A 57,671-nucleotide genomic window follows, 5' to 3' on the forward strand; every position below is an offset into this window, starting at 1 on the left:
AAAGACAGGGGGTGCACAGTAATGAAAATCGATTTTGTTGGTAAACGATACTTCTTTATGGCATTATCAGCTGTCCTTATAATTGTTTCAATAATAAGTTTTTTCACCAAGGGATTTAATCTTGGTTTAGAATTTATCGGTGGAAGCGAAATAGTTGTTAAAGCATCAAAAGATATGACTGTCGCAGACGTAAGACAAAAGATTTCCTCACTTGGTCAAGAATTTACAAATGCAAGGATACTTGAAGTTCATGCATTGGGTCAAGAAACAGATAAAACATTTTCAATAGTTGTTGCCCCAAAAGACGAAAAAGGACAATTGAGAGTTTACACAGCGGACGAAAAAGCGGAGATTTCGAAAAAGATAGAAAACTTACTTAATGCAAAAGTTGCGTCTTTCAATGAAATTAGTGGTGATGCAGCGAATGAAATAAAAAATCTTACATGGAAGGCTATAGTATTTACTCTACTTGGTATACTTGTTTACGTTGCTCTTAGATTCAAATTTTCATTTGGTGTTGGTGCAATATTAGCACTCATACACGATGTTATAATAACAATGGGATTTTATTCTATATTCGGGATTGAAATGAACATCGCAGCTATTGCAGCGTTACTAACCCTTGTCGGTTACTCTGTTAATGACACTATTATCGTATTCGATAGAATAAGAGAATTTGGAAAGAAATTCAGAGGTAAAGACATAGCGACAATTGTAAACGATAGTATAAATTCTGTCTTAGTAAGAACTATAAACACATCGTTAACAACCTTCTTTACGGTTTTAATGCTCTTGCTATTTTCAACAGGTGGAATCAAATCGTTTGCTTTTGGAATGACTATAGGTGTTGTTGTAGGTACATACTCGTCAATATTCATAGCATCCCCAGTAGTAATTAAGTGGGTCAAATCGGTATAATTATGATAAAAATTGTCTTAAAATAAGAATTATAGTTATGGAACACAAATCGGGGATCCACATCCCCGGTTTTTTATAAAAGTAAAAGAGACTTGTGCAGTCTATAAATTCAGTTAAAAATTAATATTTAAAAGGAGGTTGGGATTTTGATACTACTATTTTCCTCGATAGCTATAGGTACTGTACTGATTATCTATCTAACGTTATCAGTACTTGACAAAAGTCCAGGAAACGAAAAAACAGAGAGGATTTCAAACATAATCCAAAAAGGTGCACGCTCGTTCTTGTTCCAGGAGTACACCGTATTTTTTCCAATAGTCATAGTTTTAGCTCTTTTATTTACATTCACTACAGGATATAAACAAGCGCTTTCGTTTATTATTGGTTCAGTTTTTTCGGTTTTAGCAGGCTTTTTTGGTATGATGATAGCTACTAAATCTAACGCGCGTACCGCATGGGGTGCGACAAAAGGTGTTGGTGAAGCATTAGATATAGCATTTTCTGGTGGAGCAGTTATGGGGCTAACCGTTTCCGTCTTAGGTCTTCTTGGTTTAAGCATAGTTTATCTAACATTTGGACTCCAAGCAGTCAGTTATTATTCACTTGGTGCATCATTTGTGGCTTTATTTGCGAGAGTTGGTGGAGGTATATACACAAAAGCAGCGGATGTTGGTGCGGATATCGTGGGAAAAGTTGAATCAAATTTACCAGAAGATGACCCAAGAAACCCTGCGGTTATAGCCGACAATGTCGGAGATAACGTTGGTGACGTTGCAGGAATGGGTGCGGACCTTTACGAATCTTACGTTGGTTCGATATTTTCAGGAATAGCACTTGGTTATATTTTATTTGGAGATAAAGGAATCTTAAACACACTTTACATAGTAGGTTTTGGTTTAATTGCATCGATACTTGCGATCATCTTAGTTAAGGTTCTTTCAAAAATGAATACAGAACCTGCCTTGGCATTGAGAAGTGGCACAATTGCGTCAAGTGTTGTGTTTTTAATATTTTCCTTGGCATATGCAATTATAGAGAAAAACTTAAATCTCTTCTGGGTAGTTCTCATCGGTAACATCGTCGGAGTAGCTATAGGCCTTATCACCGAATGGTACACTTCTGGAAAGAAAGTCGAAAAATTGGCGCACTCTGCTATGATGGGACCAGCGAACGTTATCATCAGCGGTACGGCCCTTGGAATGGAATCAACAGCGGTAATAACGATAATTATTGCTGTAGGAACGTTATTAGCTTACAAAATTGCAGGGCTTTATGGCATAGCCATGGCAGGCGTTGGTATGTTGGCAACACTTGCTATGAACCTTTCCGTTGATGCGTACGGTCCTATAGCGGATAACGCAGGTGGAGTTGCGGAAATGTCAGGTTTAGATAAAAGTGTCAGAGCAATTACTGATAAATTAGATGCTCTTGGAAACACAACCGCGGCAATGGGTAAAGGTTTTGCGATAGGTTCAGCGGCCCTCACAGCTATAGCATTATTTGCGAATTTTGGTTCAACTGCTCACGTTCAAGAAATAAATCTTCAAGATCCTAAAATGTTCATTGGAGCACTTATTGGTGCGATGCTGACATTCTTCTTCTCAGCACTTACAATGAACGCTGTTGGTGATGCGGCAAACGATATGGTTGAAGAAATCAGAAGACAAATAAAAGAGATACCGGGCATACTTTCTGGTACGAGCGAGCCAGATTATCAAAGTTGTATAAAAATAGCAACGAAAGGTGCCTTGAAACGAATGGTACTTCCGGCAATCTTAGCCATTCTCGCACCAATTATTCTTATGGTAGGTCTTGGGGTTCAAGCAGTCGCAGGTTTACTTATCGGTTCAACAGTGACAGGTGTCGCACTTGCGATATTCATGGCGAATTCAGGAGGAGCATGGGACAATGCCAAGAAATATGTTGAAGAAGGGCACCTAGGTGGTAAAGGCTCGTTTACACACAAAGCAACTGTTGTTGGTGACACAGTTGGTGACCCTTACAAAGACACAGCTGGTCCGTCTCTCAATATTCTTATTAAATTAATGGCAATAACATCGATAGTATTTTACTCAATAGTGGGGAGGTGGCTATAAATGAGGAGAATAGGTATACTCTCAGTAGGTAACGACTGTCCAGGTTTAAATGCTGCGATAAGGTCAGTTGTAGTAAATGCAATTGAAAAAGAGATAGAGGTAATGGGAATAAAAGATGGTTTTGAAGGGTTACTTAAAGATAAAGTGGATATACTAGTTAGAGACGACGTTTCTGGTATACTCCACAGAGGTGGAACGATACTTGGGACTTCGCTATTTATCCCAGAAAAAGACGAAGATTTAGTAACTATAAAAAACAAAACAACTCAATATGGCATATCAGGATACATTATTTTTGGAGGAAGAAACGCGGTTAAAAGTGCTTTGAACTTGCAAAAGTACGGAATACCAAGCATAATAGTTCCAGCAACGATAGACAATGATTTATCGTTTACCGACTTCTCAATAGGTTTCATCACAGCACTTGAGCATGTGACTCAAGCACTTGATATTATCCACTCAACAGCTGAATCACACCACCGTGTAATGATAGTAAAGACAATGGGAGCACCGGGTGGATGGCTTGCGACATTTGGAGGACTCGCAGGTGGAGCCGATTTTGTTGTAACAAGTTCTGATGCTGTAGATCCAAAAGAACTTGTCACAACAATTCAACACAGATACGAAAGCGGAAAAAGATTCTCGATCGTAGTTGTTGAAGATGGAGTAAAACTACCAGATGAAATATTAGATGAATGCAAATGCTCATATGAAACAGACCCAGCTGAAGTTATAGGACTTTACATAGAAAGAAAATTAAACATCGAATGGCGTTACACAAACCTTGGCTATATCCAAAGGGGAGGCGTGCCAGCTGCAATTGATAGAATTATTGCAACGCAGATGAGTGCTCGTGCTGTCGAACTAGTAAAAATGGGTAAATTCTACCATGCGGTTGGAGTTAAAGGATTCATAGTTACAGAAGTACCTTACAGCGAAACAATGCTTAACGTGAGACCTGTAGATTACTACATTAAGCAATTGGCGAAAATTTTCTACTGATGGTAATGTTAAAATAACAAACGAAAAAAAGCAGCCCTACAAGATGGTGGGCTGCTTTTTTATTAAAAATATTTATTAGAAATTAATTTATTTTCCTTTCCATTGGTTACAGCTTTCCGACGCAGTTTTATATTGGTTAATCCATAAACAATTCCCGATTGTTTTTTTAGAAACGGCTATAAATTTTCTATTCTCAAACCTTCTATGTCCACTCCAAAAAATACAAGTTAGACATTCTTTAATGTGAGGTTCTCTCTCATACATTTTTGGCACATGCAATGGAAAGCGGATTTCCATTTCTTTATTTTTACCATTGGTGTGAGATTGCATAAAAAATGAGTGTTTCATTATTCTACCATTCTCCCCCAAAATTTTTATCTTACTATCTAAGGTTAATCTCAATGCAATTATAATATATAAATTTTTTTAAAAATTTACTTATAAGTAACTTTTTAATGTGTTTTTTTGTTAATTTACACTTAACTCAATTATATCTTCCTTTTAGGAAGTATAATTATTGTTCATAAAATGCCAATAAACAATTTTAAGTGAAAAACAAATATAAATATAGATAATTAAAGAAAAAATTTTTTTAAAGAAAAAATTTTTTTTTAATTAATTATTTTTGATAATAACAATCTGAAAAAAACTTATAATTTTTAATGATTAAGTGATAGAATTTTTTTATGAAGTGCGGTAACGTTACCAAAAATGATAAATGAATAATAATGAATAATTAGGATAACTAAAATAATTATTATAAATGTAAGGGGGTTGAGGTTATGGCTGAAAGATTGCCGATGTGGAAGAAGTGGATGTATGCTCTTGGTCAGCTTGGTTGGTCACTTGTGAGTTTTGCTATTGGAAATGCGCTTGTTTACTTTTACATGCCGCCAGAAACGGTTAACTTTCCACAATTTATTCAAAGAGGTATTGTATTTGCGGGTTTGACTATTGTTGGACTTGCTTTGGGAGTTTCAAGGTTTTTTGATGCGGTTACAGATCCAATTGTCGCGACGCTATCTGATAGAAGTAAATTAAAACTTGGTAGGAGGCGAGGATTTTTAGCAATTAGTGTTTTACCGTTTGCGATATTTTCTTTCTTACCTTTCTTACCTCCTTCGGCTAATAATTTTGCGTTAAATACCGCTTGGTTATTCGCAACTGTGATAATTTTCTATTGGTTTATGACTATGTACGTTACACCTTTCTTTGCTTGGATGAGTGAATTGGGGCATGATCCAAACGAAAGGTTACTTCTAAGTACACTTATTTCTATTACATGGGCAATTGGTTATGTAATTGGTACACAAGTCTATTTGTTCCAGACTTTGCTTGAAAAAGCAGGCTTTGAACCGGTAAGGGCATTTCAATTGGTAGTTATTGTCTATGGGATAATAGGTTTTGTGTTAATGCTTTTGCCAATTATATTCATCGATGAAAAGCGTTACTGCGAAAGTCATACCGTAAATGAAGGCGGTTTAGAGGCAATTATAACCGCGTTCAAGGAGAAAAATTTCTTAATATTTGTATTTCAAGATTTGCTCTATTGGGTTGGTTTGACTGGTATTAGCCTGGGACTTGTTTATTACGTTACGGTTTTATTGGGACTTCCAAAAGAGCAAGCTTCACAAGTGCAGCTTATAATGTTCTTATTATCCTTTATATTCTATGTTCCAGTCAACTTTTTAGCTAAGAAATTTGGTAAGAAAAAACTTTTAATGATTGGCTTTATCATCTTCGCAATTGATTTTGTATTTGTTTCGATGCTTGGTAAGTACAATGTATCTCCAATTATACAAAGTTACATTGTGGCTATTCTTTCTGCTATTCCTTTGGCTATATTTGGTATACTTCCGAACGCAATGGTTGCCGATATTGCGGAAGCTCACGGAAGGGAAACAGGAAATTACAAGGCTGCAGTTTTCTTTGGAGCAAGGACTTTCATGCAGAAGATGGGCCAAACGGTTGCTGGACTTATCTTTCCATCGTTATTTATCCTTGGCAAAAACGAAGTTAATGAAATGGGACTTAGAATTAGTGCTATAGTATCCCTTTCGTTTATGATTCTTGGATATATACTGTTGATATTCTACAATGAGAAGAAGATACTGAAGACCTTAGGTTTTGCGTTTGAAGAAAAATAATCATAATAATCATTAACAATAAAGTGGCTCTTAAGAGCCACTTTATTATTCTAAATTCATCATTTTCCTGACTTTTTCAATCAATTTTTCAGGTTTTATCTGACTAATTACGGCTATATTTTTGTTAGTAAAGGTTTTGAACTCTTCAATCGACATATCTTTTCGGAGATTAAACACGCTTTCGTATTTTTCGAATTCGTCCTCTGTTTCAATCTCCGCCATATATTTTATGTTTACACGGTAAGGTTTATCAATTTCTAAAAATTCATCCAAAACAACCTCTGCTGGCTTGAATAATAGAAAGTATCTTATTTTCACAACTACTGGGCTTTTTGAAAGTTCACCAAAAAGCTCATTTGCTGGACTTATCTCGTGCTCTTCCTCAATTCTTGTAAAATCTTCCCTGAGGTCTGATTTAAAAGCAACTATCCACTTTTCGTTTCCATGCTCATCTACGGTGTACCTTACCCTACATTCTCTATCAGTTTTAATTGGGCATTTTTCTAAATACCATTGGATTACACCTAATTTTGCCAATGAACTTTTTATTAGATTTTTTGCAAGCGTTTCATCGACGAAATATTTTTTCTCTCTTTCTATTGCCATGAAAACGTTCTCCCTAGATGAAAAGGTAAGATTTTATTGAATAATTGCTTGTTCTACTGGATAGTCTATTTCTTCCAATTTTTTGACAACTTTTTCGATATTTTCCGTGTCTATTATTACTTCTTTCTCAGCGACTTTCACTTCAAAGTCTTTCTCTCCAATTTCTTCAAGTGCTTTTTGAATTCGCATTTTACAGTGGTTGCATGAAATATCAGGAACTTTCAACAAATACCTTGCCATAATAACACCTTCCTCTCTTAAGTGTTTTTAAGTATTTTTAAACAATGTTAGACCTAACTGCAACATGAAGGCTTCTTTTCTTTTCTAATTCTCATGGAATTAATTATAACTGTAATTGAACTCATCGCCATGGCGCCTTCTGCTATAGCTGGGTGCAATAATCCAAACATCGCAAGTGGAATAGCCAAAACGTTGTAGAAAAACGCAAAAAGTAAATTTGTTTTGATAGCTTTGAACGTTAATTTAGATATTTCTATCGCATCAACAACTTTTGATATTCCACCTTTTGTAATAATTATATCAGAATTATCTAACGCAATGTCACTTCCACTACTTACGGCTATTCCTATATCCGCGCTTTTCAGAGCTGCTGCATCGTTTATACCATCGCCTACCATTATAACTTTCTTGCCTTTAGCTTGAAATTTTCTAACGATATCCAATTTTTCCTCAGGTTTGACGTTTGCAAATACTTCTTTTATTCCGAGTTTTTCTGCAACAAATCTTGCGGTATTTTCATTATCGCCAGTAACCATAACAGGGGTTATACCCATTTTGCTTAATTTGTATATCGCTTCTCTTGAATCGTGCCTTATAACATCTTGGATCGCAAAGAAACCTAATATATTTTCGTTTTTTCGCACTTCCACAATTGAGCAACCGTTTATTGTGTAATCTTCGTAAGCTGATATATTTTCAGTTTTTCCTATGAAATAAAAATCACCATTCACTCTTGCTCTTACGCCTTTTCCGTGCAGTTCTTCAAACTTTTCTATTTCAATATCGTTATTTTTATTATTAATTTGCGTTCTCAGATAATCAACTACAGCTTTTGCAAGAGGATGGTTGGATAGATTTTCGATAGCCAGTATTTTTTCATACTCGCTTTCTGGCAAATCTGTGTAAATTACCTGTGGTTTCCCTTCTGTCAATGTTCCAGTTTTATCAAAGAGTACATATCCAACCTCTTTAGCTGTTTGAATAGCCTCGGCGTTTCTTATAAGTAATCCTTTTTTTGCAGCCAAAGAAGTTCCGACAATTAGCGCCATCGGAGTTGCAAGACCAAGTGCGCAAGGACAGGCTATAACAACGGTTGTCAAAAATACGAAAACCGCAAACGAAAGTGGATCTGATGTATGGAGCGTCCATGGAAGAAAACTTCTTATGCTTTGAGTTAGCATATTGAGATTTTCAAAATTGAAATACCAAACAAAAGCACTTATTGTAGCTAATGATATTATCATTGGTACAAACCAGTTTGTTATCCTGTCTGCTAATGCTTGAATTGGAACCTTTGCGCCTTGAGCTTCTTGAATAAGATTTATTATCTTCGATAAAAAAGTATCTTCACCAACTTTTGTCACTTTAATCTTTATAGCACCTGTAAGATTTAATGAACCACCAACAACTTCATCGTTTACTTCTTTTGAAACAGGTATCGATTCACCTGTAATCATAGACTCGTCTATGGATGTACTACCTTCGACTATAATTCCATCTACTGGAATTCTTTCGCCTGGTTTAACGACAACTATGGAGCCTTCTTTTATTGCCTCAACCGGCATTAAAATTTCACCTTTGTCCGTTATTACAAGCGCTTCCTTAGCTTGCAGATTAATTAATTCTCTTACTTGTTTCGATGCTCTGTCTCTAAGATACGATTCTATGTATCTTCCAAGAAGATGCAAAGAAACTATCACAGCACCAATTGTACCAAAAGGAAGGATATTAGTGCCAAAATAAGTCAAGATATTTGTTGACCAAGCTGTAGCAGAACCAAAAAGAATAAGCGTATCCATATTTGAGTGTTTATGCAAAAGGGCGATGCTAGCTCCTTTTATTGTGTCTCTACCAGCGTAAAATATGACTATTGCGGAAACGATTAATTCAATCTCTTTGAAATAAGGAATATGTTTACCACTCGTGTGTAAAAACATAAGAATCATTAGAGGAATGGTCAATGCCAAAGCAATTATCATGTTAGATTTTATTCTTTTCAATCTCTTTTCTTCTATCATTTCTATAGGTTCGTCAGAAACACCGTATCCAACATTTTCGACAGCTTTTTTTAATTTTTCTTCATCTACTTCTTTTTCAAGTACAACAAAAGCGGTATTTGTGGCTAAATTTACCGCAGCAAATTTCACACCTTCAACTTTTGAAAGTGATTTTTCAACTATTCTCGCACAATTTGCACAAGTCATACCTGTTATTTTCAATGTCCTTTTCTCTTCTTTTAATTCCATATCATACCACCCCACCTTGTGAAAATAAAAAGGCTCTTTGTCAAGTAGTGGGGTGGGTATTCTGAATGCCCACCTTTTTAGCTTTTTCAAGCATACATTAAATGTTATTAATGTATATTATAGGCAATCAAATCTAAAAAAACTAATACCACTTTTGCCCACTCATATAGTGGGTTTTTAAATATTCAACTTTTTCAACTTATCTACCACAACTGTACAAAATCCTCTTCCTGAATCTTTCAAAATTCCTGTATCCAAATCCATTCCTCTTTAATACTTTTATCTTGTTGTTAAAACCCTCTGTCGTACTATTCGTATATGGAACATCAAATGCATTTACTATCTCAGAAAACCAGCTCCTAAAAACCTTTACACATCTCATAAATTCAGAAAGTCCACTTTGCTCTGCTCTCTCTATCCACTTTTTTAATACGAGTCTTGCTTCTTCAGAATTACTGCTCTTTAACACTCTCTTAAATTCTTCTTTGAGTTGATGGGCTTTCCTCAAATCTTGACTATACCAAAACATTACTTCTAATTCTTCTCTTTGCTCAGGCTCAAGTTCTTCATAATTCTTCAATAACAACTTCCTACTCCTCTTAAAATATCTCCTCAAATTACTTCCTAATTCCTTTTGTACCCTTTTCCTCACATTTTCTAAAGCCCAATAAACGTATCGGGTAAAATGAAATTTGTCTATCACTATTTTAGCGTTTTTAAAATATGTTTTTGCTACCTCTACAAATGGTCTCCACATATCACAGATAAAATATTTTACTTTATCTCTACCTTTCAGCCTCTTAAAATACTCAATTAAAATATTTTGCTTTCTATCTTTCAAAATCTCGATTATTTGCCCTTTTACAGGATCTACAAATATACATTGATATTTTGCTCCACCTGCATTGCCTTTAAACTCGTCTACACATATTGCTTCAGAAGAAAACTCATCTACAGTTTGACCTGGATTTACTTTATCAAACAATCTCATAACTGTTGTCACTGAAACATTTGTGTATTTTGCTACCTCCTTCATACTTGTTAAACTTCCAAGTTGACTTATAATATATGCTGCAAGTCTATTTGTCATCCTTTGAGATTTGCCTAAAAAACTTATGTGTTCAAAAAACTTCTTCCCACATGCTTTGCAGACATATCTTCTCTTTCTTATAATCAAATATGTTTTCTTGCCCATTATAGGTACGTCTTTTACCTTCTGTGTGTGATAATCATGTACCTTACTTGTAATATTACCACATTTAGGACATTTGTGGGGCTTTTGTACCTGACTTATGTGAAGTTCTATTTCACTTTCATTCTCATTCATTTGGTGAAGAATAATATCTTTCGATTTTAAAAGTTCAGTGATATAATTAGATTTGAGCACTTATTCTGGATGCCTCCTTTCTTTTTGAGTGTTTTTTTTGTCATAAAACAGTTTTTATTATAGCAGGCATTCAGAATAAGTGCTATATTTTTTCCTTTTTACCCACCCCAATATTTATTATAGAGCCAATAAAAATAAATGGTAAAACCCTCAAAAAGATTTTACCATTTATTTTATATAAAGTCAATTAGCTAAAACTTATTGTTATTATTTTCCTTGCTATCTTGAGGTTTAATTTCTATATTTTTTGCTAAGTAAAATTTTAAATCATTTGTCTTGGCATAGTACATAGCCATATCGGCTTTCATAATCAAATCATCAGGTGATTTTGCATCATCGGGATAGATAGCTATGCCAAAATTTCCTGAAATTTTTTTAGAATAGCTGTAAAATACATCTTTTTCAATCTCTCCTAATATTCTTTCTAAGAAATTTATATAATCTTTGCAGTCGTAAAGCAAGAATATGAATTCATCCCCACCTACCCTTGATACAAAATCACTTTTCCTTACAACGTTTCTAAATCTTTCAGCTAGAACTTTTAGAACGTAATCTCCTGCATCATGACCGTATTTATCGTTTACAGGTTTAAATTTTTTCAAGTCTAAATATAATAAGCATACATATTTATTTTCTCTTTGAGCAAGCGTTAACATTCTTTCCAGCTCAATTTCAAGAAATCTTCTGTTTGGTAATCCGGTTAACGGATCGTGTAGTGCTAAATATTCCAAATTTTTTCGAATATCAATCCCAACTGATTAGCGAATGTTTTCCCTATTTCTACAGAAAGCTGACCAAAAGCATTTTCACTTTCAAAGTTATCTAAATTCAGAAAAGCTACTATTTCATTGTTAATTACTATTGGAATGGCTAATGTTGATTTTATCTCTTCTGTTTTACCAGAATCTCTCAGTTGTTCAATTTTCTCATCAGGTAAATTCTGTTTATCGAAACTTCCAATCCTCTTTATTATCTTTAATTCTCTTGTATATCCTTGAGCCAATTCTTCTGGTTTGAGTTTTATTTTTGAAAGTGTTTCAAAATCATATCCAACTACCGCGGAAAAAACAAAAAAGTCATTTTCTTTTGTCAATACACTTCCCGCTTGTGCTCCAGGAATGATTTTTACAGCATAATCAAGCAATAATTGATATGTAGGCTCAAGAACGCCTTTAAGTAAAGATTGGGAAAGTTCACTAATTGCTTGCAAGGCTTTTTTGTGAGTTTCTTCCACTTTTCTGTAATTTCTCTCTGCTATGAGAACTACAGAAATTAGTAACAACAATACTATGGAAAAAACACTTAAAGCGATACTTATATCGGCTATGCTTGGTTTTATGTAATAGCGCAGATTGTACACAAAAGGTTTGCCAAACTTATTAATTTCCAAATTCTTTACTCCCATGTAATCGACTATTTTTTGTGCAGAAAATACAGCTATAGCTACTTTGTCTTGGATATTTTTCTCACCAAAGCTATCGTATATTTTGAATTCCACATATATCTTTGTTTGGTCAGATGAAATTTTATACAAAGAGTCAAATTCTGGTTTTTTATTTTCAATATGTACCTCTTCCGTAAAGGGGTAATTTTTTGTAATTCCCTCGAATTGTTCCACTAAAAATTTTTTATCATCATTAATCACAGCATCATACATTTCGTCCCACTGGAAAAAACTGAGCGATATAGAATTTGAAAATAATTCAACATTTCTTTGAAAGGTACTTTTAAATGTTTCCACAAAAGAATTTAGGTATAAATTCAAAAATGTATATGGTACTATTATTAACACAGTGGTGATAATAGTAAAATAAATAATCTTGTTTATATTTTTTCTCATTTTCTTTCAAAACCTCCAAAAGAGTTAAAAATTAAAAATTTCCCGAATCAATTTTACCACACTTTGGTATTAATATAGTATAATTTTGGTAAGACTATGTTAAACTATTCAAAGGAGGCAATTTTTATGATTTTCACTCTAACTATGAATCCATGCCTTGATAGGTACATTTATGTTGATGATTTGATCGTTGATGATACTATAAGGGCAAAGAAAATAGTTGATTACCCTGCAGGAAAAGGTATCGATGTTTCGAGGGTTATCAGAGAACTTGGAGGAGTTTCTATAGCTATCGCACTCGTTGGAGGAGATACTGGCAGAAAACTCGAAGAGATGCTTGACAAGGAAGGGGTTATATACAGCTCGATCAGAGTTCCTCAAGAAACGAGGATGAATATAATTTTAGAGTCAAACAAAGGGCAGTATAGAATAAGTATGCCCGGGGAAAAGATTAGCGTTAAAAAACTACAAGTTGTCCTCGAAGTTCTTCAAGCGCTTGTTCGAGAAAAAGATGTTGTTGTAGTTTCAGGTAGTCTTCCGAAAGGCGTTGCTGCAGAATTCTACACGGGGATTATCTTTACGCTCAAGCAATGGGGAGCAACTGTTTACTTCGATGCTGATGGAGACAAGCTAAAAGCAGGACTAATCGGTCAACCTGACTATATAAAGCCTAACTTACATGAATTTCAAAGACTTATTGGAAAGCACGTAAGTACTCGTGAGGAAATAATAAGTGAAGCAAAGAAAATTATAGACATCCACGAGCTTCAAGGTATTCTGCTTACACTTGGTGGAGAGGGTGCGTATCTTATCACAAAAGAAAAAGTATTGTTCACAAAAACAATAAAAGTTAATGTAAAAAGTGCCGTAGGCGCGGGTGACTCGTTCCTAGCTGGATTTGTTTTTAAAAAGGCAGAAGATGCAAGCGATGAAGAAGCGTTAAGATGGGCAAATGCCGCGGGAACTGCAGCAGTTATGACCCCTGGTACCAGATTGTGTAGAAAAGCAGATGTAGAAAGATTAATAGATAGAATAGAAGTGGAAAGAATTGAGTAAAATACAAAAATGCGGGCATAGAAATGCCCGCATTTGTTTTTTGCAAATTTAATTTTCGATTATCTTTTTCATTTCTGCAATTACAAACGGATAAAGTTCATCGATTAATTTCTTAACTTGCTCACTACTTTTTGTTCTCCAGTCCCGTTCAATTATATCCGCGACGAGTTTTGTATCTTTTTTCAAAAACGCCTCAAGCGCTTGTTTAGCTAATAAAACTCTTGGCTTTATATACCAGTTAATAACTCTCTCTGGTAGGTGTGTTTCTTCAAATTCGATATTTTCACCACTCACCCATGCGCATATTTCAACAGCAACATCATCGTCTATACCTTTTATCTTACCTTTGTTTATCATATTAACGACGAATCGCCTTTTTGTACCATTCACAACGCTATCAATAAATGGAACATGCTGTTCGCCACTTAGTTTTTCACTATCAAGTAATTCATTAACCATGTTTTTCCAATCATCTTCTAGCCAAGGCATTAAGTTCATGGAATCTTTTACTTTTTCCAACGTAAGACCATTTTCGATAGCTGTTGCAAATTGGTTGATGATTTCGACAACTTTGTATAATTGTTCTACATACCATTTCCAACCTAATTCCGAATCGGCACCACCCCATGGTTCACCATACCATCTTTTCTTTGTTTCTAAATCCCTGTGGTATTTCCATGTCGAATTTCTCACAGTATCGCCTATTGGGAATAGTCCATAAAAATCGTACATATCCCATGCAACAGGTGACAATTGGTCGTCAAATGGATTTGATGGCTTGTGTTGAATTTTACCTTTGTATTTATCGATTTCCGGGTAAAGATCTTTCCCATCTTTTGTTGTAAATTTTGTTAGCCAAATACCGTGGTTGACACCACCCACTTGCCAATCATATTCTTTCACCCCAATTAAATTGGCCAAACTCTCAACTGCATAGTGCCCGTGACAAAAGCCTACCATTTTTATTGATGTTTGCGTCGAAACCAGGGTTGTACCTTCAAACACTGGATTTGCAGCTTGCAAATACCAGGCGTTAGGTGCAAATTTTTCAATCATCTTAGCTATTTTCAAAAAAAGTGAAAATTGATTCCAATTTGTTAGATTAAGATAGTCAGAAACGAAGTTATAATTTTGTGCGTCGATACCTCTATAATACCCATGCTTTTCACCAATTGCTCTAACTTTATCAAGGTAATCGTGACCTCCAGCCATAGCGGTGTTAATTACAAAATCTGCTCCCTCTATGGCTTTTTGCATATCAGTTGTTGTTTCAATGTCAAGATTTGCATCAAATACTCGAGATAATTCCTTCGTAAGAACATACACGTTATGAAGCCTTCTTTCATCGATATCCATAAGTACAACATGCGAACCTTTTAATTTTTGAACTTTGCACAGATCGGAGACAATTTTCATAGAAAAAACAGCACTACCAGCGCCGATAATGGCTATTTTTAAATTCTCCATAAAATCACCCCCAAAAATTTTTTGAGAATTTTTCGACGTAATTTATTTAAAATTATAACACCTCAAATCTAATTTTTTTATTATTTATTTCTTTTTTTGAAACGTTTCCAAAAAGGTGTAAAAATTTTCAAAAAATGTGAGAAAATATATATGCACAACTTCACCTTAGAGATTTCCGGTAATAAGTCAAGAGGAGAAAAAATAGAAAAATAAAAAACCTAGTCAACACTTTGACTTTCAATAACTTAATATTTCACTTTCATTCTTCACATACTTGATTTCGTTCTTTTTACCTATTTCATCGGTACATACGGTACGTTGTTCTTTAGTAAATAATACACTAAATTTACTAATTTCCTTGCAGTTAATATTAGCGCTCTCATGTGTTTGTGTGTTGTTGCTTCTGCGTACTTTTTGCGATAATATTCTTTGTATACAGGATCGTATGTCTTTACTCCGTTCGCTGCCATTACTAGGTATGTTCTTAGATACTTGTTCCCTTTTTTCGTTAGTTGGTTGTTTTCTGATTTGTAATTTCCACTTTGATTGATTGTCCATACAAGCCCTGCGTATGATGCTAACGCTGAGGCTTTTTCGAAACGATTGATGTCTCCTATTTCGGCTATAATTCCAGCTGCAGTTATTTCTCCTATCCCTTTGACTGTTGTTAGTGTGTTCGAAATTACTTTAAGTAATTTACTTATTTCTTTCTTTACTAGTTCGATTTGTTTTTCATAGTGCTGTATCAAATCGATAGTGGAAACAATAGATATTCTCAGAGTGTTTGAAGGATTAACAGACAACCTCAAGGCATCTTTAGCAAGAGTTTGGAGTTTTTCTGCTAAGACTTGTGAAGAGACATTGTGTCTGGAAATTTTCGCAATATATTCAAATAACTCTTCAATTGGCATGTTTGCGATTTCTTCGATTGTATAATCTTTAAGCAGGCATTCGAAAGTCTTATTTAGTTTAAAGTCAAGTTTAGGGAAATAAAGAGAAACATACGAATAGAGCCTAAGTTTCAATCGAGCGATATCTTCGTTGAACTTTAAATAAAGTCTGGTGAGATTACGAAGCTCAGAGATGATATATGAGTTATTGACAAAAGGGACTAAAGACTCAGGAAATTTAGAAGCGATAGAGAAAATAAGTTCAGCATCGATTTTGTCAGTTTTAGGACGATTGAGAATTTTGCGATAGAGCTTAATGTTATCAGTTTTAACCCAAAAGACAGGTACGTTGTTTTGAAAGAAGAAGTTAGCGACATTAAAAGAAAAAACACCAGTTGATTCAAGGACAAGAGAAAAATCGGAAGAAGAAGCAAAAGCTTTGTTAAAAAGTTCAACAATACCTTGAGGAGAGTTCTCAACAGTCCCACTACCGATGAAATCAGAAAAGAAAGAAAGATAGTTCTTTGAGACATCAATAGCTAAAATAGCCAAAGGAATCACCTCCGGATTGAGTACAGCCTTACAACCTCGCGGTACATAAGAAAACGAGGCAAAACATTTTCCGGCAAGTAAAAAGCTGTACTCTAGTTAGGCAATCTTATTTAAGAGAACAAAGTCTCAAGGAGGGGCAACCTGAAACTATTTTACCAGAGGTGTTAAAAAATATGCATTCAATTTTCAAAGACCAATTTTAATTTTTACCGAACTTATTATACGAGATCTTTTCCGGATAAATATACACTGTAGAGTGGAGAAATTTCGGAATTCTTGAGCTGCCAGCTCTTGCCGTCAAAGATAGCGTATTTGCCATCGAAGAAGAAAGCATAAAGACTGCTATTCACCATCAAGATAGAAACAGCACAACTTGGATAGTTGTAAATTCTCGAAGCCTTTCCGTTTTTTGTATCAAAAGTGTATACATTTCCCGCGTTTGTGCCTATGTATATCACATTGCCACTGTATGATAGAGCCGTTATCCACTCGCCCTCGAGTTTTAAGACAGGTTTAATGCTCCACCTGTCTGTTTTCTCGAGCAAATAGACTTTTCCGAGTGAGCCTACGTAAAAGAGATTATCTTTGAGCTTTAGGTAACTGATTAAAGCGTCTTCAGTTACGATAGACGCAGTCAATTTTCCGCCTTTCAATAAAAAGAGCTTTCCAGAGCCTGAGCCGACTACGATTTCATCCTTTGCCTCAGCAACGAATCGTGCAGATGTGCCTATATTGTATGACCATTTAAGCAAACCCGTTTGAATGGAATAATTCTCAACATTTCCATTTTCCCTTGCAACGATAAGTTCATTATTCTTGTAGGATTTTATTATCTTGGCTGAAGAGAAGAAATGCCTTGGCGACTTAGCTTTATAATCACCCGTAATTGAATATGAATATATCTCCCCCTGCCTGTTGCCTGCAAAAATCGTTGCTCCAACAACCTTCAGAGTACTTACCTCCGATGGCGAAACATTAATCTTACGCATCTTCTTAAAAGATCCAGCTTTCTTCTCAAATAAAAAAACACTGCCCAACTGTGAAACATAAAGATAGTTACCTTGACTATCGATTGCCTCGACAGGTGAATCCAAAGAAAGTACCTTTCTGTATTTAACATCCCTGCCAACTATCTGAAACTCATAAACAGTACCATTTGCTGTTCCCACGATGAGAGAACTCTCCATAATACTCATCGCATTAACCATAGAACCCAACTCGAACATTTTCACCAAAGAAAAATCAGCTATGTTGGAAAAAACAACACGCCCATTCTCATCTCCGCTGACTAAGAAATCACCAAAGACAACGATCTTGCGTACCCACGCATCGTGGTACTTCAAACGTTTAAAAAGCTTGAAATCTTTCCATACCAAGATACTGTTGTCCGAACCGCCTGAAAACAGATAGTTCTTGTAGAAAGATAGCGTAAAAACAGAAGCTGTATGCCCCTTTAACGTATAGAGGAATTTTAGGTTCGATTTATCGTACACCCTAATCTCATTATCTGGCTTATACCCTCCAACAGCTATATATTTATCACTCAGCGCAACGCACCTTGCCCAGCTACTGTGAGTTGTAACTGTGTTTAGGAGCACGAGCTCCTTACTCCACACTTTTAACGTTCCATCTGCGCTTACTGAATAAATCAAATTACCGTCTGTTTGGAGCTCCCAAACGGCATCTTTGTGACCAAAGAGGACGAAATCGAGGGGGAATGAAAGTGTTGTCAGCAAAATAACGAAGACGAAAATAGCAGGAAATGGACTTCTCTTCATCTCGTACAACCTCACAATGACAATCATAGGGATATTCACCTTGTTCAGAGTTATTATACACCTATTGTTAAGAATCTAACTTTATCTCTAAGCAATATAAAGATTTCAATAAAATTAATTGTGATTGACTTTAACAAGTCAAAAGTGATAAAATTCATATAGATATAAACTGAAACAGGCAAAGTGAAACAGTATTGTATCTGAAAGGGGATTGATATTATGTCTCTTGATTCGCTAGTTGGTTATATGATGTTTTCTGTAATTATCTCTGTTGTTACTCTAGTACTTGCAATTGCCTATGGCGTCGTGATTTATTTTGCCATAAGGAAAACAAGAGAAATGTTGTTAGAAATTCATTCATCATCAAAGCAATTATTCGAAATTGTTCAGCGCATTGAACAAAGGAGTGAAGTACTAAATACTGTGGACTTAAGGTTACAAGCCATAGAGATGCGACTGAAGGAGCTCAAGGAAGCTGTTTCTAACCAATTCTATGAAACAAAAACAAACTTATCAGAAATAGGTAGCTCCTTAGATGATACCATGAATCACATAGGGGAGATTGATTCTAAACTTATTAGACTAAACCAAATTTTCGAACAAAATAAGGAAACTATAGAAAGACAGCTGAAAGAAATCGGAGAAAACGTTTCTAAACGATTTGATGAAACAAAACTGAATATATCCAAAATAATTAATTCCTTGGATGAAACTAAGAGTCGAATAGAAGAAGTAGATTCTAAATTATTAAGGCAAAACCAAATTCTTGAACAATACCAAGAAACTCTAAAAGAGTTACTTGAATTAAATACTAGAACGAGCGATTTGATTTCACAAACGGAAATGCTAAAGATAGAAATTCAAAGACTCAGGGACGTTCTAAACGAACCATTAGATCTCTCAGAGTGGGTTGATGGAAATGGAACAAGCAAAGAATGAGACTATAATAAATTACATAGCCTATTTACGTGACATAAGCAGGAAGATCGGAACCAAAACAGATTTTGCTAAGATTTTTACGAACGCCCTTAAGAGAAGGGGAATGGGCAGCTACGTGATTCCGATATCTAACAGTCAGGAGTTTAAAGTGGTATCAGAAGATACTGTTGATATCAGGCGGAATAGTAGACTTTATGAAGCACTCCTCAAAATCTATCCGACGTTGGAAAAATATTCAGATAAGAAGTTGTTTCTCGGTGTAGGAGGTGTATTTGGTCAAAGGAAATATGCTGGTCCATTTTTAGTTGCTGAGTGCGAAATTGAAGCTTATAAAGGAAGTGGTTTTTCTTTATACATAGACGTTTCATCGTCAGTACTCAACTATGACCTAATTTCAAAGTTACTTGACAAAAAACGAGTTGTTGCGGATGATGAGGAAGAGTATGTTGACCCCGAGTTAGAGAAAGAAATTGAAGCTATAAGTGACATAGAGGATAAATTATCAGTCATAAGCGGAATTTCCGAGCTCTTAGAATTTGGTCAAAAAGCTTTCAAACTATTACAAGACAGTCTGAATGATTTCAAAGACATATTTGATGTTTCCAAAACGTGTTTAATCAATTTACCTGAAAATGATACCTTACATTCAAAAGATTTTGAAGATCATGAATGGATTGATAGATTGGATTTTCTTTACAAATCAAGCAAAATTCTCTTCTTAAACGAAGGATATTTATTCATGGCTCAGGTTCCCAATGAAATATCTACCTATCAATCTTTAAGCCGATTGATCGATGAAGTTAGAAAAAATGAGAGCTTTGAGAATAGAGTGCTTGAGAAATTGCTGAACGGTTCCTTTTTCAGCGATATTCAACGTACCGAGTATGAACCAGAGGAATTTGAAAATATATCAACAGTTATAGAAAAACTTATGCCAATTCCCTTGTCACCGGCACAAGTGAGAGCCTTGCAAAATGCTTTCAGCCACGATATGAGCTACATTCAAGGTCCTCCAGGTACCGGAAAGTCTCACACGATTTCTGCAATGGTTTTAGCGGCAATATTAACAGGAAGAAAAGTCCTTGTTGTATCACAAAAACCACCGGCAGTAAAAGTTGTAAAAGAAAAAGTAGAAGGTGTTTTGAAGAATAATGACTCTAACTTAAAGATTTTACCGCTCATATACTTTGACAAACAAACAAAAGCTGATCTTAAAGATTCATTGAAATCTCTACTGAATGAATATTCTAATCCGTATTACTTGGAATCGAGAATTAAGACTATAAGAACCAAGAAGCAAGAAATAGAAAATCAACTTCAGTCAAAGATTACTGATCTTAATAGGATTCAGAATGAGTATGAAGAAAGTTTAAGAAAACAGAAGCACTTTATCAATTTAAGCAATGAGCTTCAAAAGATGAAAGACAAGTTCAGATATGCTTATAACTATGATTTGTCAAAGGAGGTGTTAGCAAACGTATCTGATGACAACTTGAAGAAAATATCAAAGCTATCTGTGCTAGCGAGAAAGCTTGACAACATTTCAGAAAATAGGGTCACAATACTTTACAAAATAAACCTTGGAAAGGTTGTCATGAAAATATCACCTGTTAAACTTAGTGGAAGAGTAATATTAAACATTCTCAAAAGAAGGATTTTCCACCAATTTCTTCAAGACATTATCAACGTTGGTTCTCTGAATCTAAGTATTCGTCGCACAACAATTAAGGACCCGGCCTTTTTACAAGAGGAAATATCAAGGATAAAGAAAGAGCTTTGGGACTTGAAAAGGCACTATATAGTGCTGGAGAATCAAGTTAGAATCTTGGAAGGTATTCGTACATCTCGTGAGCAGATAGAGTATTTTTCAAAGCTTTTATCGTACAAGAAACCAACACTAATTAAAGAATACCAGTCATATATCGACTGGGAAAAGATATTGGAAGTATTTCCTGTGTGGATTTCTGAAATCAGGAATCTCACAGAGATTTTACCGGTGAAAGCAAATATGTTCGATTTAGTTGTAGTCGATGAAGCTTCACAAGTTAACTTAGCTGAAATTATTCCCGCTTTTTATAGGGGAAAGAAAATATGTATAGTTGGTGATCATAAGCAACTCAACCTAAATGCCACAGGGTTAGATTTTCTTATTAGCAAGAATCTTGACAGACTGACGTGGGAAAAGTATCGTCCAAACAACCTGACATATCAGGAAGCTCGTGCAAAACAGCTTACTGTAACAACTTCTTCAATATTAGATTTCATAATGCAGGACGAGAGAGCTTTAGCACTTCCTCGTACGATGTTGGATGAGCATTTTAGATCCCTACCCGCCTTGGCTAAATTTAACAACGAGAAGTTCTATGAGGGAAAGCTTAAAATAATGACTGAAACACCTGAAAAGATTTCATTAACGTGTTTCTTCCCAATAAAGGTTAACGGAAGGAGACAAAGCGATAAAACTGTTATTGAAGAGGCTGAGAAAGTAATAGAGATTATTACTGAACTTATCAAGTATAGAAAATGCAAAGACTTTGAACTCCATCATTTGGTACCAAAGGATTTTACCATAGGTGTGGTATCGTTTATTAGAAATCAAGTAGAACTAATCAAAGACCTAATTTATGAAACATTCGACCCTGATACTACAGGAAAACATGATATTATTACAGGAACTCCTGAAGAGTTGCAAGGTCATGAAAGAGATATAATGATACTTTCATTGGCTTTGGATGAGAGTTCATCGAGGAGTTCAACATTCTATGAGAATAAAAATCGATTTAACGTTGCAACTAGCAGAGCTAAGTACGTTACCTTTGTTGTTTATTCAAGTGTACCTGATAATTTTGCTTTAACGAGAGCATATTTCAGCAATTTTGGATTTGAACCCAATGTCTTTGGTAGTACCGAGCAACAGAAATTTACATCACCAATAGTTTGGAAGCTGGACTTAATGGCAATGGAATCGGAATTTGAAAAAATCGTATTCAAATACCTAAATGAGTACATACAAGGGAGAAAAGAAGTATCTGAACTTAAAATATTCAATCAGGTAAAGTCTTGTGGTAAGAGGCTGGATTTTGTAGTTTATAATCCTCGAAATGGTCATTATGTTGCGGTAGAAGTTGATGGAGTACATCATTTTGTTGAAGATGGTCGAAACTATTCAGAAAGCCATATCGAAAGGATGGAAATGCTCAGAAGGGCTGGTTGGAAAATAATTAACACGCCGTACTATAAGTGGTACAATCATGGATGGCTTGATGAAAATTCTGAAATCTTAAAAAGAGAAATAGAAAGGATCTATAAGGAACTTGATAAATCGCTTGGCATAAGAATAGATTAAATTATCGAATTTGGAGCTGCAAATAATTCTAAGCCCTGGATTGTCCAGGGCTATTTGTTTAATCTTAACCTGAACGGCGATCCAAATGTTTGCAATAAGCAGAAGAATGTGATTAAATATTATAAGCTTCAATAACTTCTTTCTTCAAGGAGCTGGTCTTACGAAACGATACTGGGTTAAACTGAATCCTATTGTCTACATCGTATTTGGCGGATTACTGTTTGCCAATTTTCTTATCTACAACAAATACATATGGCTACTCGATATAGCTGCCGCAGGTTTCGTTTGGCATTACCTTAACCTGCTTAACACTGCAAAGAGAGTCGCAGTAAACGTAAAAGCCAGGGCAAGGGTTTTTGCAAATGAACCTTTTGAGCTAAGCATTGAGTTAATCTCCAAGAACAGAAGTAGCGTAACCATTGAAGTGATTCCGCCCGTGATTATAAAAAAAGAGCCAGTCTTCATCACGCTTCAACCAGATAAAAGAGAAGTCGTCACATTCACAACGGCATTCGGCACGAGAGGAATCAAGAAGTTGGGGGCTTATTCTGTTAGAATCAAGAGTTTCACAGAACTTTTCAGCATTTATATAACAGAGGAAATAAATTCAGACGTGAGGGTACTGCCAAATCTGGAAGAAGCCGACGCCTCGGTTGAGAGGATATTGGAAATGTTGCCCGTTTTGAAGAGCAAGTACAAACTCGCAGAGGATATTTCGTACATAAAAAACATACGGGAATACCAAAACGAACCGATGAACCGCATCCACTGGAAACAGAGCGCAAGGATGGACAAACTGATGGTGAAGGAGTACGAATACTCAGGAACTGCGAAAAATTACATCGTCTTGGATTTGAATTTACCGGGTGGGATATATTCAAAAGAAGCTTGGAGATACATCCATAAAAAATATCAAGAAGAGTCCATCAAGGCAGTTGCGGGTTTGGTTAAGCACTTCTCCGAAAGGCACGAAAAGACTAATCTCTTCATCTCGCACTCGAAAGGCATATACGACATCACAGACAGCGACTACGTCTTCTTCTTTGACTACCTTTCGGAAGTTGAGGGAGCTATCGATAACAATAATTCCACCACGGAACTGCTCGAGCATATCATAGAAGGCGTTCAGCCGACTGATACGGTGCTGGTAATAAGCATGTTCTTGACGAAAGAGGAAGTGGAGAAACTGATTAGACTGCGTTCAAGATGCGGCAGGGTTCTTGTCCTACTCATGCCGTATGGATATCGCGAAGCGACAACGAAAAAATTCAAGTCGTACTTTGACGTCCCGGTTGAAATCAGAGAACTCTACAAATTCGCAAGAACACTGGAAGAGGAGAACATAATCATCCAGATATGGCACGAGAACACGAGCTTGGTGGAAGGGCTGTTGAAGATATCAGGTTCTGAAATGTGAACAGAAGGTGAGCTGATGATATTATGACATTAGCTTTATCAAAATTCTTAATTATGTTCTTTTCATTTGCCAGTATTGAAAAGAGCTTAATACTCAATATCCATTTTTGGATATACTTAGCTCTTGCCATAATATCAATCATATTTATGTACAACAAAAAGAAACTACTCACTTCAATTTTTTCGATTGTAACAATACTATTCAGTATCTCTTTCTTGGAAACATATGTACTTGCTTGTATATCAGCACTGTTGCTCGTTTTAGCCTCGCTGAGCAAAAAATACTCGAACAAATGGTTGATAAGCTTTATCTACATATTTATCCTCAGCTTAACGCACCATTCACTGTCTCCGATTCTTGCTCTGATCTACATCTTGCTGACATTCCCTGAATTGATGCAACCTAAGAGAAATGGAGAAAATAAAATATGGATATTTGTATTGTTGATAGCATTAATCTTTATTGCTCCCTTACCTGATTTAAGGTTCAACACGGACGCTTTGAAAGAAGATAACGGTGTTGTGTATACACCTAAGGATTTAAATGTTACTCCAGAACAAAGCGGAAATACTCAAGCAGTGCAAACAAACAAGAAAAACACCGCTGAGAACTTGAACAAATCGGAAAGCTTAACTGCAGATGCTTATGCGGAGAGAATTTCGCTAATCAGAAAAATAGATTATTTTATCAACATTGACTTCATTGTCGGACTCGTAATAGGCTTGATATTCATAGCATACATCTTTACATCTGTCCTGAGAACTTCGGACAGCAAGCAGAAAAAGAAATTGGTAAAATCACTTGTCCTAAGCTTAGCAGTTTTGATAACCTTCTTTGCAATTTTTCCATTTGTTTTGAACATAGCTGGAAATAGAACAGTAGAGAATATAAACCAGATGAGAACTGCAACGAACTCAACATCATCAGGAACATCAGGCTTAAATTCTGTTGCGCAAATCCCAAAAACTTCACAAAATAACACTGCTGAGATTACTAAGAACAGCTTGAACGATGAACTCAACAAACTAAGGCTCATACTCATATTCAAATTCATCACAGCGGTGATTGGAGTGGCTTCTCTAATTTGGATTGGGAAATCTTTCGTAGAGATGTTAATGACAAAAGAAGTAGCACAAGAACAGGCGGAAAGTGCCAACGCTCAGGGTGAGGCTACCGGATACAGAACACCGCACAGTTACGATGAGATATTAAAAATGAACGGTGCACAATTCGTGCACCATGCGTACCACTATATACGCCAGACATTTTATCCAACGCTCAATCACTTGACGCCGTATGAGCTGCTTGAAAAATTCCCTTCAAAAGAATTGAGGAACTTAACCGATGCATATGTCTTGGTTGAGTATGCCTTTAAAGTTAATGTCGAAGATGAAAATATAGAATCTCTTAAACTCAGCTTTTCACACTTTATAAAAGAAATGGAAGCATTGCTATTTGCAAGAGATGACAACAGAGAACAATTCATTTGATAAACTCATTCTTTGCTTATAACGGCAACCTTACTTAGTATACTTTCTATAATCTCCTCTTTCGTTTCCCTAAGAATTTTCGATTCTGTAGTTTGGATTATTCTGTGGACAAGTACGTACGGAGCAACGTTTTTAACATCGTCAGGCAAGACAAAGTCGCGGTTGTTCAAGTAAGCCCACGCCATGCTCATGTGCATCAATGCCAGACTGCCCCTTGGGCTCGCGCCGTATTTGAGTGATTCGTGATTTCTCGTAGCATCGACTATGCTGACTATGTATTCTTTCACCTCGTCGCTAACTCTTACGCTTCTTACTTTGCTTTTTTCCTGTGCAAACAACTCACCGTTACCAACAGGTTTGAGTTCTTCAATTGGATGTCTAACTTTTTGCGATTCCAGAACTTCCATTTCACTTTCTTTATCGGGATACCCAATGCTTATGCGTACCATGAACCTGTCAAGCTGAGCTTCTGGCAGAGGGAAAGTGCCTTCGTATTCTATTGGGTTCTGGGTTGCGATGACAAAGAAGTTGTTCGATAGTTTTCTGGTTACGCCGTCTACTGTGACTTGTCTTTCTGCCATCGCTTCAAGTAGTGCGGATTGTGTTCTTGGCGTAGCGCGGTTGATTTCATCGGCTAAGAGTATGTCTGTGAATATAGGTCCTTCTTTGAATGTGAATGTGTCGTTTTTCCTGTCGTAGATGGACAAGCCTGTTAGGTCTGTGGGCAACAAGTCGGGAGTAAACTGGACACGTTTGAAATCCAGTCCTAAGGATATCGCAAGTGCACGTGCGAGGATTGTTTTGCCTACGCCCGGGACGTCTTCCAACAAAACGTGCCCGCCAGCGTACATTGCGGCAAGTACGAGTCTAATCTTTTCGTCTTTTCCCTTTATTACTTTCTTGACGTTTTCTAAAACTTTTTCATGCAATTTTTCCATTATTTTCTTCCCCTGTCTCTTATGAAGTTTTCAATCGACCTGTCCCAAGTTCTTTCCCCTTCTTTTGTGAAGAAGCAACCCGGTATTTCGCCGAGGCTTCTGTGATAAGCCACACACTCGCAGCACTTTCCTCTTTTGTCGCACGATGTGTAGGTGCATGTACAATTCTTGAGGTTCCTTTCGAGTGATGGACAACCTGTCGGCATCGATATTCCCCCCATTCTTGTTTTGATTTTGTTAACCAAAGGTATTGATAAATTTCAAAAATCATATTATCTTCTTAAAGAGGGGACACCCCCCAATATACTCTCAATAAGGAGGTATCCTGACATGACTAATATCCAACTCAAATGCCCTCATTGTGGCTCTTCTAACTTCATCAAAAACGGTCATGATAAGTTCAAAAACCAAATCTTCTTTTGCAAAGACTGCAAGCGTTACTTTAAACTTTCTTTCACCAAAAAACACAAACTCTTCTCTTTCCCTTACCCTCGTTGTGTTCATTGTAACCATGTCATGGAAATTTACAAAATCCGCCGTTATTTCGTTCGTTTCAGATGCAGAAAGTGCAACTTCAAAACTTCTGTTCCACTTTCTCTTCCTCAGCCTGTGCCTTTCAACTTTCATCCTTTCAAATTCTTCCGTTTCCCTATCTATATCATTCTCAAAGCTTTCATCTTGTACTTCAAATACAACCTTTCTCTTCGTGCTATTAAAGCTTGCTTGAATATCAATGTCTCTCATGTTGCTATTTACAAATGGATTATCAAGTTATCTTCTGTTATTTCGCTTTTTGAGTTTGAGAATGTATTTAAAGTTCACGGTGATGAAACAGTTATTGTATTTCGAGACAAAAAGTACTATGTGTGGCTATTAGTTGAGCATGGTACGAATTTAATAGTAGCTTGGCATGTATCAAGATATCGTGATATGTCACAAGTTAAGATATTGTTAGATAAATACTTTAGTCAAAGAAAACAAAACACACAAATAGAGTTAATAACCGATGGACTAAAAGCGTACGAGATAGCAGTGAAACTAAATTTTGATAATGTTGAGCACAGAGAAGTAAGACTAGGTAAAAACAACGAATGTGAATCGAAATTTTCGTTATTTAAGATGTTTGTTAGAGCAAAAAGGAGCTTCAAGAAATTTAGCAACATACGGTACTATGTAAATGGTTTTTGTGTAGTAAGGAACCTATGCAAGTTATATGAGAACGAAAATGAGATGATTACAGCTTTAGCTTCCATCATCACTACTAGTTAACAGCATCTTCTGAAGTGTGGCTTACTAAAATATTGAATATCCCCATAAAATTTTCCAAACCAAAAAATTCTTTCGAAAATTCGAAAAAATGTAAATGTTTCTTTCAATATTATATTCTATATTTTTATTTTTGAAATGTCAATAAAAAATAAAGATAATATAATGAACAGTTATAATCTTTAATGTATTTAACTAATACACAATCAGTAATAATGTTTTATTATACTCAGGTTAAATAAAAATAACTTACTTTTCAAATAAACAATACAGTATAGGATTGAAAAAAGCAAAAAAGTACAAAGTTAAAAGCAAAAGCAAATGTCTTATAGCTTTTGTATATCGCGATGGCAAAAATGTTGTTACGCTTTAAGATAAAGAATAGTGAGATGCTGCATTCAGGAATTACACAGAAATAATATTTAAAAATGTAAAAATCGAAATTGTTTATTATCACTCCATCTTGTCAAGTGATAAAATTTTTGATATAATATAAAATGCAATATAAAATAATGAAATACAAACTTCCGAGGGGGTGGAAGGATGGAAAAAAGAAGGATGCTTATTGAAAGCCTAAGACTTAGAAACTTCAGATGCTTCTCGGAATATGAAGTGAACTTTAAAGACGGTATCAACGTTATATATGGTCCAAACGGTGCTGGCAAAACTTCCATCCTTGAAGCAATCGCTTATCTATCAAACCCAAGATCCTTCAGGGGAGGAAGGGATTATCACCTCATAAAATTCGGCACAAACTTTTTTGAAGTGAGTGGTAAAATTGTAAGTGGTGGAAAAAAGCACGATATTACAGTCATATATAAATCAGATGAAACGAAGAAAGAAAAGATAGCGTATCTTGATGGAAACAAGGTAAAGAGGTTCAGAGATATCCAAGAAGTATTTATAGCCATACCATTCAGCTTCAAAGATTATCTAATGATTGATGGTTATCCATCTCAAAGAAGAGAATTCTTTGACGAAATATTCTCGCTTCTAGACCTTGAATATTACGAAATTCTCAGAAATTACGAAAAATTACTCGATGAAAGAAACGCTCTTTTAGCTGAAGAGAATGTTGATAGAGAAAAGGTTTTGAAATTAGCAAATGAAATGCAGCCGTTAGCCGAAAAAATCGTTGAAAAAAGAGAAATCATGATAAATGAGTTGTCTAAATATCTTGACCCGATGTTCAAAGTAGAATATGTTTCAGAGTTCAAAGGTAAAAACATAGCCGATTATATAGATGAAGACATAGAGAAGAGAGTAACGACCGTTGGTCCACACACACATGATGATTACGTATTCTATTACAACGGTTACATAGCTAAGTACTTTGCTTCAGAAGGGCAAAAAAGATTGCTTTACTTGTCATTGATAATCGCATTCAAAAAACTGATAGAGGAAACAAAACTTTATGAGCCAGTATTCTTATTCGATGACCCAGGAAATGTATTAGACCCACATCTTCTCGAGAAGTTTATATCTAATTTATCCGGTCAAGTTATCATCGCTGGCTTGTCTCCACTTCTCGGTGCACACAATATAAATTTGGCTAAGGAGTGATACTTTGATAGAAGCCATATTTAAGAACCTTTGTCCAAATTGCGGGGGAGATATAACTTCTGAGAGATTGTTGAATGGTTTACTTTGCGAAAAATGCTTGCCCCAACAAGTTTCAAAAGAATTTTTGTGTGAACACATAAAAGAAGAAAAATATGATTTGTGCTCTTTAAAGGAAAGGTACAATGATTGGGAAAAGGTATTTAGAAAATTTATTGGATTTGATCCTTGGGAACTTCAGAAATTCTGGGCTAGAAAATTACTCTTAGGAAGGTCATTTGCACTACTTGCCCCCACGGGAATAGGTAAAACTTCGTGGGGGCTCGCTACTGCTTTATATTTTTCCAAAAAAGGTAAAAGATCGTACATAATATTACCTACAAAACTTCTCATTCTTCAAAGCTATGAGAAATTGAAAGATAAAGTTAAAGAATCTGATTTACTTGTTTTTGGGCTTGATGAGAGCAATAAAGAAAGAGAAGAAAAGAAAAAAAGATTGGCTAATGGTGATTTCAAAATACTAATCACCTCTTCGATGTTTCTTTATAAAAATGTTGACCTCATCCCCAAGGATTTCGCTTTTATTTTTGTAGATGATGTTGATTCGTTCTTGAAGACGGCAAAAAATATCGATAAAGCGCTGTATCTTTTAGGATTTGACGAGAAAGACATAAGTTTTACAATGAATTACATAAAAATGAAGAGAACGCAAGCGAATGAAGAGAAAGTAAAAGCAATGCAAGAAGAAGTAAGAAAAATTGCAAGCAAAGCTAAGGGAGTAATGGTGGTAGCGTCCGCAACTAGTGACCCAAAATCCGAGAGAATAAGATTATTCAAAGAACTCTTATCTTTTGATGTTGGCAGACCTATATTCTATTTAAGAAATGTGGAAGACGTTTACGAAGAAGTAGAAAATCTTGACGATGCACTTGTTAGAACAGTAAAAAGATTAGGGAAAGGTGGTCTTGTATTTCTTTCGTCTGATTTTGGAAAAGAACGTGTAGATTACATTAAAAACTTACTTGAGAGTAACGGGATAAAAACCGAGACATACGAAAACTTGTCTCCAGAAGTTTTAGAAAAATACAGAAAAGGTGAGATAGAAGTTCTTATCGGTATATCTTCTTACAGGAATCCTTTGGCAAGGGGATTAGATATGCCAGAGGTTATAAGGTACGCGGTTTTTTACGGCGTACCTAAAATTGTTGTTAATCTTGATATCGAAGGTAATGTAAAGCACCTTTTACTCGCACTTTCTTCCATAAGACCGCTTATCGCAAGGGATAAGGACTTAGAGGAAAAAGTTTCCCTTGTAGATAAATGGATGAAAGCGTTGAAGAAATTTTCTTCAATGCCAAATCCTCCTGTTGATAAAGTTAACGAGCTAAAAAACGAAATAAAAAATTTCATACTTTCGAAAGAAATACACGAGAAAATAAGTAATTCAGATGAAGTTGTTTTAAGGCAAGAAGATGAAAAGTGGATACTAGTTGTTTCAGATATAACAGGATATCTCCAAGCTTCTGGAAGGACTTCAAGACTTTACGTTGGTGGAATTTCAAAAGGATTAAGTTATATTCTTGTTGACGACAAAAAGGTTTTGAACAACCTATTAAAGAAAAGTAGATGGTGGTTCAGTACAGATATTACATTTAAAGAAGCTCGTAGCATTAACATAGATGAAATTTTAAGACAAATCGACGAGGACAGAGAAAAAGTTAGGAGGAAAGAAGGTAGACGAGACGATTTCTTAAAGCCTGTATTAGTCATAGTAGAATCACCTCACAAAGCTTGGACCATTGCAAACTTCTTTGGAAAACCAATCTCAAGAAATGTGAATGGTCAAGAACTCTATGAGGTAATAACCGAAGATAAATACCTAGTGATAACAGCTTCGTTTGGTCATGTGTTGGACTTGAACAAGGAAATAGGGTATTTTGGCGTTATCGAGAAAGAAAAATTCATACCCGTGTATGAACCTATAGATAAAAAAGAAAGAATGATTGAAGGAATAAGAGACGCCAGCAAAGAATTCGATATGATACTTGTGGCAACGGACCCTGATACAGAAGGAGAGAAAATCTCTTGGGACTTAAAAAATCTGTGTACACCTTTTGTGAAAGAAATCAGGAGAATGGAATTCCACGAAATAACCAAAAAAGCCATACTCAACGCACTTAAAGAATCAAGGAATGTTAATGAAAACCTTGTGAAAGCTCAGGTCGTAAGGCGGATATCCGATAGATGGGTCGGTTTCGAACTTTCCCAGCTTATCCAGAAAGTCTTTTCAAAAAGCTCACTTTCCGCGGGGAGAGTACAGACCCCTGTCTTGGGTTGGGTTATAGAAAGAGCGAAAGAAAATCGGAAAAAGATACATATTGTTTCTGTAAAAAGATACGGGCTTGATATAAAGTTTGAATTTGAAGACAAGCAAAAAGCTCAGAAATTTTACAATGGCCTAAAGTACATTCAGATAAACAAAAGTTCGGAAAAAATCCAAGAAAAATCACCGCTTCCACCTTACACAACAGATGCGCTATTGAAAGACGCTTCCGAAAAATACAAAATTTCCGTTTCAAGAACGATGGAAATACTCCAAGAATTGTTCGAAAGAGGATTCATCACATACCATCGTACAGACTCTACGAGAGTATCAGATGTTGGAATAAGCGTTGCAAAAAGTTATATAGCTGAACAATTTGGTGAAGAATATTTCAAAGGAAGAACATGGGGCGAAGGTGGAGCGCACGAATGCATAAGACCAACAAGAGTACTTGATGTCGAAGATATAAAATCGATGATCTACTCAGGCGAACTTGAAGATTTTACGCCAGATCACCTGAAAATTTATGATTTAATATTCAAAAGATTCATATCATCTCAAATGAGAAATGTTGTAGTTAAAAGTTGTGATATTACAGTCAAAGCCTTCGACAAAGAGCAGACATTTGAAATATATGAAGAAATCATCCAAGAAGGTTACAACAAAATATTCCCAATCAAACTTACGAAAATACCTACTGGGGAAGTTGTTGTGGTGAATTATAAATCCTTCTACAGCGTTCCGAAAGTACCTTTATTCACGCAAGGTACACTCGTAGAAGAGATGAAAAAACGTGGTCTTGGAAGACCATCTACGTATGCCACAATTGTAAGTCGATTACTTGAGAGAGGATACGTCGTAGAAAAAGAAGGATACCTGATACCGACACCGCTAGGTGAGAAAGTGTACAAATTCTTAAACTCCAGTCCAGAGAAATTTAAATTTGTAAGAGAAGACTTTACAAGAGAACTTGAACAACTTATGGACAAAGTAGAACTTGGCGAAGAAGATTACCAAAAGATACTTAAAAATCTAAAAATGGAAATTGAGAGAATTTGAGGATTTAAAAAAATTTAACCCCATTCAATCGGAAAATTGAATGGGGTTTATTTTTAGAGAATAGAGATATTTATAAATGAAAAAACATTTCAAAGAAAACTAAAAAACATATCTTCAGTAGACTACCAAAACCAAGTTTAGTTTTAAATGATACATATTTATTTTATGATTTCTTCCCATGCTTTGTTGTAAAGGTCGATTTTATCACCAAGGTAATCGATTATTTCGCAGTTCTCAAGGTCTGAGATTTCGTAGATATTTGCCACTTCTTTGTAATTTACCGCATCTGTAACAGGTGATGGAATCATTAGATAATCTGAAATCTTTGCTGAGATTTCCGGTCTAAGGATGAAGTTTATGAATTTGTAAGCCAAGTCTTTGTTTTTCGATGTTTTGAGAATTACCATGCTATCTATCCAGAGTGTACCTCCTTCTTTTGGAACGAAGAATTCGAAGTTATCGCGTTCCTCTTCTGGAATTAATTGGAAGACGTTTTCTGGATAACCATGGACTGCCCAAAATTCGCCATTAACTACTCCTTGTGCGTAAGTTGTGGCGTCAAATTTGATGATATTTTCTTTCCATTTTAGTATTACTTGCTTTGCCTGTTCGATTTCTTCTGGGTTGGTTGAATTGACAGAGTATCCTAAATATTTGAGCGCGGCTCCAAACACTTCGCGCATATCGTCAAGTAATGTGAGTTTGTTTTTTAAATCTGCGCGTTCGTATATGCTCCAGGATTTCTCAAAGCTTTTCAAGAATTTTTTGTTTACAATAATTCCTGTTGTTCCCATCATGTATGGAACGGAATATTCATGGTCTGGGTCGAATGTTGTCTTTGAAAGAACGATAGGGTCAATATTTTTTATGTTCGGTATCCTAGAAAGATCCAATTTTTCCAGCATTCCATCGTTTATCATCATTCTAACATGGTCTCCAGATGGGAAGACGATGTCGTAACCAGTCCCGCCTTGTTTGAGTTTTGAGTACATTTCTTCGTTTGAAGAGTATGTATCGTATACGACTTTGCAATTGTATTCTTTTTCGAATTCTTTTATAACCTCTTCGGGGATGTAATCCGCCCAGTTGTAAATATGCAATGTGTTTGAACGATTACAGCTAGAGACTAAATTGAAAAGAAGAAAAGAGGAAAGCAAAATTAATAAAAAAAGCAATCCAAACTTTTTCATCATCGTTCTCTCCCTCCTTAGTATGATTTTGCGATTTAATTATATCAAATAATAATTTGAATTTGAATATTTGTATGGTAGAATAAAAACAAACCGAATAAGTTTGACTACCTAGTGTGCCGGGAACACCGGTGGAAATCCGGGGCTGCCCAGCAACCGTGAGTGGGGACGAAACCTACATTGATGCCACTGGCTCATTTCGATGAGCTGGGAAGGCGTAGGGAGTAGAATGAACCACGAGCCGGGAGACCGACATTAGGTAGATTTCTTTCCTGAAAGCTTGGGCTTTTCAGGAAAATTTGTTTTTAAATTATTATAGCGTGGATTAGAAAGTAAGGGGGAGAGGCGTATGGAAACAGGGAAGAAGATTAACAAAGAAACTTTACGTAATGATATTTTGAGAAGGCTCAATAATCTTACAAAACCGGTCGGAAGTTTGGGATATCTTGAGTACTTAGCTCTTAGAATGGGGCTTATCCAGGGTAAGGTTATTCCAGATCTTCCTGAAGATAAGAGGGTTTATGTATTTGCGGGAGACCATGGGGTTGTTAAGCAAGGGGTTTCAGCTTATCCAAAAGAAGTTACAAAGCAGATGGTGTACAATTTTCTCAACGGTGGAGCCGCTATTAATGTTTTTTCACGACACGTTGGAGCAACTGTTTATGTTGTCGATGCAGGTGTTGATGGTGATTTTCCGATTGAATCTCCTTATCTTATCAGAGCAAAGGTTGGTTTTGGGACGAATGATTTTACGGAAGGCCCTGCGATGACAAGGGAACAAGCGTTGTTGTGTATAGAGTACGGGAGGAAAATAGCGCGCGAGGCGATAGAAGATGGTGCTGATTTGCTCGCAGTTGGCGATATGGGGATTGGTAATACAACAACCGCCACGGCAATCGCGGTTGCTTTTGGATACGATATAAACGAGATAATCGATATTGGGACACCGATAAGTACAGAGGAATTGAAGAGCAAGAAAAGGGCTGTTTTAAAGGCAATTGAGGTAAATAAGCCAAATCCGTCCGATCCAATCGATGTACTCCAGAAAGTTGGAAGTTTTTGTATAGGCGAGATGGCAGGTTTTATTCTTCAAGCTGCTGAGATGGGTGTGCCGATTATCATCGATGGTTTTCCGACAACCGCTGGTTTGTTATTGGCTTGGGAGATTAATTCAGAAGTAAGGGAATATGTCTTCGCAGGTCACAAATCGAAGGTGAAAGGTCACAAGGTGATTTTAGATACCTTAGGCTTGAGACCTATCCTTGACCTAGACATGCGCCTTGGTGAAGGTACCGGTGCTGTGCTTTCTATGTCGATAATCGAAGCCGCAATAAAGATGATTAGAGAGATGGCTACATTCGATAGTGCGGGTGTTTCGAAAGGGACTGATCAGTGATGATTCTCGTAACTGGTGGTGTGAAGAGTGGGAAGAGTTCTTTCGCTTTGAAACTTTCTGAAGAGTACAATAAAAAGGCATTTTTGGCAACGGGCGTACCTTTCGATGAAGAGATGAAGAAACGTATTGAAAAGCACAAAGCAGAGAGGGGAAATGATTTCGATACGTATGAGGAACCAATTAACGTTCCAGATACTCTTAATAGTATCGCCGATAAGTACGATGTTATAGTCTTTGAGTGTGTTACAACATATCTTGGGAATTTGTATTATTATGCGGTTAACATAGATAATTATTTAGATAAGCTGTTGGAATCGTTTAAGAATGTGAAATGCGAGTTGATAATTGTTACTAACGAGGTTGGTTGGGGCGTTATTCCAGAAAATGAGCTTGCAAGAAAATATGTTGAAACTCTAGGGAAGTTGAATTCAAAAATTGCTAATATATCTGACCAAGTTTATTTAGTTGTGAGTGGAATAGGGGTACGGATAAAATGAAGAGAGCAGAGAGGCAATTGATTGGTACTACTTCGTGGCTTGTACCTGGTACTTATTACGAAAACGCTCGTTTAGTTGCCCAACTTGTCGATTTCGTTGAATTATTAGTCTATACGTGGGATTCGGATACGTTTGATTTGTTCGAAAGGGAAATCGGTAAGCTCAGAACTCTCAGTGAAAATTATGGCCTTAAGTATTCCATACATTTACCAACCGATAGTTTGAAGAATGTTGGGAGTGTTTTGAATTATTTTGATGGAAAGTTGCCTGTTGTTAATTATGTCCTTCATCCTTACGATGGTGAAGAATTTTACGATTTGCTCAATGGTGATTTTGGCGGGCGGATATCTGTTGAGAATTTAAAAGAAAAAGTTGTAAATTTCAAAAGGACGGTTTTTGATATAGGGCATCATTTGCTGGGTGTGAAGGTTGATGATGCTTTTCTGAGTAATGTTGTTGAGCTTCATGTTATGGGTATTGAGAATGGTAAAGACCATAGAAAGCTTAATTTAGAAACGCTTGAGCAGATGTATTCTATATTGGGTGATAGGATGTACGAAATTGAATACGTGTGTTTTGAGATATTCGATTTGAATGATTTAATTGACTCTTTAAAGCTTTGGAAGGCTTTTAAGAAGGTGAAGTTGTATGCAAGATAGTTTAAAGGATATCTTGCTAACTTTTTCTTTCATATCAAGATTGCCAGTGAAATTAGGGGAGTTGTCTGATTGGGAAGTCAGGATGAAACGAATACCAGCTTATTTCACAATAGTTGGCTATATTCCGGGTTTGATTTATTTTACAGGGAGTTTTCTTTCTTTGAATTTTGGGATAATTGCACCTTTGTTATCTATTGTCTTGGGATTTTATCTTTTTGATTTATTCCATTTCGATGGCCTTTTAGATACACTTGATGGGTTTTTGAATCAGTCTTCTAAGAGTAGACGACTTGAGATAATGAGTAAGGGCAACGTTGGGCCATTTGCTGTTTTCTATGGTGTTTTGTATGTAATTGTCTTTTGGGAACTGATTACGTCTATTGAACCTGTCGCTTTTGTTTTTGGCAGTGTCTTTGGGCGTTACACCATGGATGTTGTTTTAGTATTTTCAAAACCAGCAAAGAATGAAGGACTTGGCGCTATGTTATTTCCGTTTAATAGATTTCTTCTTGTACCTGCGACGTTATTTACGTTACCACTCTTATTAATCGACGTGAAACTATTTTTAGTTTCTATCTTTTCTTCTTGGTTGGTAGGTTTTTTGATTTCAAAGGTTTCGGAAAAGCAAATCGGAGGTGTAACGGGTGACGTGTTGGGTGGAAGTTGTTTGATTGGTCAGATAGTTGTTTTACTGATTTTAAATTATTTAATTTAAGTTTAAGCTATTTTGAGAGGGTGAATTTTGTGTTTTTGATGGTGCAAGGCACTATGTCAAATGTTGGGAAATCGACAATTACACTTGCTCTGTGCAGGTATTTTACAAACAAGGGTTTGAATGTCTTCCCTTTTAAAGCTCAGAATATCTCAAGTAAATTTGTAGATATTGGTGATGTGAAGATAGCTAGCGCGCAGTATTTCCAAGCGATAGCGTGTAAGAAAGAGCCACATGTGTATATGAATCCACTTCTAATTGTTCCAAGGGGGAAGTTGGAAGCGTATTTTTTGGGAGAGTATGTAGATTCTTTCGATTCACGTGAGTATATGTACGATGAGAAAAAACGTATATTGGAAAAGATTATTGATATACTCAAAGATTTGGAAAGGGAGAATGATTTGGTAATAATAGAAGGCGCGGGCTCTTGTGCTGAACCGAATTTAAGAGATAGAGAGATAGTCAATATGCGTATAGCTATGTCTGTTCAAAGTTCTGTTGTGTTAGTTGCGGATATTTCTCTTGGTGGCGCGTTCGCGCAAGTTGCAGGCACTATGGAATTGTTAGAAGGCAATGAAAGAAGTCTTGTGAAGGGATTTATTTTTAATAAGTTTCACGGTGATAAAACGTTGCTTGGTGATTTTCCAAATCAATTAGCTCAAAGGTATTCAATTGAATATTTCGGCACAATTCCTTATTTGGAGAATAAATTACCAGACGAAGATTTAAAAGTGTCTAAGTTTGGTGAATTGAATACATTAGAAGATATTTCAGCTATAGATGCTGAGATTGAAAGGATAACTGAGCACGTTATTTCGAATATACAAATTCAAAAACTGGAGCGTATTTTAGGGTTATGATGGGAATAAACGAAAAGGTTTTAGTGTTTTTACTTGCTTTGATAATTGATTTATTTTTCGGGGAGTTTCCTAGTGTTATCCACCCAGTTGTTTACATGGGACGTGTGGGAAAGTTTTTCGATAATATTTACAAATCGAGAAGTTCAAAAGCTGTTTCTTTTGTTCTTGGAATGATTTCTCTAATCGTAGAGTTGATTATTTGGGGAGGATTAGGATACTTTCTCCAAAGTTTTTCAAAAAGATTCACAATAGCGATGATTTTTGAGGTTTGTATTCTCAAATCCACATTTTCTATCAGGTCACTTTATGAGCACGTAAAACGATGTTATACAAATGATGTTGAGTTATTGAGAAAGAATGTTTCTATGATAGTCTCGCGTGATACTTCAAAGCTTGATAAGTCTCATCTTTACTCTGCGGCTGTTGAGAGTCTCGCTGAGAATATATCCGATAGTATTACTGGACCTTTGTTTTATTACGTGCTGTTTGGTTTACCTGGAGCGGTTGTTTACCGTGTTGTGAATACATACGATGCGTTGTTTGGCTACAGAAACGCAAGGTACGAATGGTTTGGCAAGTTTCCCGCGCGGTTTGACGATTTGCTTAATTTGGTACCGTCTAGGTTGACCGCGTTGTTTATATCTTTCTTCAATTTTAAACGTTCTTGGGAGTATATCAAAAAGTATGGTGGGATAAAGATTAACGCGACTTATCCGATGAGCGCTTTCGCTGGAGTGCTCGGTTTAGGTTTTGAAAAGATTGGTTATTACAAATTCGATGGGAAATTACCAGATATGGAAGATTTGGGAAAAGCCCTTAGATTGTACAAAAAGGTTGTTTTTCTGATAATTTTGGTGGTGGTTTTTTCATGCATGGTGGTATAAATGACGGGACGTTAATAGATTTTTCTATCTCAGTCAATCCTTTCATACCAGATTTTGTGAAAGAAGCACTGAAAGAGAGTGTAAAGTATGAAAGGATGTACACTTACGTTGAATGGTTAGAAGATGAGTTCAGGAAAAAGTTTGGGGTTGATTCGGTAATAGTTGCTGGTGCCACCGAGGCGTTTCATATAATCGGATGGACTTTTGTGAAAGATGCAGTGGTTATAATCCCAGAACCGAATTATACAGAATACGAGCGGGTTGCGAGATTTTCAGCGAGTAAGATTGTTAAAATTAGAGTTTTTCAAAGTGAAGAAGATTATTTTGAAAGGATAGAGAAAGTTATCTTTGAAGAGCGAAAAAATTCCAGTAGGTGTGTTTTAATAACGGGAAATCCGAATAATCCAACGGGAGAATATACGAACTTCAGCGATTTTGCAAAAGATATTTACAAAAAATACGGTAAAGAAGTGATGATAATTTTAGATGAAGCGTTTATAGATTTTGTACCTAAAGGTGAGCAATTTGAGTTGTGTGAATTGGATAATTTGGACAATTTAATTATTGTGAGAACTTTTACGAAGATTTTAGGTGTGCCTGGTGTGCGCATTGGGTATGTTAAGAGTCGGAGTTTTAGAGAAGTATTCGAAAAATACCGTATGCCTTGGGGTATAGGCGGGAGCGGTTACGCCGTTTTGAAGAGTTTAATAGAGAATTTTGATGATTACAAAGCTTTTTTATCAGAGTCTTCTGAGTATTTTAAAAAAGAGCGAGAGAGATTCAAGAATTTTTCCTTTTTCAATTCAAAGACGAACTATTTAGTGATTGATGTTGGTGATTCTGAGGAATTTCAAAAGTTTATGCATAGAAACGGGTTACATGTGAGAACGATGGAAGATTTTGGGATGGACGGGTTTGTAAGAGTGGGGTTAAAGGATAGAGTCGCGAACGAAAAGCTTAGGAGGTTGGTTGAAGAATGGTATTTTCATCGTGGAGTGGAGGAAAAGACAGTGCGTTAGCTTTGTACAGGGCGCTTAAGGATTTCAAGGAAGTTGAGAAAGTCGATATCTTATTTACTATGTTTGATGAAAATTGCGAAAGAACTCGCGCGCACGGCTTGCCCAAAGCGCTTATTCAGGCTCAAGCTGAGAGTATAGGGGCGAAATCAGTAATTAGGTGCGCTTCGTGGGAGAGTTACGAAAGTGAGTTTTTGAAGTTTTTGGAAGAGTACGCTAAAGGCGGGATAGGGATATTTGGTGATATAGATTTACAAGAGCATAGAGATTGGGTTGAGAGAGTATGTGGTACGTATAACGTTAAGGCTTTGGAACCATTGTGGTTAGAAAAAAGAGAAAAGCTTTTGGAAGAGTTTTTGAACCTTGGTTTTAAGGCTATTATCGTGGCTGTCAAAAACGGTTTTGAGGATTTGCTTGGGTTGGATCTACACAGTCGTGAAACTATCAAGCTTATTGAGAAACTTGGATGGGATTTATCCGGCGAAAACGGGGAGTACCATACGTTTGTGTACGATGGTCCGATATTTAAAGAACCGATAAATTTCAAAATAGTTGGGAAGCATGTAACAGAGAAAAATGCTTATCTGGTTTTGGATATATGATTTGGGAGGATTAGAAAATGGGGTACATACATGTTTACACTGGAAATGGGAAAGGGAAGACCACTGCGGCATTTGGCTTGGCGTTAAGAGCTATATGTGCTGGGAAGAAGGTTTACATAGGGCAGTTTATAAAGGGTATGAAATACAGTGAACTTGACGCGGTAAAGTATCTTCCAAATTTGGTGATAGAACAGTACGGGAGGAATTGTTTTATCAAAAACAAGCCAACACAGGAAGATATCGAGCTTGCAAGAAATGGCTTGAATAAAATAAAAAAAGTCATCGAGGATGGAGCGTACGATATTGTCATCCTCGATGAAGTTAATGTTGCAGTGTACTATAATTTATTTACCGCAAAAGATGTTATTGATGTGATTAGCAAAGTTCCAAAAGAGCGAGATATGGAGATAATACTCACTGGAAGATATGCGCCTCAAGAGTTCATAGACATCGCCGATTTGGTTACGGAGATGAAAGAAATAAAGCATTATTACCAAAAAGGCGTAATGGCACGCAAGGGTATAGAGTTTTGAGAGTTTTGATTAGCTATGGTATCATATTGCCAGCTGCGATATACAAGCCATACCATTCTTCTCTTGTGAGCCATACTTCCGTTGCTTGGGCTATTCGTTTTAGTCTTTCGTGATTTGTTGTTCCCACAATTGTTTGGATTTTTGCGGGGTGTCTTAATATCCAAGCGATAGCTATTGCTTCTTTGGAGACGTTGTATTTCTGGGAAAGTTTATTTATTTCATCGTTGAGTTTAGCAAATTTCGGATCGTCTAAGAATACACCCCTTATGTTTCCTTGCTCATCCCCCCATTGGAACGGTGACCAAGCTTGGATTGTTATGCCTTTTATTCTCGAATATTCTAATACGCTACCATCCCTATTAACTGATTGTGGGAATTTTGTGTTTGTGAATATGCCAAAATCTATCATTCCCGTATTTGTTAAACTAAGCTGGAGTTGGTTAGTTAATATTTTGTAATTAATTCCAGTACTTAGCAATTCGATTTGCATTGGGTTAAAGTTACTCACACCGAAGTATCTAACCATTCCTCTGCTGTGAAGATATGTGAAAGCTTCGCCAACTTCTTCTGGTTCCATCAATGTGTCTGGGCGATGGAGAAGGAGGATGTCGATATAATCGGTGTTTAAACGCTTTAAACTTTTCTCAACGGAAGATATTATGTGTTCTTTTGAAAAATCGTAAAATCCACTTCGAATTCCACATTTAGTTTGTATGATGATTTTCTCTCTTGGTATTTTTACGTGTTCCAAAGCCTTTGCGAATACCTCTTCTGATTTTCCGCCACCGTAAATATCAGCGTGGTCGAAGAAATTTATTCCAAGTTCTAAAGATGTGTTTATTAGCTTTACAACATCTTCAATCGGTTTGTCCCAAATCCTCATGCACCCTAAACCGATAACTGGTACGTCTAATTCTCCACCAAGTTTTATGTACCTCATTTATCCCACCTCCTTTATTTCCTTAAATTATACCACGATATTTATAGTACTTATAATAAAAGAAAATGCGTACCTTTCGGTACGCATTTTCTGTATTTACCTCTGTCTTTACGGTTATATCCTTGGACCTCTGTTTGGCATTCTTTGAGATGTTTTTTGTGCTGCTTGTCTGTTGCGTCTTTCTGGTATTACGTCGTCAACGTTTACTTCTTTTCCATCTATTACAACTTTTTCCGCAACTATGTATTTTGATGTGCTTGTTGTTACTAATCGCCCGCTAATTTCAATCGATTGCCCTGCTTTAAGTGAGACTGCTCTGAATATCGGACCTGCGTGGACATCGTATACATCATTTCCAACTTGTATTTTGAGAACAAATCCGTTTTGTACGTCCCATGATACTTCTTTGATTGTACCTTTGAATTCTTGTGTTGCGCTTAAAGTTGCATCTGCGGGAAGATTTCTGTAAAGTCTTGTTGCGGTAACTTGCTGTGTTTGAAGTTGAGTTTGAACCTGTGTCTGAGCTTGTGCTTGAGACTGAGTTGTCACTCCATAGCGGTAACCACGATTTGCCGTTGCTGGACCGAATGCGAATATGCTACCAACCAAAAGAACTCCTGCCGTTAATACCACTAATATCTTCTTCATACTTCCAACCTCCTTTTGCCTTCCTCATAGTTTTTTGTTTTTTCTCTTTTTTTCTCCCTCTTTACCAAGGGTAATTTAAGTATATCCGTTTAACCTTAAAAAGTACTTAATGAAAACTTAGAATTTGCTTAATTTTTTTACTTTATACTTATTTTGAAAATGCTCTTAAGTGATTTTCTGACCCATTTTTCAGATAGCCGTAAACTACCTTTATATCTTCATTGCTTGTTTTGGAAATGGCTTCTTCTAAATCTTTGATATCAAGCTTTTCAATTTTCACTCCAACGCTGAGAGCATCGGTTAATGATTTTTTACCTTCTGAAACTAATTGATTGTATAGACTTTCGAAATATGGGTACGCAAACTTTCCTATTTCATCTGTCTTAAGTGGGTTTTCTATATCGTACTTGTCAAGTAAAGCTTTAACTGCATCCATGTGGTTTTGTTCAGAGCGTGTTATGTTGTTGAATATGGGGAGTTTGTAAATTTCATAGAGTGTTTTGTATACGTCTCTTGCAAGTTTTTCTTCTTGAATCATCATTTGAAGACTTTTAATATCATCTTGAGTAAGTGTACTTGTTGGAGTGTAAGAAATCAGTCTTGTTGTTTGTGCTGCGCTTAAAGTTGTTGAAGAGAAGAGTAACATAATACCAGCTGTTAAAATTCCAAGAATCAGTGTGAGAGTTAACTTGTTTACCTTTTTCATACTATCGCCTCCTAAGAGCAAGGTGTGGTTTTTTTGTTGCTTGTTTCTCATTTCTCATATTTACATCCCAATTATATTCATCCAAGCTGAGAAAATCCTTATGCTTTCCTGAGAATTTGCTTAGAGTTTTTGGTATAATTTAATTGTTGTTGGAGTGGTAAAAATATATAAAATATACACTAGGATTGGAGTTGGATAATGTGAAATACACGGAGATAGCCCAAAAGCTTATCAAGAGCCCAAAGCAACGGTTAGCAGTTATATGCTATGCGCAATACGATGGGAAGATTTTATTTATTAATAGAACAAGAGAGCCTTTTTCTGGATTTCTTGTTCCACCTGGTGGAAAGGTTGAAGATGGAGAAGGGATAGAAGAAGCAATTAGAAGGGAATTTAGAGAAGAAACAGGACTTGAACTCAACAATCTTAGGTTGAAAATGGTAACATCTGAAGAAGGACCGGAGCATTACAATTGGGTACTTTTTATATTCGTGGCAGAATTGAATAGTGACAAATTTATCCAAAGTGATGAAGGAGAACTCGTTTGGGTGGAGAAAGATAAAATTTTTGAAGAAAATCTTTCGCCCATAGATAAAGCTTTGGCAAGGTATATATTAGATGGTTCAAATAAAGTGAAGCTTGCTCAGATAAAGTACTCAGAGGATAAGAGCATTGAAGATTTAAAAATCGAGGATTTAGATAGTATTTTTGAATAGGTTATTTACAAATTTGAATTTGGAAAGTTGTCCATACAAAAGCATTAGAAAGATAGGATAATTTAAAAATCCTTATTTGGTAAGAAAAAATGATTTCAAAGGCGTTATTCGACTAGACATTATCTTGTGAATGATTTAGAATAAAGTTGTGAAAAAGTTAATATTCCAAACTGCGAAGGTGCCGAAAGGCTTAATAGGGAACTCCGGTGAGAATCCGGGACGGTCGGGCCACCGTGAGTGGGGACGAAATGCTCAACTGGCCACTGGCTTTTTTAGCTGGGAAGGCGAGCAGAGTAGGATGAGCCACAAGTCGGGAGACCTGCCTTCGTAGGATGGCATTCCCAAAAACCATAGATTTTTGGGAAATTTTCTGTTTTAAAATTCTTGAAAATCCTAGAAAAGTTGTGAGGAGGGGATTTCTATGAAGATTCAAGAGTATGTGGGGAAAAGACTTTTGAGCGAACATGGTTTTTATGTACCAAGGAGCTTATTTGTCAAAGAAGAGGATATCGATTCGAAGGAACTCACTCAAAAGATTTTGGAGCTCGGCTTTCCACAGGTTTTGAAATCTCAGGTTCTTGTTGGAGGAAGGATGAAAGCTGGAGGGGTAATCATCGCAAAGAACTTGGAAGAAAGTATGAGAGCGTTGCGAGAGCTTGTGAATAAAGAGATAAAAGGTGAAATGCCGGAAGGAGTATTGATTGAAGAATTTGTGAAACACGACAAAGAGTTGTACTTTGGTATTACGATCGATAGGACGAATAGAAATATATTGATGATTTATTCTGAGTTTGGTGGTGTTGATATAGAGGAAGCATCACGAATGTTTCCAAATAAGGTTTTGAAAACTTATTCATTTAACGATTTACCGGAAGAATTTAAAGAGACCGCCAAGGTATTGTTGGATATCTTTAAAAAACTTGACTTAACGCTTTTAGAAATCAACCCAATTGGAGTTACCAAAAGTGGTTATGTGATGCTTGATGCAGTAATGCATGTTGATGATAATGCATTATTTAGGCAAAGTTGGGCGATGGAGCAGATGAATGAAAGAGAAAATGATATGGTGTTACTCGGCGGTTCGTATGGGGTTATAGGTTGTGGCGCAGGAATTGTTATGGCAACGATAGATATGTTAAAAGAATTTGGTTTTGAGCCTGCCAATTTTTACGACGTTGGTGGTGGCGCGACCCGTGAGAATGTTTTGGAAGCACTGAAAAAGGTTTCAAGAATTTCTAAAAAGATAGTGCTTAATATTTTTGGTGGCATAACAGATTGCTTCCAAGTTGCTGAGGCGATAGTTTTGTTTAAAGAAAGACATCCGGATGTCGAACTGTTTTTAAGGATTTCTGGGAATAAGGAGGAAGAGGCAAGAGCGTTACTTAGTAATATTGGTTTGACAGCTGTTAGTGATATGAACGAATTGATAATGTTAATCCAGAAAGAAGAGGCAAAGAAAAAGGAGTTGATGAAAGATGTTCTTTTCTAATGAAAAAGTCTGCGTTTATGGCATAACTGGTAGATATGGAAGCTACCATACAAAGAAGATGATAGAATACGGTACTGATATTGTCTGTGGTGTGAGTAAAAATAATGAATTTAAGGAAGTACACAATGTGCCTGTTTACAATACACTGTCCGATTATGTTAGTAGAGGTTTTAATGTCGATACGGCGATATTCTTTGTGCCTGCTCCGTATGTAATGGAAGCATTTTTGGATGCTTTCAATAATGGTGTGAAGAAATTTGTCGTAATAACAGAACATGTGCCTATCCACGATGCTTTAAGGATGGTTGATATCGTTAAGAAAAATAATCTGACGATGGTTGGTCCTAATTGTCCCGGGGTTATATATTCAAAAGAGAAAGTAAAACTTGGTATTATGCCTGAGAAGTATTTTAAAGAAGGCGAGGTAGCCATTATTTCGAGAAGTGGAACGTTGATGTACGAGATTGCGAAGTATATAGGTGAAAGTTATGGAGTTTCTATAGGGATAGGACTTGGTGGTGATCCAGTTATTGGTTTGAATGTCTTAGAAGCTTTTAAAGAAGTCGCGAAACTTGGTTTTGAAAAGGTTGTTTTAATTGGGGAAATTGGTGGAGAAGATGAGATTACAGGTGTTGCTGAGGCGATTAAGATGGGGTTTAAGCCAAGTAATATTGTGAGCTTTTTTGCAGGAAGACATGCGCCGGAAGGTAAAAGAATGGGGCATGCTGGTGCGATAGTCGAGGGTGAGCACGGGAAAATTAAGTACAAAGAGGAGAAGATGAGAGAATACGGTGTTAGGGTGGTGAAATTTCCATGGGAAGTGAAAAACGCATTCGCCTTGTAAAAGAGTATTTTGTTTCCACAATTGGTGTGTTGATAACGGCTTTGGGTGTTGTGATTTTTCTAATTCCAAACAATATCGCAGCTGGTGGGGCATCTGGGTTGGCTATAGTTTTAAATAAATTCATTCATCTATCAGTTGGCGTTTGGATGTATTTGATAAATATAGTGTTATTTTTAATTGCGTTTATTTTGGTTGGTTTCGATTTTAGCTTCAAGACAATTTATTGTACCTTTATGTTCAACTTTTTCATCGATTTTTTCGACAGAATAATCCCAATTTACAAGTACAATGGCGATATGATTATCGCAGTGTTTTTTGGCGATATCTTGACAGCTATAGGTATGGCTTTGACTTTTTCTCAAAATGCATCAACTGGAGGTACGGATATACTCGCGAAAATAATGAACAAATTCTTTGGGTTTCCAATGGGGCTTGGAATATTGGTACTTGATTTTTCCATAGGTATGTCGGCGGGTTTCGCATACGATATAAATACTGGAATGTATTCTATATTGGCAATTATCGTGAATGGAACAACTATTGATTTTGTTTTGAAGGGTTTGGAGTTGTCTATAAATGTTTGGATAGTTTCAGAAAAATACGAAGAGATTAAAGAATTCGTACTAAATGGGCTTAACAGAGGAGTCACTATATTCGATGCCACAGGTGGATATACTCAAAAGCCAAAAAAGATTCTCTTTGTGACGTTGAAAAGAAGAGAGTTACATGAATTGGTTACTAAAATAAGGGAGATAGATAAAGAAGCGTTCTTTGTTGTAAATGAAGCGCCCATGGTTTTTGGGAATGGATTTAAAGAGATTGTGTAAATTGTATAAAACAAAAGCAAGAGCACGTAACGTGCTCTTGCTTTTTGTAAGTATTTTAAAATTATCCTCTTGAGCCAACTTCTTTATCGAGCATGTAAAGCGCAGTAGGAGAATCTTGTAATTTCTGGAGTTTCTTAAGTATAAGTTCTGTTTGAGCTTCTTCTTCAACTTGTTCTTTCACAAACCAATTCAAAAATTCTTGGGTCGCGTAATCATTTTCTTCTTTTGCAAGAGAATAGATTTTGTTTATGCTTTCAGTTATAAATCTTTCGTGATTGTAAGCTGCTTCAAATGCTTTAAGCGGGCTTTCCCAATTTGATTGTGGTTTTTCAATCGCTGGGAGTTCAACTCTTCCACCACGTTCGTATATAAATTCGTATATCTTCATCGCATGACCAAGTTCTTCTCTGGCTTGTACTTTCATCCATTTTCCAAAACCTAAGAGGTCTATTGAGTCAAAGTAAGTTGCCATTGAAAGATACAGATATGAAGAAAAAATCTCTTTACCAACTTGTTCGTTTAATGCCTTAAGTACTTTTTCGCTTATCATGTTTTTTCCCTCCTTTTTTTAAAAAAACTTAACCTAAAACTTTTTGTATTTCTTCGTAAGGTGGTTCAACTGCTGGATTGTCCGTTACCCATTTATATATTACCACACCATCGTCAAGAACGAAAACTGCTCTTTTTGCCACTGTGTAATTTGGGATGTTGATGAAATTCTCATGTACACCACCGTATTGTTTTGCGACGTTCCCTCCAAAATCTGATAGCAATCTGAAGTTTAATTTGTTCTTTTCAGCGAATGCTTTGTTCGAGAATGGTGTATCAATGCTTATTCCGAATACCGTTGCGTTAAGGTTGTTGAATTTTGCCATCATATCTCTGAATGTGCAAAGCTCTTTCTCACATACACTTGTGAATGCACCCGGATAAAACGCAAGAACCACTTTTCCTTTTAATTCTGATAATTTAACAGGTTTCAATTCATGGTCAACCAATTCAAAATTTGGTGCTTTTTGTCCTAATTCTAACATATTTTTCCCTCCATTTGTTTAAAGTGATATTCTGTACTATATTATACCAAATCTAATTTTAACTGTCAAATTTTATTTTTAATTTTTTGATTTGCATAGGGTATAATTAAAAATAATAATTGTCTAAAATTGCCTTGTGGGGTGATTATATGCTTTCTATGTATCTTTTTAAAAGAGACCTTAGGTTAGATGACAACAAAGCATTATTTGAAGCGCTAAAAAATTCATCTAAAATCATTCCGATTTTTGTATTCAATAAGACCATCCTTAAAGAATTCAACGCTTACAACCAAAAAGTTGGTTTTGTTGTCGATGTTTTGAAGAATATTTCTAAGAAGATAAATTTGTATGTTTTTCATGGAGAAGATGATGAGATATTAGAATTTTTGTTCTCAAAATATAAACCAGATGCGCTTTATACAGCGCAATCATTTTCTTGGCAAGGTGAGGAGCGAGATAGGAATATTGAAAAAGTTTGTCGAAAGTGTAACGTGAAATTTCATGCTGTGTTCGATAACTATCTTGCCGATTTTAGAAAGATACCGTACACCAAGGTATTCACCCCATTTTACAAAAAGTGGCTTGGGTATGTGGAGAGTCAGGAATATGAGATAAATATCGAAGAATTAAAAAGAAAGGTTGTGGCCCTTGATTTGGACACAATAGATACTATTCTGGTTAAGTTCCCAGAGCTAAATCAGAAGAATGAGGTATTTACTTACGATTATGGATTTGAGAGGTTGCGCAGTTATGATTTTGCTAAGTATCAAGAACAAAGAGATTTTCCAGGGCTTGATATGAGTTCTAGGTTATCGCCTTACATACGTTTTGGGGTTTTATCGATAAGAAAGATACACAATATCGCAAGTAAAGTTAGTCCAGAATTTGTTAGGCAATTAGCATGGCGCGAGTTTTGGTATCATATAAAGTATAATTTTAGTGAGTTTAATAAGTTGGAATTTTTGGAAAAAAGAAGAAATGTGAGATGGAGATATGATGAAAAGCTATTTGAGAAATTTGTTAACGCTCAGACAGGATATCCAATTGTCGATGCTGGGATTAGGCAACTTAAACAGGAAAATTGGATGCATAACAGGGTCAGGCTAATCGTGGCTAATTTTTTAGTGAAAGATTTACTTATTGATTGGCGTATTGGCGAGAAGTTCTTCAGAGAGTACTTACTTGATTACGATGAGGTTTTAAACGTTGGCAATTGGCAATGGAGTGCTTCCGTTGGCCCAGACCCAAAACCCCTTAGGATATTTAATCCCATGATACAATCGGAAAAATTCGACCCAAATTGTGAGTATATCAAAAAGTATATTCCTGAATTGAAGAATGAAGAAAATTACAAAATTCATAATCCACTGGAGTATAAGCTCAATTATTATGAGCCTATTGTAAATCACTATGAGGCAGTGCAAATAACCAAACGGTTGTATAAAGGTATGGATGTTTAAAGATTGATAGAAATAAGAAATAAAAAGTCTGTTGGTAATTCCAACAGATTTTTTTATTTTAATTCTCAATTGAAGGGAAAGAAAGCTAAGAGTACAAAGCATTGAATAAAACAAAAAATTTTGGCTCTTTGTCAAGTAGTGGGGTGGGTATTCTGAATGCCCACCTTTTTAGCTTTTTCAAGCATACATTAAATGTTATTAATGTATATTATAGGCAATCAAATCTAAAAAAACTAATACCACTTTTGCCCACTCATATAGTGGGTTTTTAAATATTCAACTTTTTCAACTTATCTACCACAACTGTACAAAATCCTCTTCCTGAATCTTTCAAAATTCCTGTATCCAAATCCATTCCTCTTTAGTACCTTTATTTTGTTGTTAAAACCTTCTGTCATACTATTAGTATACGGAACATCAAATGCATTTACTATCTCCGAAAACCAGCTCCTAAAAACCTTTACACATCTCATAAATTCAGAAAGTCCACTTTGCTCTGCTCTCTCTATCCACTTTTTTAATACGAGTCTTGCTTCTTCAGAATTACTGCTCTTTAACACTCTCTTAAATTCTTCTTTGAGTTGATGGGCTTTCCTCAAATCTTGACTATACCAAAACATTACTTCTAATTCTTCTCTTTGCTCAGGCTCAAGTTCTTCATAATTCTTCAATAATAACTTCCTACTCCTCTTAAAATATCTCCTCAAATTACTTCCTAATTCCTTTTGTACCCTTTTCCTCACATTTTCTAAAGCCCAATAAACGTATCGGGTAAAATGAAATTTGTCTATCACTATTTTAGCGTTTTTAAAATATGTTTTTGCTACCTCTACAAATGGTCTCCACATATCACAGATAAAATATTTTGCTTTCTATTTTTCAAAATCTCGATTATTTGCCCTTTTACAGGATCTACAAATATACATTGATATTTTGCTCCACCTGCATTGCCTTTAAACTCGTCTACACATATTGCTTCAGAAGAAAACTCATCTACAGTTTGACCTGGATTTAATTTATCAAACAATCTCATAACTGTTGTCACTGAAACATTTGTGTGTTTTGCTATCTCTTTCATACTTGTTAAACTTCCAAGTTGACTTATAATATATGCTGCAAGTCTATTTGTCATCCTTTGAGATTTGCCTATAAAACTTATGTGTTCAAAAAACTTCTTCCCACATGCTTTGCAGACATATCTTCTCTTTCTTATAATCAAATATGTTTTCTTGCCCATTATAGGTACGTCTTTTACCTTCTGTGTGTGATAATCATGTACCTTACTTGTAATATTACCACATTTAGGACATTTGTGGGGCTTTTGTACCTGACTTATGTGAAGTTCTATTTCACTTTCATTCTCATTCATTTGGTGAAGAATAATATCTTTCGATTTTAAAAGTTCAGTGATATAATTAGATTTGAGCACTTATTCTGGATGCCTCCTTTCTTTTTGAGTGTTTTTTTTGTCATAAAACAGTTTTTATTATAGCAGGCATTCAGAATAAGTGCTATATTTTTTCCTTTTTACCCACCCCAATATTTATTATAGAGCCTTTTTTTTGGAAACTCTGAATTGCTATCTATTTGTTATTATGTGATATAATAGTTACGTAATCGTATAGGTGGTAATACTCGACTTAATACGATTTTCACAACGACTTCTTAGCTGAGATAACTGAAAAAAGGTTATGACGAGCTCATAATTTTCAAAACGAAAAACAGACTTTATAGTTTGTAGCCTTTGTCAAATTTTTCGCAATCATTAGCAAATCTAACAGCACATCTCCCTCGTGTGCTCAAAGTAGGTACATATCTTTAGTGATAACACAACGCGACGTGCTTTATAGTAAGATAACGTCCTTGCTTAAAAGAATTCTTCAGTTTTTCTTAACTAAATTGAAATATCCAGTGATGTAATAAAGTTAAATTGTAGTATACATCCATATTTGTTTGAGTAAGTTTGCTGCTGTTTTCCCTTGTTAGTGCATATTCATATTTTAATTGCGAATCAGAAAGAACCTTTCATTCCCGAAAGTGAATCATTAGACTAAATAGATGTGCGTGGGAGAGATCAAATGTGATAAAGGTGATTGGTTTTTTAGGTTCAGCTAGGTATGGTCCGAGCATTGCTTTAATACAAGGAGAAAGAATTAATCAAAGAGTATTCCCTCTTGCGTTGATTGAGTACTATGTCAAAAAGGGAGAGAGAGTTGAAGGTATTTTTGCTTTGACGGAAGAAGCAGAGAAAAAATTCCAAGATGAAGTTGCGCCTTTTCTTGCTGAACTTGGAAATGTGAAGTACAGAACAATACGTGTAAGTGAGAACAAAACGCCATCTGAAACGATTGTTGATTTAATCAAAGGGATGACCGAAGTTTTCGAGGATGGGGATGAGGTCATTATAGATATAACACATGGCTTCAGATGGATGCCTGCGTCAGCTCTCGTCATTTCTATGTTTATCAAGCAAGTTAGAAAGAATGTAGGAATTAAGATAGTTTACGGTAATTACAAAAAGGAGTCAGAAATAACGGAACTATGTGACATCTCATCGCTTATTGAGATAGCTGACTGGATATATTCCACAAGGTTATTCATTGAATACGGTTACGGAGAAGAATTAAGCAGACTGATAGATACAGCAAGAGAAAGAATATACAAGAACAGTACAGTCAAAGATAAACCGCGAAAACTCGGTGCGCTTGCTTCAAGGCTCTTGAGAGTATCTTATTCATTGAGGATTGGAAGTATAAAGCTTTTACGTGAATCGGTGCATGAGTTTCTTAAGCTTTTTGATTCAGGGGAAACAAAGGAATTTACAAAGATAGAAATCGAAAAGTTCGTTCCACATCTAAACTTGCTTATTGACTCGATAATCAACACCTACAAAAGGTTTGATTCGGGACGTAAAGATGTTCTGCTGGATGAGAAGGAATTGAAAACGGAAAGAGAGCTTATTAGCTTCTATTTAAAGACCGGCGACATAGGAATGGCTCTGAGGTTGTGCAGAGAGTATGTTATAAACTGTTATCTCTTCTGTTATGGGAAAGCAGACAAGGTTTTCGATCTGGCTTGTAGAGAAGCTGCTTTCTTGAATGCTGCTAAGAGCTCAAAGATTAATATCAGTATTATCAGAGAGTCAAGAAATCACGTTGCTCATTTCGCGTTTAATAAAGACAACAATCCAAGTGAGGAGAACGTCAGAAATGCGATACAAGCAGTAATTGCAGAGGAGGACGTGTGTAAGCTGTTCAATCAAAAGAGTGAGGAGAGCAAATTAGCAGTCCTAACTCCGCTTGGCACAACTCCAGGAGCGCTGTACACAATTCTGAAGCATTATACTCCAGACTTAGTTGTGGTAGTTACTTCTGAAAAAGGAAAATCGCTCATCGACGAGATTGTGGAAAAGGCTGAATACAAAAACAGAACAGAGGTGATTGTAATCAGAGACCCATTTACGGGAATTGATGAAACAAAGGATGTTGTGGAACAAGCCACGGAGTATCTTGAAGATGTATCTGATGTGATTATCAATTTAACCGGTGGAACTTCGCTTTTAGGATATATGATAGAGCGTGTGAGAGATAGAATTAGAAATGGTAAAAGAATAACGACAGTTCTTGCTGCGGATGAACGACCGTATCAAGAACAAGTGCAAAATCCGTACGTAATAGGAAAGGTTATTGAGATTGAGCAAACAGAGTGCTGAGGCTTTTTTCAAGTCGAGGGGGGGATTCAATGTCGTTTTCCAATGTCATGGCGAATGACGTCAAAAAATACTTAGAATTTGTATCCGCTGGTGAAATAGAGATAGGTATGGTATTGCATGATTTCTCGCTCTTAAGTCCAAATATCCCCAATTATCAAAAAATATTCTTTGAAATCCTAAGGTACTTACTTAAGAAAGGTCTGGAGGAAGTTGCCGCAAGGTTATTCTCTATTGCTTCTAAATTGAGTTTGTCAGATAGTTATAGAATAGTCTCTTCCGAATATTTTGAAGCCAAGTTTCCAATAGTATACAACTCAAAAAAATCAATGATAACATCTGCTTTGATTTTTCTATCACCTATTTCGTTCACAAACATACAAGGGAACAGACCGAATATCGAAATAATAGAAAAATTCTTGGGAAAAAACTTAGCTGTTGTTTTTCCTGAAGAGATTGTTGGAGATTCATACATGTTATCGATAACTATTGGCAGTTTGACTAAGAGGGTACCTGACCATATTGTATTTACCGGTGGGATTCTTGAAGATGGAACGATAACATCAGCCGACAATATTCTTGAAAAAATCGAAGTTTGTCGTAGAAACGGATACGTCTTGATAACCTCAGACGACGCAAAAAATGTAGTTGATCTGCAAAAATTCTTTGAAAAAAAGAAATATCATGTTCCTGTGTATATTTCGTTTAACTCTTCAAAGAATGACTATTGGGATATGCTTTTCGAAGAGGTTAAAGAGAAATTTTACGTTGATGATATAAAGCTTTTTAAAAAGGTCTACAACCCGGAGTTCAAGTACATAAGCTCTGAACTAAGAGTTGAGGATTTCCAAGAAGAAATTGGCAAAGTAAAAAATATTTTGGATAGAATTATTTCCAGTTCTGGGATTCCACACATATCATTAAATGGTCCAGCAACATTTGCAATGGGACTTGGCATGGCAATAGGTTCTACCCATTTATTAGCTGTTTATCACTTCCAAGGTGAATATCATCTTGTACTAGACCTAACAGAACCTGAAAACTTGAGAAAGATAAAAGAACAAAAGAACAACATAAGATTTCTAAATTACCGAATAGAAGGAACAGGAAAAAGAGCAGCTTTCATAATCCAGATCGGATCTCACGACCCATACCCAGATGCAAAAAGTTATATACAAAGACATCTTCCTGACACTGCCATAGTTCACATCCGTGCAAACTCATCCGGAAACTTACCGTTAGGAAATTGGACAGAATACGTCGCTGAATTATTTACCATAACCCAAAACACAAAATACATTCTCGGGTATGAAGAGGCGAGCTACTTTTTGAGCATCCCAGTTCCAATCGCGTTTGGCTTAGGCATGGCATTGGGAACTTATAAGCCCGGGAAAATTTATCACTACGACAGAGAAAGAGCTGATTATTTTGAGGTCATTGATATATCTAAATTGAGCAACAGATAATCTTTCCAAGAATTTTTTGAAACACTTGTCAGATTTTCCATATGCCCTCCGTTTAATTTAATGAAAAACAAACCAAGATAACTCCAGGAGGTCCGATGTTATGGAAGCTCTATATGTTTTTAAAGACTCATATCTAAGAAAGAAAAGCTCTGCGCTTTACATAGAACCAAAATCTGAGGACCAAAAGCCGATCTATGTTCCATTAAAAAACATATCTTCAATAATGGTGTTCTCTGAAATAGAAATGAACAAGAAGACTCTTGAATTGTTCTCATATTCGCAGGTTCCTGTGTTCTTTTTTAACTACAACGGAGAATACATCGGTTGCTTCTATCCAGTTGAAGAAAACAAAACGGGAGAAATGCTACTACTCCAACTGCAACACTATCAAGACTTGGAAAAGCGCATAATAATAGCACGAGAGATATTATACGGAGTGGCGGACAATATCTTGAAAATTTTGAAAAGTTACAAAAACGACTTTCCCGAGATAAACGAAAAAATCGAAATGATAGAGAAACTCAAAAAAACTTACCATCGGCAAGAAGAAATAGCTTCATTGATGGCTATAGAAGGCAATATACGCAAGAACTATTACGAAGCACTTGGTGTTATATTCTCGAAAAAAGATTTCACATTCCAAGAAAGAACAGCAAGACCTCCAGCGGACGAAATAAATGCGATGATTAGCTTTGGCAATACCATATTGTACAACGTCGTGCTTTCAGAAATATTCAAAACGTCGCTTGAACCTGCAATAAGTTTTCTGCACGAACCCAACAAAAGGAAATTCTCGTTACAGCTTGACATTGCAGAAATATTTAAACCTATCATTGTTGACCGAACAATTTTGACTCTTGTTAACCGTTCAATGATTAAGAAAGACGACTTTAAGAAAGTGGAAGGGGGGGTTTATCTTAACGAAACTGGGAAAAAGAAGTTTGTTAAAGCACTCGAGGAGAAATTATCTGAAACTATTGACTACGAGAACGGTCAAAGAATGTCATGGAGAACGGTGATACGTTATGAATGCTACAAGCTCATCAGGCACTTGAAAGAAGAACAGGCTTACCAAGCATTTAGGTGGTAAGCAAAGTGAGGGGGCAGATATATGGCCATTAACAATGCAACACAGAAGTACAAAGATATGCTTTACCTTGCTTCGCTCTTTCACGACATCGGAAAATTCAGACAAAGAGCATCGATGGATGAAAAACTGAAGCGAAAGATAAAGGAAGAGTATGGATTTCAAATGTCTGAAAATTTAACAGGACTCGCTCATCAGTATGTTGGAGCGTACGTTTACAAGAGCTCAAAACTTCCTTACAGAGAGTTAGTCTCAGCCATTATCTCAAAACATCACGAAAGAATATCAACCATCACGAGTGAAAATGAATTGATCACCAGGGTTGTAAGTATAGCTGACAAACTCTCATCTGCCGAAAGAGAGGATTACGGTACTCAGTCAGATGTTAGAATAAAACTTATGAAATCAATAATCTCTACAGTCTCGCTAAGTGGTCGTTCTAAAGATGGTTATTTTAGAAAACTGTCCAAATTCTCTGATGCATACGAACCTGTTAATGAAGAAGAAGCAGTTCGTACCAATTATGAAAAAGAATATGGAGCACTTTGGAAGGAGTTTGAACAATTAATTCAGGATCCTGAGTTTGAAGCATCAAACAATGAAGTCCTTGAAAGATTATACTATATTCTAAAAGAATACACATCAAATGTGCCTTCCGCTTTTTACTACAGTGAACCTGATATATCTCTATTCTCGCATGCGACTTCAACGGCAGCGATAGCTGTAGCTCTCTACAAGCAATTCGAAGACGACTTGTTTGTAAAGCAGAATGACAGATTTATGAAAGCAGCTGGTATTCTTGACGGAATAGAAAACTTGGTACGTAAGTATTGGAAAAACGAAGCTTCTCAACCAGATGCCAGTGACAAGGAAGTATTCGGAGTAATAAAGGGTGACATATCTGGAATACAAGATTTTATATACAAAACCTCTTGGCAAAACGGTCTCAAAAAGCTTAGAGCCAGGTCATTCTTTATCGCATACCTTTCAGAAATCATAGCCAGATACATTATTGAGAAAGAAGGGCTGTACCAATCAAATATCCTTTACTGCGGTGGCGGGCACTTCTACTTGCTTGTTCCAGCCAAAACAATCGACAGGTTAGAGGAATACCAAAGGGATATAGATGAAAAAATGTACAAAGCGTTTGGAATAGACTTGGCTATTTTACTTGGTGGAATAAAGATCAACATACACGACCTCATTGAATTCAAAGTCCATGACGAACTTGCAAAGATTCTTGAGGAAAAGAAAAACAAGAAATTTGAGAGCGTAATAGACCTTGAAATGTTTATTCCTGAAGACTTCTCAGGTCCAAGATGTCCGTACTGCGGAAGAAAAATGCTGCAGATTACAAGAAAGGAAGAACAAGAAGAAGCATTTGAGTGCGTATTTTGTGAATCTTTTGCTGAACTTGGGAGAAAACTTGCAAACTCAGATTATCTCAAAATAGAAAAATGCCCGGAGCTGATCACACCACCAGCGAACGTAGACGAAGTTTTCAAGATGTTCGGTTACGAACTAAAATTCAGTGATAATCCAGACAAATTTGCCTTTGCGATTGACAAAAAGACATACGACCAAAACAAGGCAATGTACTTTACAAAGATGGCAACCTACGTCTACAAAAAGTCCGATAAAGACTACGAAATGACAGCCGACCTTGAAACTATAGCACGTGAAGCAGAAGGAGTTAAGAGATGGGGGATCTTAAGAGGGGACGTTGACAACCTTGGAAGAATATTCCAAACACTACAAGTGTCTGATAAAGAGAAAAGAACCCCGATATCGTTTGTTTCAACACTCTCGTCAGAACTTGAAGCGTTCTTCAGC

General features: G+C 36.1%; 48 protein-coding genes, 1 pseudogene and 2 riboswitches (2 of these 51 running past the window's edge). Of the genes and pseudogenes, 31 read left to right on the top strand and 18 right to left on the bottom strand.

Translation table 11 applies throughout. The features are described 5' to 3' along the window. From secD to FNOD_RS07035, 5 genes are all read left to right on the top strand, one after another. A protein-coding gene (secD, locus tag FNOD_RS07010) for a protein translocase subunit SecD (protein WP_011994496.1) crosses the window boundary here: on the top strand, window positions 1-22 show its 3' portion. The gene continues 1,403 nt to the left of window position 1, outside the view; the window shows 22 of its 1,425 coding nt (coding positions 1,404-1,425); its start codon lies off the left edge, out of view; the stop codon is at window positions 20-22. Further along, on the top strand, window positions 22-918 hold the full coding sequence (gene secF / locus FNOD_RS07015; protein WP_011994497.1) for a protein translocase subunit SecF: 897 nt from the start codon (window positions 22-24) through the stop codon (window positions 916-918). Before secD ends, secF begins: the two co-directional genes overlap by 1 nt. Window positions 919-1,064: 146 nt before the next feature. Then, window positions 1,065-3,014 carry a sodium-translocating pyrophosphatase gene (locus FNOD_RS07020; RefSeq protein ID WP_011994498.1) on the top strand — a complete coding sequence of 650 codons (1,950 nt, stop codon included), beginning with the start codon at window positions 1,065-1,067 and terminating at the stop codon, window positions 3,012-3,014. Further along, window positions 3,015-4,016: a 6-phosphofructokinase gene (locus tag FNOD_RS07025; protein ID WP_011994499.1), complete on the top strand. Its 1,002-nt coding sequence runs from the start codon at window positions 3,015-3,017 to the stop codon at window positions 4,014-4,016. Between the two features lie 782 nt (window positions 4,017-4,798). Next, the gene (locus FNOD_RS07035) at window positions 4,799-6,163 is read left to right on the top strand and encodes an MFS transporter (RefSeq protein WP_011994500.1); all 1,365 of its coding nucleotides are present in this window, start codon (window positions 4,799-4,801) and stop codon (window positions 6,161-6,163) included. 45 nt (window positions 6,164-6,208) lie between these two features. On the opposite strand, the gene FNOD_RS07040 is transcribed toward FNOD_RS07035, so the two are convergent. From FNOD_RS07040 to FNOD_RS07065, 6 genes are all read right to left on the bottom strand, one after another. Then, entirely contained in the window at window positions 6,209-6,769 is a 561-nt protein-coding gene (locus tag FNOD_RS07040) for a CYTH domain-containing protein (RefSeq protein WP_011994501.1), read from the bottom strand. Between the two features lie 33 nt (window positions 6,770-6,802). Further along, the gene (locus FNOD_RS07045; protein ID WP_011994502.1) at window positions 6,803-7,009 is read right to left on the bottom strand and encodes a heavy-metal-associated domain-containing protein; all 207 of its coding nucleotides are present in this window, start codon (window positions 7,007-7,009) and stop codon (window positions 6,803-6,805) included. A gap of 53 nt (window positions 7,010-7,062) precedes the next feature. Next, window positions 7,063-9,255 carry a heavy metal translocating P-type ATPase gene (locus tag FNOD_RS07050; RefSeq protein WP_011994503.1) on the bottom strand — a complete coding sequence of 731 codons (2,193 nt, stop codon included), beginning with the start codon at window positions 9,253-9,255 and terminating at the stop codon, window positions 7,063-7,065. Between the two features lie 199 nt (window positions 9,256-9,454). Then, window positions 9,455-10,642 (bottom strand): ISL3 family transposase, encoded by a 1,188-nt coding sequence (locus FNOD_RS07055; RefSeq protein WP_011993536.1) that lies wholly within the window; start codon window positions 10,640-10,642, stop codon window positions 9,455-9,457. Between the two features lie 191 nt (window positions 10,643-10,833). Next, a complete protein-coding gene (locus tag FNOD_RS07060) occupies window positions 10,834-11,373 on the bottom strand; it encodes a GGDEF domain-containing protein (protein WP_011994504.1) in 540 nt (179 codons plus the stop codon). Further along, window positions 11,361-12,482, bottom strand: a complete 1,122-nt coding sequence (locus tag FNOD_RS07065) for a GAF domain-containing protein (RefSeq protein ID WP_011994505.1) — start codon at window positions 12,480-12,482, stop codon at window positions 11,361-11,363. Before FNOD_RS07065 ends, FNOD_RS07060 begins: the two co-directional genes overlap by 13 nt. Before the next feature lie 126 nt (window positions 12,483-12,608). Here FNOD_RS07065 and FNOD_RS07070 point away from each other — a divergent pair, with 126 nt between their 5' ends. Then, the gene (locus FNOD_RS07070; RefSeq protein ID WP_011994506.1) at window positions 12,609-13,538 is read left to right on the top strand and encodes a 1-phosphofructokinase family hexose kinase; all 930 of its coding nucleotides are present in this window, start codon (window positions 12,609-12,611) and stop codon (window positions 13,536-13,538) included. Window positions 13,539-13,586: 48 nt separating this feature from the next. Here FNOD_RS07070 and aglA read toward each other — a convergent pair whose 3' ends face one another. The 3 genes from aglA to FNOD_RS07085 all read right to left on the bottom strand — a co-directional run bounded on the left by aglA (window position 13,587) and on the right by FNOD_RS07085 (window position 18,225). Beyond that, window positions 13,587-15,005, bottom strand: coding sequence for an alpha-glucosidase AglA (aglA, locus tag FNOD_RS07075; RefSeq protein ID WP_011994507.1), 1,419 nt, complete (start codon window positions 15,003-15,005; stop codon window positions 13,587-13,589). Between the two features lie 293 nt (window positions 15,006-15,298). Further along, window positions 15,299-16,447: an IS110 family RNA-guided transposase gene (locus FNOD_RS07080; protein ID WP_011994508.1), complete on the bottom strand. Its 1,149-nt coding sequence runs from the start codon at window positions 16,445-16,447 to the stop codon at window positions 15,299-15,301. Between the two features lie 218 nt (window positions 16,448-16,665). Next, window positions 16,666-18,225 carry a PQQ-binding-like beta-propeller repeat protein gene (locus FNOD_RS07085; RefSeq protein ID WP_011994509.1) on the bottom strand — a complete coding sequence of 520 codons (1,560 nt, stop codon included), beginning with the start codon at window positions 18,223-18,225 and terminating at the stop codon, window positions 16,666-16,668. Window positions 18,226-18,444: 219 nt separating this feature from the next. On the opposite strand from FNOD_RS07085, the gene FNOD_RS07090 reads away from it, so the two are divergent. From FNOD_RS07090 to FNOD_RS07105, 4 genes are all read left to right on the top strand, one after another. After that, a complete protein-coding gene (locus tag FNOD_RS07090; protein WP_011994510.1) occupies window positions 18,445-19,164 on the top strand; it encodes a hypothetical protein in 720 nt (239 codons plus the stop codon). After that, window positions 19,145-22,510, top strand: a complete 3,366-nt coding sequence (locus FNOD_RS07095) for an AAA domain-containing protein (RefSeq protein ID WP_011994511.1) — start codon at window positions 19,145-19,147, stop codon at window positions 22,508-22,510. The genes FNOD_RS07090 and FNOD_RS07095 overlap by 20 nt, the downstream gene beginning before the upstream one ends. Before the next feature lie 436 nt (window positions 22,511-22,946). After that, window positions 22,947-23,927, top strand: coding sequence for a DUF58 domain-containing protein (locus FNOD_RS07100; RefSeq protein ID WP_238374578.1), 981 nt, complete (start codon window positions 22,947-22,949; stop codon window positions 23,925-23,927). 23 nt (window positions 23,928-23,950) lie between these two features. Further along, complete coding sequence (locus tag FNOD_RS07105; RefSeq protein WP_011994513.1) at window positions 23,951-25,417, top strand: hypothetical protein; 1,467 nt, start codon at window positions 23,951-23,953, stop codon at window positions 25,415-25,417. 5 nt (window positions 25,418-25,422) lie between these two features. Here the strand turns inward: FNOD_RS07105 and FNOD_RS07110 are convergent, their stop codons facing one another. Continuing rightward, window positions 25,423-26,355, bottom strand: coding sequence for an AAA family ATPase (locus tag FNOD_RS07110; protein ID WP_011994514.1), 933 nt, complete (start codon window positions 26,353-26,355; stop codon window positions 25,423-25,425). Continuing rightward, on the bottom strand, window positions 26,355-26,561 hold the full coding sequence (locus FNOD_RS09860) for a DUF6485 family protein (protein WP_011994515.1): 207 nt from the start codon (window positions 26,559-26,561) through the stop codon (window positions 26,355-26,357). Before FNOD_RS09860 ends, FNOD_RS07110 begins: the two co-directional genes overlap by 1 nt. 124 nt (window positions 26,562-26,685) lie before the next feature. Here FNOD_RS09860 and FNOD_RS09720 point away from each other — a divergent pair, with 124 nt between their 5' ends. The 3 genes from FNOD_RS09720 (at window position 26,686) to rgy (ending at window position 32,563) form a co-directional block, all read left to right on the top strand. After that, entirely contained in the window at window positions 26,686-27,624 is a 939-nt protein-coding gene (locus FNOD_RS09720; RefSeq protein ID WP_011993737.1) for a DDE-type integrase/transposase/recombinase, read from the top strand. A gap of 540 nt (window positions 27,625-28,164) precedes the next feature. Further along, window positions 28,165-29,184, top strand: a complete 1,020-nt coding sequence (gene recF, locus FNOD_RS07125; RefSeq protein WP_011994516.1) for a DNA replication/repair protein RecF — start codon at window positions 28,165-28,167, stop codon at window positions 29,182-29,184. Between the two features lie 4 nt (window positions 29,185-29,188). Then, window positions 29,189-32,563, top strand: a complete 3,375-nt coding sequence (rgy, locus tag FNOD_RS07130; protein ID WP_011994517.1) for a reverse gyrase — start codon at window positions 29,189-29,191, stop codon at window positions 32,561-32,563. Window positions 32,564-32,721: 158 nt separating this feature from the next. On the opposite strand, the gene FNOD_RS07135 is transcribed toward rgy, so the two are convergent. Continuing rightward, window positions 32,722-33,756, bottom strand: a complete 1,035-nt coding sequence (locus FNOD_RS07135; protein ID WP_011994518.1) for an extracellular solute-binding protein — start codon at window positions 33,754-33,756, stop codon at window positions 32,722-32,724. Between the two features lie 94 nt (window positions 33,757-33,850). Continuing rightward, window positions 33,851-34,025, top strand: a riboswitch (cobalamin riboswitch). 77 nt (window positions 34,026-34,102) lie between these two features. Here FNOD_RS07135 and cobT point away from each other — a divergent pair. Genes cobT through cobO form a run of 9 tightly spaced genes read left to right on the top strand, consistent with a single transcriptional unit; the run spans window position 34,103 to window position 40,912 of the window. Then, entirely contained in the window at window positions 34,103-35,149 is a 1,047-nt protein-coding gene (gene cobT / locus FNOD_RS07140; protein WP_011994519.1) for a nicotinate-nucleotide--dimethylbenzimidazole phosphoribosyltransferase, read from the top strand. Continuing rightward, window positions 35,149-35,646, top strand: a complete 498-nt coding sequence (gene cobU, locus FNOD_RS07145) for a bifunctional adenosylcobinamide kinase/adenosylcobinamide-phosphate guanylyltransferase (RefSeq protein WP_011994520.1) — start codon at window positions 35,149-35,151, stop codon at window positions 35,644-35,646. The genes cobT and cobU overlap by 1 nt, the downstream gene beginning before the upstream one ends. Further along, entirely contained in the window at window positions 35,643-36,305 is a 663-nt protein-coding gene (cbiR, locus tag FNOD_RS07150) for a cobamide remodeling phosphodiesterase CbiR (protein WP_011994521.1), read from the top strand. The genes cobU and cbiR overlap by 4 nt, the downstream gene beginning before the upstream one ends. Beyond that, complete coding sequence (locus FNOD_RS07155; protein ID WP_011994522.1) at window positions 36,295-37,020, top strand: adenosylcobinamide-GDP ribazoletransferase; 726 nt, start codon at window positions 36,295-36,297, stop codon at window positions 37,018-37,020. The genes cbiR and FNOD_RS07155 overlap by 11 nt, the downstream gene beginning before the upstream one ends. A gap of 38 nt (window positions 37,021-37,058) precedes the next feature. Continuing rightward, window positions 37,059-37,877, top strand: a complete 819-nt coding sequence (locus FNOD_RS07160; RefSeq protein WP_238374630.1) for an AAA family ATPase — start codon at window positions 37,059-37,061, stop codon at window positions 37,875-37,877. Continuing rightward, a complete protein-coding gene (gene cbiB / locus FNOD_RS07165; RefSeq protein WP_148202064.1) occupies window positions 37,874-38,761 on the top strand; it encodes an adenosylcobinamide-phosphate synthase CbiB in 888 nt (295 codons plus the stop codon). The genes FNOD_RS07160 and cbiB overlap by 4 nt, the downstream gene beginning before the upstream one ends. Beyond that, window positions 38,746-39,780 carry an aminotransferase class I/II-fold pyridoxal phosphate-dependent enzyme gene (locus FNOD_RS07170; RefSeq protein WP_011994525.1) on the top strand — a complete coding sequence of 345 codons (1,035 nt, stop codon included), beginning with the start codon at window positions 38,746-38,748 and terminating at the stop codon, window positions 39,778-39,780. The genes cbiB and FNOD_RS07170 overlap by 16 nt, the downstream gene beginning before the upstream one ends. Then, the gene (locus FNOD_RS07175; RefSeq protein ID WP_011994526.1) at window positions 39,738-40,379 is read left to right on the top strand and encodes a Dph6-related ATP pyrophosphatase; all 642 of its coding nucleotides are present in this window, start codon (window positions 39,738-39,740) and stop codon (window positions 40,377-40,379) included. Before FNOD_RS07170 ends, FNOD_RS07175 begins: the two co-directional genes overlap by 43 nt. A gap of 17 nt (window positions 40,380-40,396) precedes the next feature. Next, a complete protein-coding gene (gene cobO, locus FNOD_RS07180) occupies window positions 40,397-40,912 on the top strand; it encodes a cob(I)yrinic acid a,c-diamide adenosyltransferase (protein WP_011994527.1) in 516 nt (171 codons plus the stop codon). Window positions 40,913-40,925: 13 nt separating this feature from the next. On the opposite strand, the gene FNOD_RS07185 is transcribed toward cobO, so the two are convergent. The 3 genes from FNOD_RS07185 to FNOD_RS07195 all read right to left on the bottom strand — a co-directional run bounded on the left by FNOD_RS07185 (window position 40,926) and on the right by FNOD_RS07195 (window position 43,206). Further along, window positions 40,926-41,852, bottom strand: coding sequence for an aldo/keto reductase (locus FNOD_RS07185; RefSeq protein WP_011994528.1), 927 nt, complete (start codon window positions 41,850-41,852; stop codon window positions 40,926-40,928). 114 nt (window positions 41,853-41,966) lie between these two features. Continuing rightward, on the bottom strand, window positions 41,967-42,500 hold the full coding sequence (locus FNOD_RS07190) for a hypothetical protein (RefSeq protein WP_011994529.1): 534 nt from the start codon (window positions 42,498-42,500) through the stop codon (window positions 41,967-41,969). A 148-nt stretch (window positions 42,501-42,648) separates the two neighbouring features. Continuing rightward, window positions 42,649-43,206 carry a DUF2202 domain-containing protein gene (locus FNOD_RS07195; RefSeq protein WP_011994530.1) on the bottom strand — a complete coding sequence of 186 codons (558 nt, stop codon included), beginning with the start codon at window positions 43,204-43,206 and terminating at the stop codon, window positions 42,649-42,651. Window positions 43,207-43,406: 200 nt separating this feature from the next. Between FNOD_RS07195 and FNOD_RS07200 the strand changes: the two genes are divergently transcribed. From FNOD_RS07200 to FNOD_RS07215, 4 genes are all read left to right on the top strand, one after another. Further along, on the top strand, window positions 43,407-43,922 hold the full coding sequence (locus FNOD_RS07200) for an NUDIX domain-containing protein (protein WP_011994531.1): 516 nt from the start codon (window positions 43,407-43,409) through the stop codon (window positions 43,920-43,922). A gap of 159 nt (window positions 43,923-44,081) precedes the next feature. Then, a riboswitch (cobalamin riboswitch) is annotated at window positions 44,082-44,263 on the top strand. 80 nt (window positions 44,264-44,343) lie between these two features. After that, window positions 44,344-45,411, top strand: a complete 1,068-nt coding sequence (locus FNOD_RS07205) for an ATP-grasp domain-containing protein (RefSeq protein ID WP_011994532.1) — start codon at window positions 44,344-44,346, stop codon at window positions 45,409-45,411. Further along, on the top strand, window positions 45,398-46,255 hold the full coding sequence (locus FNOD_RS07210) for a succinate--CoA ligase subunit alpha (protein ID WP_011994533.1): 858 nt from the start codon (window positions 45,398-45,400) through the stop codon (window positions 46,253-46,255). The genes FNOD_RS07205 and FNOD_RS07210 overlap by 14 nt, the downstream gene beginning before the upstream one ends. Continuing rightward, on the top strand, window positions 46,225-47,082 hold the full coding sequence (locus FNOD_RS07215; RefSeq protein ID WP_011994534.1) for a YitT family protein: 858 nt from the start codon (window positions 46,225-46,227) through the stop codon (window positions 47,080-47,082). Before FNOD_RS07210 ends, FNOD_RS07215 begins: the two co-directional genes overlap by 31 nt. Window positions 47,083-47,143: 61 nt before the next feature. On the opposite strand, the gene FNOD_RS07220 is transcribed toward FNOD_RS07215, so the two are convergent. Together FNOD_RS07220 and FNOD_RS07225 are read right to left on the bottom strand one after the other, a co-directional pair. Next, window positions 47,144-47,632: a ferritin gene (locus FNOD_RS07220; protein ID WP_011994535.1), complete on the bottom strand. Its 489-nt coding sequence runs from the start codon at window positions 47,630-47,632 to the stop codon at window positions 47,144-47,146. A gap of 28 nt (window positions 47,633-47,660) precedes the next feature. Next, a complete protein-coding gene (locus FNOD_RS07225) occupies window positions 47,661-48,116 on the bottom strand; it encodes a peroxiredoxin (protein WP_011994536.1) in 456 nt (151 codons plus the stop codon). Between the two features lie 149 nt (window positions 48,117-48,265). Between FNOD_RS07225 and FNOD_RS07230 the strand changes: the two genes are divergently transcribed. After that, window positions 48,266-49,576, top strand: a complete 1,311-nt coding sequence (locus FNOD_RS07230; RefSeq protein WP_011994537.1) for a cryptochrome/photolyase family protein — start codon at window positions 48,266-48,268, stop codon at window positions 49,574-49,576. 290 nt (window positions 49,577-49,866) lie between these two features. Here FNOD_RS07230 and FNOD_RS09990 read toward each other — a convergent pair. After that, window positions 49,867-51,005: pseudogene (locus tag FNOD_RS09990) on the bottom strand (ISL3 family transposase). 651 nt (window positions 51,006-51,656) lie between these two features. Between FNOD_RS09990 and FNOD_RS07240 the strand changes: the two are divergent. The 4 genes from FNOD_RS07240 to cas10 form a co-directional block, all read left to right on the top strand. Then, window positions 51,657-53,288, top strand: a complete 1,632-nt coding sequence (locus FNOD_RS07240) for a CRISPR-associated DxTHG motif protein (RefSeq protein ID WP_011994538.1) — start codon at window positions 51,657-51,659, stop codon at window positions 53,286-53,288. A 29-nt stretch (window positions 53,289-53,317) separates the two neighbouring features. After that, window positions 53,318-54,751 (top strand): SAVED domain-containing protein, encoded by a 1,434-nt coding sequence (locus FNOD_RS07245; RefSeq protein WP_011994539.1) that lies wholly within the window; start codon window positions 53,318-53,320, stop codon window positions 54,749-54,751. A gap of 100 nt (window positions 54,752-54,851) precedes the next feature. Beyond that, window positions 54,852-55,841, top strand: a complete 990-nt coding sequence (gene cas1b, locus FNOD_RS07250) for a type I-B CRISPR-associated endonuclease Cas1b (protein WP_011994540.1) — start codon at window positions 54,852-54,854, stop codon at window positions 55,839-55,841. A 21-nt stretch (window positions 55,842-55,862) separates the two neighbouring features. Continuing rightward, window positions 55,863-57,671, top strand: partial view of a type III-A CRISPR-associated protein Cas10/Csm1 gene (gene cas10, locus FNOD_RS07255; protein ID WP_011994541.1) — the 5' portion only. Its footprint extends 684 nt past the window's final position; 1,809 of the gene's 2,493 nt are visible here — the first part of the coding sequence; its start codon is at window positions 55,863-55,865; the stop codon falls past the right edge of the window.

This window comes from Fervidobacterium nodosum Rt17-B1 (assembly GCF_000017545.1).
GTDB classification, from domain to species: domain Bacteria; phylum Thermotogota; class Thermotogae; order Thermotogales; family Fervidobacteriaceae; genus Fervidobacterium; species Fervidobacterium nodosum.

Excerpts from the sequence above, each read along its gene's own strand:
- secF (WP_011994497.1), top strand. The coding sequence starts at position 22 with ATGAAAATCGATTTTGTTGGTAAACGATACTTCTTTATGGCATTATCA.
- FNOD_RS07025 (WP_011994499.1), top strand. The coding sequence starts at position 3,015 with ATGAGGAGAATAGGTATACTCTCAGTAGGTAACGACTGTCCAGGTTTA.
- FNOD_RS07035 (WP_011994500.1), top strand. The coding sequence starts at position 4,799 with ATGGCTGAAAGATTGCCGATGTGGAAGAAGTGGATGTATGCTCTTGGT.
- FNOD_RS07040 (WP_011994501.1), bottom strand. The coding sequence starts at position 6,769 with ATGGCAATAGAAAGAGAGAAAAAATATTTCGTCGATGAAACGCTTGCA.
- FNOD_RS07045 (WP_011994502.1), bottom strand. The coding sequence starts at position 7,009 with ATGGCAAGGTATTTGTTGAAAGTTCCTGATATTTCATGCAACCACTGT.
- FNOD_RS07050 (WP_011994503.1), bottom strand. The coding sequence starts at position 9,255 with ATGGAATTAAAAGAAGAGAAAAGGACATTGAAAATAACAGGTATGACT.
- FNOD_RS07065 (WP_011994505.1), bottom strand. The coding sequence starts at position 12,482 with ATGAGAAAAAATATAAACAAGATTATTTATTTTACTATTATCACCACT.
- FNOD_RS07070 (WP_011994506.1), top strand. The coding sequence starts at position 12,609 with ATGATTTTCACTCTAACTATGAATCCATGCCTTGATAGGTACATTTAT.
- aglA (WP_011994507.1), bottom strand. The coding sequence starts at position 15,005 with ATGGAGAATTTAAAAATAGCCATTATCGGCGCTGGTAGTGCTGTTTTT.
- FNOD_RS07085 (WP_011994509.1), bottom strand. The coding sequence starts at position 18,225 with ATGAAGAGAAGTCCATTTCCTGCTATTTTCGTCTTCGTTATTTTGCTG.
- FNOD_RS07090 (WP_011994510.1), top strand. The coding sequence starts at position 18,445 with ATGTCTCTTGATTCGCTAGTTGGTTATATGATGTTTTCTGTAATTATC.
- FNOD_RS07095 (WP_011994511.1), top strand. The coding sequence starts at position 19,145 with ATGGAACAAGCAAAGAATGAGACTATAATAAATTACATAGCCTATTTA.
- FNOD_RS07105 (WP_011994513.1), top strand. The coding sequence starts at position 23,951 with ATGACATTAGCTTTATCAAAATTCTTAATTATGTTCTTTTCATTTGCC.
- FNOD_RS07110 (WP_011994514.1), bottom strand. The coding sequence starts at position 26,355 with ATGGAAAAATTGCATGAAAAAGTTTTAGAAAACGTCAAGAAAGTAATA.
- FNOD_RS09860 (WP_011994515.1), bottom strand. The coding sequence starts at position 26,561 with ATGCCGACAGGTTGTCCATCACTCGAAAGGAACCTCAAGAATTGTACA.
- FNOD_RS09720 (WP_011993737.1), top strand. The coding sequence starts at position 26,686 with ATGACTAATATCCAACTCAAATGCCCTCATTGTGGCTCTTCTAACTTC.
- recF (WP_011994516.1), top strand. The coding sequence starts at position 28,165 with ATGGAAAAAAGAAGGATGCTTATTGAAAGCCTAAGACTTAGAAACTTC.
- FNOD_RS07135 (WP_011994518.1), bottom strand. The coding sequence starts at position 33,756 with ATGATGAAAAAGTTTGGATTGCTTTTTTTATTAATTTTGCTTTCCTCT.
- cobT (WP_011994519.1), top strand. The coding sequence starts at position 34,103 with ATGGAAACAGGGAAGAAGATTAACAAAGAAACTTTACGTAATGATATT.
- cobU (WP_011994520.1), top strand. The coding sequence starts at position 35,149 with ATGATTCTCGTAACTGGTGGTGTGAAGAGTGGGAAGAGTTCTTTCGCT.
- cbiR (WP_011994521.1), top strand. The coding sequence starts at position 35,643 with ATGAAGAGAGCAGAGAGGCAATTGATTGGTACTACTTCGTGGCTTGTA.
- FNOD_RS07155 (WP_011994522.1), top strand. The coding sequence starts at position 36,295 with ATGCAAGATAGTTTAAAGGATATCTTGCTAACTTTTTCTTTCATATCA.
- FNOD_RS07160 (WP_238374630.1), top strand. The coding sequence starts at position 37,059 with ATGGTGCAAGGCACTATGTCAAATGTTGGGAAATCGACAATTACACTT.
- cbiB (WP_148202064.1), top strand. The coding sequence starts at position 37,874 with ATGATGGGAATAAACGAAAAGGTTTTAGTGTTTTTACTTGCTTTGATA.
- FNOD_RS07170 (WP_011994525.1), top strand. The coding sequence starts at position 38,746 with ATGCATGGTGGTATAAATGACGGGACGTTAATAGATTTTTCTATCTCA.
- FNOD_RS07175 (WP_011994526.1), top strand. The coding sequence starts at position 39,738 with ATGGTATTTTCATCGTGGAGTGGAGGAAAAGACAGTGCGTTAGCTTTG.
- cobO (WP_011994527.1), top strand. The coding sequence starts at position 40,397 with ATGGGGTACATACATGTTTACACTGGAAATGGGAAAGGGAAGACCACT.
- FNOD_RS07185 (WP_011994528.1), bottom strand. The coding sequence starts at position 41,852 with ATGAGGTACATAAAACTTGGTGGAGAATTAGACGTACCAGTTATCGGT.
- FNOD_RS07190 (WP_011994529.1), bottom strand. The coding sequence starts at position 42,500 with ATGAAGAAGATATTAGTGGTATTAACGGCAGGAGTTCTTTTGGTTGGT.
- FNOD_RS07195 (WP_011994530.1), bottom strand. The coding sequence starts at position 43,206 with ATGAAAAAGGTAAACAAGTTAACTCTCACACTGATTCTTGGAATTTTA.
- FNOD_RS07205 (WP_011994532.1), top strand. The coding sequence starts at position 44,344 with ATGAAGATTCAAGAGTATGTGGGGAAAAGACTTTTGAGCGAACATGGT.
- FNOD_RS07210 (WP_011994533.1), top strand. The coding sequence starts at position 45,398 with ATGTTCTTTTCTAATGAAAAAGTCTGCGTTTATGGCATAACTGGTAGA.
- FNOD_RS07215 (WP_011994534.1), top strand. The coding sequence starts at position 46,225 with ATGGGAAGTGAAAAACGCATTCGCCTTGTAAAAGAGTATTTTGTTTCC.
- FNOD_RS07220 (WP_011994535.1), bottom strand. The coding sequence starts at position 47,632 with ATGATAAGCGAAAAAGTACTTAAGGCATTAAACGAACAAGTTGGTAAA.
- FNOD_RS07225 (WP_011994536.1), bottom strand. The coding sequence starts at position 48,116 with ATGTTAGAATTAGGACAAAAAGCACCAAATTTTGAATTGGTTGACCAT.
- FNOD_RS07230 (WP_011994537.1), top strand. The coding sequence starts at position 48,266 with ATGCTTTCTATGTATCTTTTTAAAAGAGACCTTAGGTTAGATGACAAC.
- FNOD_RS07245 (WP_011994539.1), top strand. The coding sequence starts at position 53,318 with ATGTCGTTTTCCAATGTCATGGCGAATGACGTCAAAAAATACTTAGAA.
- cas1b (WP_011994540.1), top strand. The coding sequence starts at position 54,852 with ATGGAAGCTCTATATGTTTTTAAAGACTCATATCTAAGAAAGAAAAGC.